The sequence below is a fragment of the Aquibacillus halophilus genome (assembly GCF_009649745.1).
Taxonomy (GTDB): Bacteria; Bacillota; Bacilli; order Bacillales; family Amphibacillaceae; genus Aquibacillus; species Aquibacillus halophilus.
Map to the genome: position 1 here is coordinate 57,672 of NZ_WJNG01000017.1, position 57,671 is coordinate 115,342.

A 57,671-nucleotide genomic window follows, 5' to 3' on the forward strand; every position below is an offset into this window, starting at 1 on the left:
TTGATACACCAACTATTTTGCTAACCTTTTTTAAAATTTCCTTTAGCATTTGAGCAGTAATATCATAATCGGCGATTACGCCGTCTTTTAAAGGTCGAATCGGCACGATATTTCTTGGTGTTTTCCCAATCATTTCCTTAGCTTCTTTTCCAACTGCAACCACTTGATTCGTTCTAATATCTATTGCTACTACAGATGGTTCATTTAGTACAATTCCTTTTGATTTTGTATAGACAAGTATATTTGCTGTACCTAGGTCAATACCTATTTCTGCATTTGAAAACATGTGATAGTTTCCTCCATCGATGTGAATTTTTCTATTTATAGCATTTCTCATTTTACCAGACTTTTATGGGGGTAGAGGTATTAGTAAAAAATGGGAAATAATTTGTAGTGTGGAATTCCTTATATTAAAGCGGGCTAAATTCCCGAGGGAATGTTCCTCTAGTATAATGATTTTGTCTTAGTTGACAAATCCTAAAAAAGATCACTAAAGTTTCTAATTCATAAAAAAGCAGGACACTTAAGTTCCTGCTTTAGTAAATTAAATAATAAAATTAGTCTTTTTTTTCATCCAATAGGTTTGCAAGTATGTGCGTTTTATACTTTTCAATTTTGCGTCCTTCTAAATGACGCACACCTATATTTTTTAGTTCCTCTACATACCAACCTTTGCTTCCTACATGCATTCCTATCATCCTTTCCATCTATTGAATATTTCATGCAGAAGCCATTGTAACATTGTGAAAATTTATATGGAAGTCAAAAGTTCAACTTTCCCTCCATATTATATATAATGTGATGTAGGATGTTACATAAAATTTTTCGCAGTGAAAATTAAGGAGGATGATCGGATGAAATGTCAACTGCTCTCTTTAAACATAGGTGTTCCAAAAATTTACTCTTTTAATGGTAAACAATTGCATACTGGCTTTATAAAGGAGTCACAGGATGAATCCATATGGTTGTCAAAAATTGGATTCGAAGGTGATGGACAAGCAGATCAGAAAAATCATGGCGGTGAGGACAAGGCGCTGCTTATGTACAGTTATCATCATTATAATTATTGGGAAAAACGATATAACCGGGAGTTTAATGTCCCTTCCTTTGGTGAGAATGTTACAATAAACCATCTGTCGGAAGACCAAATTCACCTAGGAGATATATTTGCATTGGGTAACGCTATCGTTCAAGTTAGTCAACCGAGAAACCCTTGTTACAAAATCGCAGAGGTTCACCAGTTGAAGGATATTCCCGCTGTAGTAACCGAAACTGGATATAGCGGTTATTATTTTAGAGTTTTACGGGAAGGGTTTGTAACTAACAACGATTACTTGGAACTGATTGAAAAGGATCCAAACGAAATAAGTATTTCATTCGTTCATCAAACTCTTTTTCATCTAAAAGATGATATCGAAAGAATTAATACTATTCTAAAGGTCGAAGCGATTGCAACGTCACTTCGAAAAACGTTAGAAAACCGTTTGGATAAACTTACTGTTTAGCAGTGAAAATCCAAATCATATACTCGTAACGAAAACTTAAAGATTTAAAGGAGTGTCTATAATGTGTGGTCGTTTCACACTAAATGCAAGTGAGTTAGAAATTCTAGATGAATATAACTTAGAAGACACAATCCAATCCCATACACCTAGGTTTAACATAGCTCCAGGTCAAAACATTTTGGCGATTATCCATGATGGAAACAAAAGAAGAGCGGGATTTCTAAAATGGGGGCTTGTTCCATTTTGGGCTAAAGATCCGAAAATCGGCTATAAAATGATTAATGCAAGAAGTGAGACTGCACATGAGAAGCCAAGCTTTAAGAATTTATTAGCAAGTAAACGATGTTTAATTATTGCGGATAGCTTCTATGAATGGCAAAAAAGCGAAAGCGGTAAACAACCAAAACGTATTTCCCTAAACGACAGAAAGCTTTTTACTTTCGCTGGACTATGGGACAAGTGGGAAGGTGACGAACAATCATTGTACACATGCACAATTCTTACCAAGCAAGCCAATGAATTCATGAGCCCGATCCATGATCGGATGCCGGTTATCTTGCCAAAGGAAAAGGAAGATCAATGGATAGAACCAATCAAACGGAATCCAGCAGATGTTCACGAATTTTTGATAAATACATCAATGGAACAGTTAACCTCTTATAACGTAAGTGATATCGTGAACTCCGTTAAAAATGAAGATGAAGCCTGTATCAAACCACTAACATCATAGAAGAACAATAAAACAGAGACCTAATGGCCTCTGTTTTAAATGGCTTATTTCTATAAGATTGTTGTTTGTGACACAAAATCAATAGAATCCGACGTAACTTACATCTATTTATTCATCATTTATATAAGCTTTCTACAATCGCTTCGGCAAAAAACTTCGCTTTCCGTGGGCACGGCCTTAGCCTCCTCGTAGAAAACCGCTACTGCGGGGTCTTCGGACTCGCGCTGTTCCCACAGGAGTCTACGTTTTTTGCCTACGCTGTTAACAGCGATCTGATTATCGAGGGAAAAATCTTGGTTGTATCTTGAGAGAATTTCCCACTCTTGAAATCATAGCTATTTAAAATTTGTTGAACTAAACTACGCTAGTTTTGGACTATCCATCTCTCTTTCATTATTGTTGTAAATAAGATAGTGATTGGAGCGGAGGGCAGTCAACTCCTGCGGGAAAGCGACGGCTGAAAATCCCGCAGGAAGTGGGTTGCTTCCGAGGAAGTTGAAGCGTTGCCCGCGGAAAGCGACTGCCTGGAGCGCAAATCAACTAGTAGCTACGTAACGTCGCTTTTTATATCAACTGCGAATATTAAGAACTGACTTGTTTTCTGGAAAGTTCTTTTTCCTCTTTCGCAACCTTTAAAAATTTTCTGGTTTCAGCAACAACAACACCAGATAGTCCTAGAAGACCAATTAAGTTCGGTACGGCCATTAAACCATTCATAATATCAGCTATACCCCAGATAACGTCTAGAGTCTCTACAGCGCCATAGAAAACGAGTAGGATGAAAAGAGCGCGATAGTATGGAATTAATTTCTCATCGAATAGGTAGCTAAAGCATTTTTCACCATAGTAAGACCAGCCAACGATAGTTGAAAATGCGAAGAAAATAGTACCAATCGTTACAATATAAGTACCAGTATCACCTAAAAATACGGCAAAGGAAGCAGAAGTTAATTCAGCTCCGTTTAGTCCACCTGCATATAGGTTGCCCATTACTAAAGTAATACCTGTGATGGAACAAACAATAATAGTATCTATAAATACTTGAGTCATAGATACTAATGCTTGGCGACCTGGGTAATCTGTTCTTGCTGCAGCAGCAGCGATTGGCGCCGAACCTAAACCAGCTTCATTGGAGAATACCCCACGTGCCACACCATAGCGGATCGCTGTACCTAAGAGACCGCCGCCAACGGCACTTCCGGTAAATGCATCTGAAAATATAAGTCCAATTGCGCTAGGAACAAGCTCGAAATTCATAATAATAATAATAAGTCCACCAAGTACATAGAAAGCGGCCATAATAGGAACAAAGAACGAAGTAACACGTCCTATACTTTTAATACCGCCTAAAATAACTAGCCCTGCTAGGACAGCTAAAACAATTCCTGTACCCCATTTAGGTACGCTAAAAGAAGCATTTAGTACGTCGGAAACTGTATTAGACTGCACCATATTTCCAATTCCAAATGCAGCGAAAGCACCAAACACTGCAAAAGTAATACCAAGCCACTTGGCATTTAATCCTTTTTCTAAGTAATACATCGGTCCGCCAGAAATTTCACCTTTAGCATTGGTGACACGGTACTTAACTGCAAGAATTGCTTCGGCATATTTAGTTGCCATTCCTAAGAATGCTGTTACCCACATCCAAAGAACTGCACCAGGTCCACCTAAAACTACTGCGGTAGCAACACCGGCTATATTCCCTGTCCCGATAGTGGCGGCCATCGCGGTGGTCAAAGCTTGATAATGGGTGATGTCTCCTTTGGACTTCTTATCTTGCCTTGAAGGGCTAAAAGCAAGTTTTAGTGCATATGGTAAAGCTCTAACCTGGAGAAAACCTAGTCTAAGAGTGAGATAAAGTCCAGTTCCCACAAGTAGAATTAGAAGTGGCGGTCCCCATACATAGCCACTAATCTGACTAACTACCTCTAATAATGTTCTTTCTTCTCCCAAATAAATGCCTCCTTCAAAAGATTTAATATTGTTTCTAATTTAAATTTTCTAAAAATTGGAAGTAAAAGTCAATAAGAATTTTAAAAAAGTACAGGTTAGTTAATATCCTTTGACTTAGTTACGGTAAATCTATTGTTGACCTCTTCTAGATGAGGTTCAAGTCTTTGTTTCGCTTATCAATCACTAAGTTTTCTTTCTAACTTTCGTATATGTATAATATATATAAGTAGAACAATGTGGGAAGGTGTTTGATCATATGATTAAGGTACTTTTTTTATGCTTAGGAAACATTTGTAGGTCTCCTATGGCTGAAGCTATATTTCGTGATCTAATCCATAAGCAGGATTTGGACAAACAACTCTATGTAGATTCAGCAGGAATTGGCCATTGGCACAGTGGAAATCCTCCACATCAAGGTACTAGAGATATACTAGATAAACAGGCCATTTCATATAAAGGAATAAAAGCAAGACAGATAGAGAAAAATGATTGGGATGATTTTGATTACATTATTGCAATGGACGATAGTAATATCGAAGCTTTGGAAACCAGTCGTAATCAATATAAAAATGTCAAGGTTTTAAAACTAATGGATTTCGTAGAAAATCCGTTAGAAAATAATGTTCCTGATCCTTACTTTACTAATAATTTTGACTATACTTATGAGCTAATTAACCAAGGATGTAAGGAACTATTAGAACAATTAAAACAAGAACATACTTTAAAAGGGGTGAAATCCAATGGCTAAACATAAGCTTATAAAAGGGGTTGTCATAGGAGGAGTGATTGGTGGATTGGCAACGATGCTTGATCGAAACACCAGAGATGAGACCTTAAACAAATTAAAAACTGCTGGTCAAACGGCAAATAGCTACGTTAAACACCCTTCAGCAGCATTTTATAGCATCCGTAGTTGTTATGAAAGTATGTCAACTGATTTAACAACTGGAATAAATAGTGCATTAACTATCTTGACTCAGGTTCAAGAAACTTTAGATTCCGTGAGTAAAACAAAATTACCAGTTGATCAACCGACTCAAATAGTAGAGACTGAAAAATAAATAAATATAAGGGGAGAGGAGAGGAGAGATGTGCAAGAAGCACTTAACTTCGTAAAACAATTATTTAAAAGAATGATGGATGACGATGTATTTGGCTTATCGGCACAACTATCCTATTTCTTTTTGTTATCTTTGTTTCCATTCATGCTATTCTTAGTAACGCTATTAGGTTTTTTGCCTTTACCAGAGGTAGATATTATGAATTTTATCGAAGACTACGCTCCGGCTGAGACTGCTACACTCATTAATGAAAATGTAAACATGATAGTTACCGAAAGAAATGGTGGCCTGCTTTCTATTGGGCTAATCGGTACTCTTTGGTCTGCATCGAATGGAATCAATGCAATTATGCGGGCATTCAATGCTGCTTATAATGTTGAGGAAAATCGATCGTTTGTAATTTCTAGACTTATAGCGATCGTGCTAACTATAGCAATGCTAATAGTTATTATCATTGCCTTCTTATTACCGATTTTCGGTAAGGCAATTGGTGTTTATTTGTTTTCATTCTTTGGCCTTTCCGAAGGGTTCTTGCAAACATGGAACACACTGAGATGGGTTATTTCTTCAGTAGTATTCTTTCTTGTCCTACTTGCATTATATATACTCGCGCCAAATAAAAAGGTGAACATAAAGAACGTGGCAATTGGAGCAATATTCGCTACGATATGCTGGCAACTTGTTTCATTACTATTTTCTTATTACGTTAATACAATCGGGAATTATTCTGCTATGTACGGAAGTCTTGGTGGGGTAATTGTCTTGATGATTTGGTTTTACATTTCAGGAATTATTATTATTACTGGTGGAGAAATAAATGCTTTGTTAAAGCATCGTGGCATAACAACCTCTGCAAACCATAAAGTGACTTAATGTTTAGGTTCAGTATTCGTGTGGAAATTAAAGGCTGTTTTCTGAAAGATTGTTGTTTTTGACACAAAGTCTATATACTGCGACGTAACTTACACCACTGCGGGAAGCGACTACCTGGAGCGGAAATCAACATAGCAGTTACGTCGCATTTTTAATCAAGTTCGAATGCGGTATAAAATAGTATTCTTTTTACATTTGAAAACAGTAGATTCCGATGCAAGAGTTTAATTTAATTGTGTCATCCATACATAAATGTTATAAGTTAATAAAAGAATTCTTGTGCCTAAAGGATAGAAAGGAACTATTTTATGAATTATAAGTCAATCTTACTTATACTGATTACTGCAGTCATACTTGCGGGTTGTAGTTCCGCTAATACAAGTGAACCGATGACTTTATTAAATCAAGATAAAGAAAAAGTTACATTTCCTCAAGAGAAACCGACCCTTTTCTTTTTCATTACCACTTACACCTGAAGTCACTGTCAACAGCAACTGGTTCAGTTGCATGAAAATTTAAATGTCTTAGATGACTTTGATGCTAATGCTTATATTGTTAGTGGTGATAGCCCAGAAGAACAATTAGTGGTGTACGATGCTTTAAAGGAAAGGTATGGGGTAAGTCTTCCTTTCATATCGGACCCAGAATTGGAATTAATTGATAAATTCAATATGAAAAATGAAGATGCAGCATACAGAGGGTATGGAATGTTAGATGCCGATGGTGAGGTTGTTTTTAATAAAGTTGACGATAATTGGGGAGATCAACTTTCAGCAACAATCGAAGAAATTAATAAAGAGTACAAGCAGCTTACTAATAATTAAACCTTTAAAAACCGTAGAACTTATCTACGGTTTTTCTTTTGTATTAAATCAACAAGATTAGGTTGGAAATTATGATAGTATTGGTGTGCATATGAAATAACGTGCAAGTTAACTTTTAAAAAAGCAGTCAGATTTTACTTTATATTATGGGAGATATAGAAATGGGAATTAACGATATAATAGTGTACATTGTAATCGGCTTTTTTTGCTTAGGGGCAATCGATAAATGTATGGGTAATAAATGGGGAATGGGTGCCCGTTTTGCAGATGGTTTTAAGACAATGGGGTCACTTACACTTGCAATGGTTGGAATTATATCATTAGCCCCCGTTCTTGCAAGGTTTCTAACACCTATTATAGCGCCTGTATATGGATTGGTTGGTGCAGATCCGGCTTCATTTGCTAATACTCTATTGGCGCTAGATATGGGAGGTTACTCACTAGCTACTGAGATGTCTATAGGTGAGGAGTCTGAACTTTTTGCATGGGTTTTCTTAGGAACAATGATGGGACCAACCTTAGCATTTACGATCCCTGTTGGACTAAACATTATAAAAAAAGAAGATCATAAATACTTTGCTAAAGGAATTCTTTTAGGATTAATAACTGTTCCTATTGGTTGTTTAATTGGAGGTTTAGTTGCGGACTTATCTATATTGATCATTGTGAAAAACCTGATACCAACTATTCTTCTTTCTGTTTTAATTTCAATCGGATTGTTTAAATTTACAGACGCTATGATAGCAGGTTTCTCCATTTTTGCAAAAGGTATCGAAATTATGGCAATAATTGGTTTAGCGGCAATTTGTGTTGAAACCTACACGGGTTTTGTAATCATTCCTAATATGACACCGCTAGATGAAGGAATTATGATCGTCGCAATGATAGCTGTTTTTCTTGCAGGTGCATTTCCAATGGTATCTTTTATATCAATCATTCTAAAAAAACCACTCAATAAAATCGGCAAATTATTAGGTATTAGTGATATATCAACCGCTGGAATGGTGGCAACTTTGGCTCATAATATTCCAATGTTATCCTTACTTAAGGACATGGATCCTAGAGGGAAAATAATTAATGTTGCCTTTGCTGTAAGTGGAGCTTTTGTTTTAGGAAGTCATTTAGGTTTCGTTGCTGGCGTTAATAGAGAAATTGTATTTGCAATGATTGTTGGGAAAATGGCCGGGGGCATTAGTGCAGTAATAATAGCTGTTCTTGTAACTAGAAAAAATTCTAGATTCATATAACGTTCACCAGTTACTAATTACAATAATATGTTTAAAAAGGGTGTAAAGGCTAGCATGTTTGCTGTTATCGGTATGGTGAAAGGTGTATTTGTGCAAAGTTTTTGGCAAGATGAAAAGATAGATTAAGAACAATTTTTGATTATAAGTAGTTTCCCCACGGTTGCTTTATTGTTGTGGTATTAAAGATTATGGATGAATATTAATATATTAGACATATTTTCACAAGCTAATAGTAACACTCAAAACCCCCACAATGTGTGGGGGGATTGTCAATATCTATAGGCACCTTCGCATGTGTTGGCTATTGGCTCATAATAACAATGTTGTTTATATTGTCCTGTAAATGGTTGACCGTACCATGTTGGAGGACACTCAGCGTATGGATTAAAGTACCAAAGAGCATACTTGGAAGGATGTTGTCTCCAATGCTTTAAGGTTTCTCTAGCTAACTTTTTTTCAACCTCTCTTGCTCTGTTATAAAACACATTACCTTTTTGCACGGCTTCAAAAGAATAATTTCCACCTTGCACTTGAAAGATCACGTCCCGAATTGACCTTAGTTCTTTAAAATCCAAACAATCAGCTTTTTCTCGATTTACAATAACATTACCGACCATAAGCATCCCCAGTCGTCCTTCACCTTCTGCTTCTGCCCTCATCATTCTTGCCATTAAATCAACATCACTGTCTGTATATTTAACTCTCACCACTTTTATCACCTCTAAGAGAATTGTATGAAAAAAGACAATAAAAATGTGGGCTTTTAAAACTTTTATCTGATAGAACTTGTACTAATTTCGCAAAATTTATTTAGATAATCAGGCCGGAAGAATCGTGGTATTTTAAAAAAGATGAATGAAATGATAGCTGGATTGAAAGAAAAAGAGGTGGTGGAGTTAAAAACACACCACCACATTTGACAGAGAACCAAATAAGCATAATGCTTAACGCCTGTAATTGGACTATTTTTCGTGAAAAAAACTAAACTAGAAATAATTATCCCTTTAATAATCTAATTCCATTGAGAATAACTAGAATGGTACTGCCTTCATGACCAATTACTCCTAAAGGCAAGTCGAGTACTTGTAGAAAGTTAGACAAAATCAAAAGAAATATTACGCTAATTGAAAATATAACATTTTGTTTTACTATTTTGTTCATCCGCTTGGAAATATGGATGGCACGCGCAATTTTGGACAAATCATTCTTCATTAGTACGATATCAGCTGTTTCTAAGGCGACGTCAGTCCCTGCCCCCATTGCTATTCCGACATTGGCGGTTGCAAGTGCAGGAGCATCATTTATGCCATCACCAATCATAGTAACGTGACCGAATTTTGTTCGCAATTCTTTTATGTGAGTAACTTTATCTTCAGGCAGGCAATTGGCAATAAACTGATCCACACCTGCTTCAGCGGCTATTGATTTTGCAGTTGCTTCATTATCTCCGGTAATCATAACAGTATGAATTCCGCTTTTCTTTAGTAAATTAATGGCTTTTTTACTATCTTCACGAATGGAATCTTTTAAGGCTATAACAGCGACAATTTCATCCTCGTTGGCTATAAATACAAGTGTTTTTGATTGGTCGGCAAGTTTCTTAGCCACTCCATTGTTGAATTGATGGGCCGCGACTTCACCAACAAAAGTTGCCTTACCAATCTTCCATATTTTATTGTCAATTTTTGCTTGGACACCACTGCCACTATAATTTTGCATGTCTGTCACTTCGTGTGCAGAGAGGGCAGAACTTCTTTCTCTGCAAAAGTTTACAATTGCTTGTGCAAGTGGATGGTTGGATTCATTTTCTATTGCTGAAATGATAGATAAAAGGTAGTCTTCCTCATCAATTGAACTAGGAATGAAGTCAGTAACTATTGGTTTTCCGTTAGTTAATGTACCAGTTTTATCAAAGGCAATAGCATGAGTATTGGATAAGTTTTCAACATGCACACCACCTTTAAATAAAATTCCTTGTCGTGCCCCGTTAGAAATAGCAGAAAGGGTTGCGGGCATAATCGATGCTACTAAGGCACAAGGGGATGCAACAACAAGCAATATCATTGCTCTATAGATAGACTCCGTCCAGCTCCAGCCAAATAGATAGTGAGGAACAAACATCATCAGACCGACTAAAACTAAAACAACATTAACATAGCTATTTTCGAATTTTTCAATAAACAATTGGGATGGCGATTTTTCACTTTGAGCATTTTGCACAAGACTTATGATCTTTTGGAATAGCGATTCGCTTGCGGGTTTAATGATTTCCACGGTTAAACTACCGTTCAAATTAATCGTACCAGCGAAAACCTCGTTGTCCTTTTCTTTGTTAACTGGCATTGCTTCTCCTGTAATTGCACTTTCGTCAATTGAGGTGCTTCCTTTCAAAATGACCCCGTCAACGGGTACACGTTCCCCGGCTTTGATGAGAACAATATCGCCTACGGTTAATTCCGAAACGTGAACTAACTCCTCGGCATGATTAATAATCCTTGTTGCCTGCTCTGGCTGTAGATTCATTAAGGAAGAAATTTCGCGTTCACTTTTGTCCATTGTGTAGGTTTCAAGGGCTCCAGATAAAGCGAATATAAATATTAAGATAGCACCCTCAGCCCAGAATCCGATTGCAGCAGATCCGATTGCAGCGAATATCATAAGCATTTCAACGTTTAGCTTTTTTGTTGAGATTGTTTCTAGGATGCCTTCCTTAGCTTTAGCGTAACCACCAATAATGAAAGCTAACACATTAAGAAATACCCAAGTACGAGGGTCAAGACTGGATTCTAACACCCACGCAGTAAGGATAATCAAACCACTAAATATCGCTGCAATCAATTCTCCGTGCTGTTTAATTGATAATAGCTGTTTATGAAAATTAGAATTACTATTAATAAACGTTTCATTATTTGTAATTAATTTAATTAAAGTGGACAATGTTATCAACTCCTTCGTTCTAATTGATAATGATAATCATTAGTGGTCTGAGGTTGAACCTGGGTTAGTTCTGGTTTTTGTGATTTTTATAGAGAATAATTAAATTATAATAATTATAATCTGTGATTAATTTAATCATAACACATTAGAATTAGTCGTCAAGATGGTATGATTGTAAAGAAATGAAAAAATTCGTTAAACTCTGATTCAATAGTAAAAAGGTTATAGTTGATTGGAAAAGCCATAATATTAGTAGAAAATCAAAAAAAATTATCGTATAATTTTGTATAAAAGAACCATGTGTAACAGTTTAATGATACTTAGGTAACAGAGTGCGTTTACATTGATTTATTAGTATTAAACTGTTATCTTTTATAGTATGTTTTTAATATAACAATAGAAAATAAGGGTGGGATTTTGTTGAAGAATAAGGGGTTTTTATTAGCAGTTTTAATCGGGTTAATTTTTGTGCTAGTTGCTTGTGGGGAAGACGCATCCTCTGAGCAGTGGGATGAAATTCAAGAAGCAGGAGAAATCGTAGTAGGTACTTCAGGTACATTGTATCCGGCATCATTTTATCCGGAGGGATCAGAAGAATTAACTGGCTATGACGTTGAAATTATTAGAGAAATTGCAAACAGACTTGACCTAGATATTTCATTTGAAGCAATGGGTGTAGATACAATGCTTTCATCATTGAAGAATGGTAGAGTTGATTTAATCATTAACGACATGGAAGTAACGGACGAAAGAAAAGAGCAGTTTTCTTTTAGTGATCCATATAAATACTCGTACACAACAATGATTGTTAGAGAAGAAGACCATTCGGGAATTGAAACTCTTGAAGATTTAGAAGGGAAAAAGGCTGGTGGTGGTGCTACGACAGTGTTTAGTCAAATCGCAGAACACTACGGAGCCGAAGTAGTTACTTATGGAAATGCAACGAACGATACTTATTTAAGAGATGTTGATAATGGACGGACGGATACTGTTATTAACGATTATTACCTACAAAGTTTAGCACTAAAAGCATTCACGGAATTTGATATCGTGCTTCATCCTGATATAAAATTCCATCCGACAGAACAGGCTATTGTTATGCCAAAAGGTTCCGAAACCTTAACAACTAAAATTAACGAAACGTTGGCTGAAATGAGAGAAGATGGAACTCTTACCGAACTATCCGAACAATTCTTTGGTGCGGATGCCTCACAGAAGCCAGAGGAAGATATTGAAGAAATTGAAGGTCTGGACCTTTAAGGTGAAACGATATGTTTGATATAGATGTGAATGGTTTCGACTTTGGTGGTTTTTTTGATGTTGAACTTGCAGTAAGAAACCTTCCTTTCGTATTAGGAGGACTTCCAATGACTATCGCTGTCTCTTTTGTAGGGATGGCGATTGGTCTAATTCTAGGTTTATTTTTAGCACTTGGTCGTAGCTCAGAGAATCGGTTATTACGCTATCCTTCTCGCTTATATATTTCATTTATGAGAGGCACACCAATTCTAGTTTTCTTATTTATCCTTTACTCTGGTTTACCTGTTGTCGGTATCGAATTTAATGCTTATACTGCATCTATCATCGGATTTGGGTTAAATAGCGCTGCATATATTGCAGAAATAAACCGGGCTTCATTGAATAGCGTTCCGGGTGGACAGTGGGAATCTGCAAAAGCATTAGGATTTTCTTATTGGAGTACATTATGGAAGATAGTTTTGCCACAGGCAACCAGGATCGCACTTCCTCCTATAACAAATGTATTCTTGGACATCGTAAAGGCTACATCTCTCGCAGCTGTTATTACAGTACCGGAATTGTTTCAAAAGGCTCAAATTGTAGGTGGACGAACTTATGATCCATTGACAATGTATATTCTTATTGCTCTAATTTACTGGCCGTTGTGCATTGTAATTTCGGCATTCCAAGAAAGACTTGAGAAACATTTTAGTAGATACGTACTTAAATAATCCTTCATGTGACCAATGTGTAGTGGTAGACTATTCGTAGGATAGACTAGGGAAGTGGTGAAGGCAATGAGTAAGAAGATTGTTGTCATTGGTAGTTTGAATATGGACATTATCGTTGCAGCGAATAAAGCTCCAAGGCTAGGTGAAACAATCCATGGTGAAAAGGTAGAATATCTACCTGGTGGCAAGGGAGCAAACCAAGCCGTTGCCATAAAAAAACTGGGTGGAGAAATTGATATGATTGGTGTCATTGGGGACGACTTATTCGGTAAAAAAATATTAAAACAGTTTTCTGAATTCGGATTAGCTACGAATAATATCATTGAAAAAGAAAATGAGTCAACAGGAATTGCCAACATTGTTCATCTTCCAACGGATAATAGTATTATTGTCATCCCCGGTGCGAATGGTCATTGTACCCCAGAAGTTATTAAGGACAGAGAATCAATTATTTCTGAAGCGGATATACTACTAGTCCAGTTAGAAATACCTATCGAGACAGTTGAGTTTGCCCTGTCCATCGCTAAACGGCATGGTGCACAGACCATTTTAAATCCAGCGCCTGCAAAAAAGCTTAGTCGTGACCTGCTTAGGTTGGTAGATTATATTACACCAAATCAAACAGAGCTACAATCCTTATTAGGTAGTGATCTAAATATAGAAAACAATTTAAGCTCAGCTTTCCAGCAATGGGAATCTATGCATGATAGTAAATTAATTGTTACCTTAGGAGATAAGGGCTGCGCATATTCACAAGACGGTAGTGTGAAAGTAATACCGGCAGGAAATCAGGATAAGATAGTCGATACTACTGGTGCTGGTGATTGTTTTAATGGTGCTCTAGCATTTGGGTTAGCAGAAGAGTGGTCGCTGCAAAAAGCATTATTGTTTGCTGTGAAAGCAGCGGGTATATCTATTTCCAAAATGGGTGCACAAGAAGGCATGCCTTATTATCACGAAATTCATCAAGATTAAAAAAAAGAAGCTCGATTACCCCTTTCGCAAAGAGGTACTGAGCTTCTTTTTTTTATTTCGTAAGTGTTGTTGTTTTTAATCTTCACAGTTGATGAAAAAAGCGTCGTAGCGTAGCTATTAGTTGATTTGCGCTCCTGGCAGTCGCTTTCCGCGGGCAACGCTTCAACTTCCTCGGAAGAAAACCGCTTCCTGCGGGATTTTCAGCCGTCGCTTTTCCCGCAGGAGTCGACTGCCCTGCGCTCCAATCACCATCTTATTTGCAACAATAAGTAAAGGGAGACAGATAGGATTAAAACTAGCGTAGTTTAGTTCAACAAATTTTAAATAGCTGTGATTTCAAGAGTGGGGAAATTCTCTCAACATACAACCACGGACTTTTCCCTCGATAGTCAGAACACCACTACCAGTGTAGGTAGAATACGTAGACTCCTCGAAAATAAAGTTCAATTTTCTTCGTGCGATGTATTGCTATGTAGCATTCCTTGTCCTATGGGAACAGCGCGTGTCCGAAGACCCCGGAAGAATCGCTTTTTGATTCTGAGGAGGCTGAGGCCGTGCCCATGGAAAGCGAAGTATTCTGCCGGAACGGCATATAAGCATTCAACTTTAATTAGTGTCAGAGATAGAAGATACTACTTCGTAGTTTATAGATTTTGTGTCTAAAACAACAGAAAACTACCGCTGTTATATTAACCAAGACTCTGACTATGCTTACGCTTGCCTATTGTTACGTTCCCTTTACCAATGATAGCCACTAGTACAATTGTTAACATGAATATAATTATGTAGAAGAATGAAGTTTCCGGGAATAGATCAATGAATAAACCACCGAGAAACGGGCCAGAAATACTACCTAAACTAAAGGCGATTCCACACATAATATTACCAGCAGGGAGTAGAGCTTTGGGAAGCAAATCAGCCATATAAGAAATTCCTAGCGAAAATAAAGAACCAAGACACATGCCTGCTAGTGCAAATGTTATAAAAAGCCAAATAACAGAGTCTTCTAGCTGTGCTGCTATGTAAAAGACAAGTATTCCAGTACTAATTGCAAAGGTTAGTACCTTTCTTCTGCCTATCTTATCACTCAATATTCCAAGTGGTATTTGCGTGATTAAACTTGCAGCAGCAAAGCAAGGTATAACGAGAGAAAGAACATTCACATCGTGGCCAAGTCGAATTCCGTAAATAGGGAAAATACCATGTAGTGTAGATTCCAAAATTCCATATGCAAAGGGAGCTAACAATGCTACCCATGCTAACTTCCAACTCTTTATAAAACGACCAATAGAAGTCGTTGCCCCGACCGTGTTAATTTCACCATCCGCATCTGTCCACTCATTACGCACAAAAAACATTCCACTCCATACTAGGAGACAAAGTCCAGCGGCAATGAAAAAAGGTAGATTCTGATTGACAGCTAATAATCGGGTCATGATTGGACCTAGTGAGAAACCAATACTGAAGAATAATCCATAATATGCGATATTTCTTCCTCTACGTTCAGGTCCTGAAGTGGAGGTAATCCAAGTTTGAGTCCCAAAGTGTAGCATGTGGTCTCCGATTCCCACTAATAATCTCAAAACAAACCAAAACCATAAAGCGTGCCAAAGTGGAAACAAAGCAAGTGAAGCAATTACAAGTAAACCGCCAATCATAATTATTGGCTTAAACCCGAGCTTTTGCAGTGGTTTCTCCATAAAAGGAGAAGCAATCAGTACACCAATATATAGACCAGTAGCATGTAACCCATTAACAGAGGAGGAAACGCCACTTTGTTCAAGAATAATAGCCAATAAGGGTAATAACATGCCTTGCGAAAAACCTGAAATAGCAACTAAACTAATCAAAATCCAAAATCTAGTATTGGTTGAGATCATTTCTCCTACCCCCTATCGACGATAAACTATGTACCACAATACTCTAATTTAATATGAAGAATAAAAAAGGTCAATGTATTGATACTAATATGGTTATTTTAAATGATTGATTGTAAAGATTAAGAAGCTAACAAAAATAGTGTTACAACTCATTAATAAAGGGTAGTACTATACTATAAGAAGGAGTGATAACCGTGGAGTTTTATTCAAAGGAATTTGGTGTTCGAACAAATTTACCATATGGTGAGTTAGACATTTCTGGTGATGAGGAATATGGTTTTAGGCCATTTCAGCTAATGGTAGCTTCCGTTGCAGGGTGCAGTGCTTCTGTATTTCAAAAGATTCTCAAAAAACAACAAATAGAAGTAGAAGATTTTTTGGTTACTGCCGAAGTAGAAAGAAACCCAGAAGAGGCAAACAGGATTGAGACAATTCGACTGCATTATATCATTAAGGGGTACAATCTTGATGATGAAAAACTATATAAAAACCTGGATGTTTCTAGAAGAAACTGTTCCATGGTTCGTTCAATCGAGGGTAGTATAAAGATAGAAGAAAGTCTCGAATCGATTGAACTGAGTCGTTAAAAAAGGGCCATAGGGCTCTTTTTTTTTGTTGAAAGAGTTATTGGTAAGTAAAAGACTGTATAACATTGACTTCTCATGAAAATACTACAAAAAAAATAAGAAAGGATTGGTTACATGAAAAATAGTATTTTAATGGGAATTGTTGCTCTTATGATTACTGTGATTTCCCCTTTCTCCATCAATGCAGAGGAAGTTGAAACGAAAGAAAAAAGTGAAAAAAATAATAAGATACCAAGTCATGTGTTAAATATATCTAAAGAAAACACCTATCCAAATTCAACTAAAGATGAGGTTATTTTAGAACCAAGTGATTTAGTTAAAGAGCTTATTGAAGATGCCGATCATGAGATTGAAAATCCCGATTTAATTAAGATGCTTAATGAAACATCCTTAAAACCTTCACCCATAGCAATTGGATACCGTGGAATGGTTTATATGGGGCACTGGCCATTAAGTTATACATCATCAGAAACAAATGTAAATTGGGAATATCAACAAATTAATACAAACCAATTGAATAATATTGGTGGTGATGCTCAAAAGACTATGAGCTTTAATCAACAAGAGGAAAAGCACGTTAAGGGTGGGTTAACAGCCAAAATAGATAGCCCTGAGCAAATTAAGAAAATGATGCTACTCAATGCCAAAGAGAACATGGATCTACCGCTTTCCTTCCAGGCAGTTATAGGTAAAGGAACTAAGAAAGATAATTCTTATGCAATACCGGTCAAGAAGATGGGGTATCTAGATGCTTTCGCACCAGCCGTTAGTGAAAAAGGTCAGGTGACATTTGGAGAAGTCTATATTCAATTAAAAGGTTCTAAAAAGAAGATTGTTGTGAAGAATGTGACTAAACAAGGAATTGGTGCCTGGATTCCTATTCAGGATCATGTATCATTTTCATTTAAATTAAAATAGTAAAAAGCTGCCTTAGGAGATTCTCAGTAGAAACTCCAAGGCAGCGCTTTGATAATTAGTTTGTGTATGGTTTTGATCACTTATTTTGCTCTCCAAGATTGATATGCTGTTCAGCCATTTGAATCTTGTTATCAAATAAAGTTTCCGCAATAATCCGACGGGTTTCCTTAGCAGCAGTAAAATAGAAAAGATCATCACTTAGTCCAGTTATCGTATATTGATAACCTCGATATTGGTCATTTAGAGAAGACATCCCAAAAACAGCAAATGGTTCAATCGGTGCACCAAGAGCATCCGTTTTTAAGTAGTCGCTGAGCTCTTGATTAAGGCGAACACAAATCTGTTCGAGTAGAGTAAAAATTTTTTTTGGATCTTCTTGAAAACTTGTTGTGATATTCTCTATCACTCGCATCTTTTCTATATTATAGTTTTCAATTGTTTGGACCTGTCCGTTACTAATGGTTAACAGAACGCCACTCCATTGACGTATCTTAAGGAACCTAAGACCTATATCTTCAACGACTCCCGAATGGAGATTATTAACCTTTACCCAATCTCCTTTGTTCAGTTGCTTTTCATAGATTAAGAAAAGCCCTGCTAACAAGTCTTTAATTAAACTCTGAGCACCGAGACCTACTATGATACCAATAATGCCAGCACCAGCTAAGATGTTTCCTATTTCTACATCAAAAAGGGAGAAAACATACACAATAAACCCGAAAGTAACTACATATTTTACTATGGAAATAAACATTGATTCAAGGGTACTTTCTTCTTTTTCATTTAAGAAATCGGTGCGTTTGAAGAAGGAACCAACTAGTCTTTTTAATACTTGATACAAAATAATCGCAAAAAGGGCACCTATAACAATATGAGTAGCTATATTGTTAAAAATTAATTGAATTACATCCATGATATTAGAAAAGCTCAAAATATTACCTCCAACCATATTGAGTAGTTATAGTATAGCATTATCTTAGTACTAGGTTCTTAGCCTGGACATAGTATCATTTTTTTATTAGGATGAAATCATTAAGGCTATAGAGGAGCAGATAAAATGAACCAACAAGATAAAGTAGCACAGTTGAAAATGCATTTAGATGGATTTATGGCTAGGTTAGAAAAAATGGACCCTAGTGAAACTTCACTTCAAGATATTGATCAGCTCATTAATTTAGTAGAAAAAATGGAAGAGAATTTGAAATAAACTAATGGGAGGAATATCTGCATAAAGACATCCGGTTTTCGACAGAATAAGAATAAAAAATGGGTGATAAATATGCAGAAAAGGCTAGGACTAGCGTTGATTGTCATAACTTTAATTTTTGTGTCTTTGCCAAATACTATCCAAGCAGCAAGCTATGGTTGGGGGTATAAAAAAAGTTCTGATCATCAGCCGCCGCAAGTCGGTATATATGGAAGTATCTTGGAACGATATGGTGGCTATTATCTTGATAGATCAGGTGATAAAGAAATTTACTTAACCTTTGACAATGGTTATGAACAAGGCCACACAGGTAAAGTTTTGGATGTTCTAAAAGACAAACAAGTTCCAGCAACCTTTTTTGTCACAGGTCATTATGTAAAGGATAAGCCTGGTCTCGTTAAGCGGATGGTAAATGAAGGACATATTGTCGGAAACCATACCTATCACCATCCTGATTTAACATCTATTTCCAAAGCTAAAATGAAAGAAGAGCTCGATAGTCTGGAAAAGGCTGTAGGAGATATCACTGTTCAAAAGGAAATGAAGTATGTAAGACCACCAAAAGGAACTTTTACTCAGCAGTCCATCCAGTGGGCAAACGAGCTCGGTTATATTCATATGTTTTGGTCGCTTGCCTTTGTTGATTGGAACACAAATAGCCAAAAGGGATGGCAACAAGCATATCAACAAGTTGTCAATCAGATTCATCCTGGTGCTGTCATTCTCCTTCATACGGTATCACAGGATAATGCAGATGCATTAGAACATCTAATAGATGATTTAAGGAAACAAGGATATACCTTTCGAAGTTTAGACCATCTAGTGATGAAAAAGATGATACCGAAGCCAATTTTCGGTATCTAAAAAAGCCTCTAAAAAATCATGTTTAACTGATTTTTTAGAGGCTTTATTGTGTCGATTATTCTTCATCATCTAACACTTGGTATGCAAGGTTATATATCACCTTTTGACTGTCTATTATTGGATCGTCTTTGTCTTTTTTTACGTAAACATAAGTGCCATCATTACATTGTTGACGAGCTTTTACATTATCCTGAAGAGAAATTTCTAAAATTTCTTTAATGCGTTTTTTTATCTCTCCATCAAAAACTGGGAATAAAAGTTCCACCCGTTTCACCATATTTCTAGTCATCATGTCAGCCGATGAAAGGAACATCTTCCCTTCACCATTATGATGAAAGTAATAAATTCGACTATGTTCTAGAAATCTGCCTACAATACTACGCACATGAATATTCTCGCTAACCCCTTTAATTCCTGGACGTAGACAACAAATTCCTCGTACTATTAAATCAATTTTCACTCCAGCCTGTGATGCCTTGTAGAATTTATAAATAAGATCTTTGTCAGTTAAAGAATTCATTTTTGCTATGATTCGACCAGTGCCAGATTGTTTATGAAAACTAATCTCTTTCTCGATATAAGCAATAAAATCCTTTCTCATATCATAAGGTGCCATAGAAAGGTGGTAGAAAGTTGGCTTTTCGGTATAGCCGCTCAAAAAATTAAAAAAGTTAGTTGCATCAATTCCGAATTTGCGTTTTGTAGTAACAATGCCCATGTCAGTGTATATGTGAGCTGTTTGGTCATTATAATTTCCAGTTCCAAGGTGTACACAGTGCTCTATCTTTCCAAGCTTTTTTTTAATTATTAAGGTTATTTTGCTATGAGTTTTTAATGAATTCATCCCATAGATTACATGACAACCAGCCTTTTCTAGTTCTTTTGCCCATTGTACATTTTTTTCTTCATCAAACCTTGCTTTTAGCTCAACTAATACGGTCACTTGTTTTCCTTTTTCCGCGGCTCGTTTTAGGCCATCTATGATTGGGGAGTCTCCACTTACACGGTACAAGGTCTGTTTGATTGCGAGTACATCAGGATCGTCGACTGCTCCAGTTATGAGGTCAATTACAGGTTCAAATGATTCATATGGATGGTGTAGGAAAATATCTCTTTTTTTAGCCGCTTCAAACACATTGTCGGTACCTCCTATATCAAGTGAAGGTTGAGGCATCAATGTATTGTAAAATAAGTGTTCTTTATCGTTCTCTAATTCACTATGGAAACGAAACATGTACGTTAAGTCAAGCGGGCCGTTAATCTCATATAAATCACCTTTATGAATCTCTAGTACCTCGAGTAAGAAATTAATAATGGATTGACTATCCTGCCGGGATCTTACTTCTAATCGAACGGCAGCGCCCCATTTTCTTTTTTTTAATTCCTTTTCAATTTCTTTTAGTAAGTCACGTGCACCCTCTTCATGAATGGTCATATCTGCATTGCGTGTAATTCTAAATTCTAAGATTGATTTTACGTTGAAGCCCTTGAATAATTTGTAAGTGAAATAGCTAATGAGATCCTCTAATAAGACATAATGATGATCAGTAGAGTCTAGTCGAATATAGCGATTTAAAAGTGCGGGGACTTGAACAATTGCCTTATGCGGTGCTGAAAATTCGTCTTCTAGGACTACGGCTAAGTTGACCGATTTATTTAACAACATTGGAAATGGCCGATAAGCATCTACTGCTAAAGGTGTCAGAACAGGATAGACCTGTTCATCAAAGTATTTTTCTAATTGTTTTATTTCCTCAGTTGATAAGTTCTTCATTGAGTTAATAACAATATTTTCCTTTTTTAAAAGAATAGTCAATTTTTGATATGTTTCATATTGACGCTTCACTAAAAGGTGATTGACTTCAGAAATCCGTTGGAGCTGTTGCTTAGGTGTTAGTCCAGATTTATTATCTGGTTTATTAAATCCCGCTTTAACTTGATCTTTGAGTCCAGCAACACGAACCATGAAAAATTCATCCAGGTTTGAACTGAAAATAGCAAGGAACTTAAATCGTTCTATTAGTGGATTGCTATCATCACGAGCTTCTTCTAGAACTCGTTCATTAAAGGCTAACCAGCTTAGCTCACGATTGTTGTAATAAAGTGGATTGTCCAAGTCATCCTTTGTGTCCAAAATTGACATTCCAATCATCCTTTGTTCAAAGTTTCTCCACTTATATACTACGCCTTTTTTTGTGCTTTTAGGTTAAATTAGTGTAAAGATTTGGTAAATTATTTTATTACATTTAAAAATATTGCTGGCGTAGCATTGGATGGTTAATTTGTAGTATCTACAAATTCCAGTGTGATATTTTTTTTGATTGCCTTCTCAAGGTGTTTCTTTTGTTTTTCGGATTGATACTCCTCAGGCATCCATGTTTGATTGCAATACAATGTGATGTTAACTGTCTTCTCCGAAGAAGTCACCTTAATATCCTCGACAATTTGTCTCTTGGTTGCATCTAAACAATACGTGAACTTTAGTATTGATCCTAATAAACGTAGCTTTTTTTGTTCATTTTTTGAAAACCAATCTTTAAATGGGTCAATGAACTGATTGAAAACCGTTTTATTTTTAAAGGACGCAATTAATGCAAGTTTTAATCGGTCCAGGTGTAGTAAACCATCAATTGTTCGATTAGCTAATAGATAAAATGTGTGCTGAGAGCTTGATTCAGAATCAATGTATTCACCCAAATTAAATACATAGCTTGCTCTTTTCACATCCATCCAATCTTCATCAGTTAAAAATCCAATGTCTTGGTTCGAGAATTCAAAAAATAATCTTCTAGTTAAAAATTGAACATGTAATATCTGTTTAGGGTTTAAGTCGAAATCATTAATTAATTCCTGGATACTATCTTCAAGGACATTAGGGAACAAGAACGTTCCTAATCCTTTCGAGAGTTGTTCATAAAAGACTCCTTCACGTAACCCCTTACGACTAAGTATAAATGATTCGGCCTCGATATATTGGTATAAGGAATGGAAAACCTCGATCACTGGAAAAATAATATCAGCTCGATCTGATGATAAACCTTCTACCTTTTCGAGCTTACTCAAAGATAGAGAGCCAAGATAGTCACTAATTTCTTTAATATCAGTTTCTGTTATCTTATACTGATGTAGTCCAGCTAATGGATATGCTTTTTTATTTTGATCAATTTGGACCAAGTTTCGTGCACTTCCACCTATTCCGATTAAAGGAACGGCTCTTGACTTTAGCCATGGAAGGGAATCAAATTGTTTGGATAAAAAGTCTCGTAACTCAGCTATCTCATCATCTAATGGTTGTTCATGTTTAAAAAATTGATTTAGTGTTAAGGCGCCAAAAGGGAAGCTATGTGATTCGAGAAGATTTCTGCTCTTAAAATAAGTAACCTCCGTACTACCCCCACCGATATCAATAGTTATTCCTTCAGTAACGGCCGTTGAATTGACAACAGCTAAATAACCATAAAAGGCCTCTTCGTGACCTGATAAAATTTTCATTTCATATCCTGTCTCTTCTTGAATCTTTTGTTGAATTTCTGTTTGATTTTTCGCCTGTCTAATCGTTGCGGTTGCCACACAGACAGTGTTAGTTAAATGATACGTTTCGGCGACTTCTTTGAAACTTTTAAGTGTCGATATTAAAATGTCTATTCCAGTTTTAGTCAATAACCCTTCATCGTCTAAATGATTCCGAAGCCTTGCAACTGCTTTTACGTTTTCAACCTCACGTAATTTGCCAGCCTTTTCTTGTAAATAGATAACAAGCCGCATGGTATTTGATCCGATATCGACAATGGCGTAGTATTTTTTTTGCATATAATCACCTGTCCGTTTCGATTTTGCTTACAATTATAGCATAGTGAGGATGGGTCACATAACAGTCATAATAGAATGGAGATTATAAAAGGGAAATAGTCAAAACAATAGAATTATAAAGGTACCACCATTAAAAGTAATTATGGAAAAGAGGAATTCTTTTGATACATCATGTGGAGTTATATGTGTCCAACCTAAAACAATCTACACAGTTTTGGGGTTGGTTATTAAACGAATTAGGCTATCAGCTCTATCAAGAGTGGGATCAAGGAATAAGTTGGAAATATCAAGACACTTACTTGGTTTTTGTCCAAGCAAAAGAAAAACATCTGAAGGCTGGTTTTCACCGAGCACGTGTTGGCTTGAACCATCTAGCATTCCATGCTAAGTCAAAAGAACAAGTAGACGCGTTAACCAATGAATTAAAATACAAGGGTATCAACATTCTTTATCATGATCGACACCCATACGCGGGTGGGAAGAACCATTATGCTGTGTATTTTGAGGATCCCGATAGGATAAAAGTAGAATTAGTTGCACCAAATAATGGAACAAGTTAGGAAAAGGCTCTTTTCGTAAGTTTTGTTGCTTCTTTATCTTCGCACTTGATGATAATTGCGACGTAACTTTGTAGTGACCGTACCCCATCCTTTATAGGATGAGTGATCATCCATCGCTCCGGAAAAACACTCCCTTTCCAAGGGGAACGCTTCAGCCTCCTCACGAGAAAATGTTTTCGGTGGGGCGAGTAATCGCAGTCCCAAAAACGCTCGTTGCGGGGTCTTCAGACTGTTCCTTTCCCATAGGACCAGAAATGACATCCGTGAATTTGCAACACACGAAGAAAATTGCCTTATATTTTCGAGGAGTGTCGCATTTTTCCAAAGCTTAGAATAGCTTTTTGTTCAAGTGAGATGAACTCCAACAACGTTTATTCCAAGAATATCACTACTCGTTAATCAGAATATGTATCCTCTATGGAAACAGGGCTCTCCCTCCCGGAAGACAAGTAATTTCTTCGACAAAGAATTATAAGCACAAAGGAAAAGAAAATCGGCTTATATTTTGAAGAGTCTACGTGTTTTTTATGCAATTATAGTGTTGTGTTTGAACTAATATAAACCAAACAACTGCTATTTACTTATAATGATGCTGATTGGAGCGGAGGGCAGTCGACTCCAGCGGGAAAAGCGACGGCTGAAAATCCCGCAGGAAGCGGTTTCCTTCCGAGGAAGTTGAAGCGTTGCCCGCGGAAAGCGACTGCCCGGAGCGAAAATCAACATAGCAGGCTTATTCAAAAAAGAGTGGAAGAAATCAACAGCAGTTATGCCGCAGTCTATGGACTATCCGTAAATAACAACAATCTTTTGGAAAATAGCCTAGGGAAAAAAACAAGGATAGCAGACTATCGCTATCCTTGTTTGTATTTTATGAGTTAATTCTTTATTCATACTAAATTTGTTCATTTGTTTTTAGTTATTGTTTTTGCATTTGAATCAACAATTGTTGATAGGCATTCGCCTCGTCCTTATTACCCAATTCTTTATAAATTCGACTAAGAAATTGAACTGGCCTTGGATCGTTGGGCCTTAACTCCATTTCCCATTTAAAGCAGTCAGCCGATTTTTCAAATTGTTGAAACTCTAAATATATTTCTCCTAGGGCGAATTGCTGGTCAGGATCTTCCTCTAATGATTGCATTTTTGTCAATTTGTTTTCAATTGGAAGATGGATATCGGCATCATGGAATGGTTTAAACCATTTATGAATTTGGTTCAAATCGTATTCACCAAAAAATGAAGATATGCAGCGTATAGTAGTGAGTTCTAGTGCCCTATGATCGTGTTTAAATAATTCAATTAAACGAGTATTAAGTCGGTCAAATAAAGGAGTGAAAATTTCTGTGTCTGCCTGTTGAAAATTTAGCAGTATAGCTGAAATCTGATTAGGTTGAGGTTGTACATCGGTGGTAAGAATGTATTTGACTATATCATTGTGTTGTTCTAGTTGAATAAGATTGTCTAGAAGTAATTGCTTAAATTTAGGATTTGTTTCGTTTTTATTAACGATTTCATTTAAAATCACAGTTTGGTTGTACGAATCAAACTGCTGTTGAATAATTTCATTGATTCGGTCAAAGTTTTTTTCGGCGAATTCTTTTACAAGTAAATGTATTCTAATTGCTAGTTCATCCATCCAGCGGCTTTGTTTTTGGTACAGGTTAACTAGTATTTGTAAGTACTCGACTTGGTCAAGATAGTTATAGCTTAATAACTCTACGTAAATAGGATCCTTTGTGATTAGTTGATCTAGATCCTGATACATTATTTCATACTTTTGGAATTGCATGTTGTTTAACATATCTGTTACAAACGGATAGTTCCCATCGAACTGTTGAAATATTTTTAATGATTGATAGGCGCCGAGCATTTGACCGTTTCTACGATATTGATAATAGACTTTATTAAGCATTCTTTTTATTTCGGATTCTTGGATAAAGGAATTAAAAAAGGTGAATATCATAACTGTTTCGATAAGGGAGTAATGTTGTTCCACTTTTTTATAAAGTTGATTAAAGCGAGTGAAAGAGAAGGGTTGGTTGAAGCGAATTAATTCATTAGTAATTGGGTGGTCCCCGTCAAAAACAATGCCTTGGGAAAAGGATCTATGGATATGTGAATCTATTTTGATACTATCATCTTGCACACCATTGAGGAATTTATCTTTATAAAACAGTAAATAGTAATGTTTTTGATCAGAATCTATCGCCTCGATAATCTTGCTTTGCTTGTAGATAGCCAGTTTATTGGGTTTTAAATCAATGTTTTTTTTGTTGATCGCAATTGGGAACGTGTTCATTATAGTCCCTCCTTCTTTGTTCTTCTATCATAACATAATAGTAGATGAACTGTGCAATTTATGAGGATACGCTACAATCACACTACCGTTAGGTATTCCAAAAATATTAGGCAATTAAGGCTCATTTCTTTAATTCTATTTTAAAGGTTGATATAATGACAAGTAGTTAAGACCTACTACTAATGTGAAGGTGATACTATGGAAAAAGAAGATTTAATTGCTCCAGTCGATTACAATATTGCTATGGAGTTCGAGCGCTTCGCAACGAAAGATCCAAATCGTAAAGCGTTAATTTGGCAGGATGATTTAGGAGAAAAGAAAGAGATTACATATAAAGAATTAATAGACAATGCCAATAAGATTGGTAATGCTTTTTTAGAAAATGGTCTAAAAAAAGGCGATAAAATACTAATTATGGTACCTCGTTTAATAGAGGCATATGCAGTCTACATTGCTGCTTTGAAAACGGGGATTGTGTTAATACCAAGCTCAGAGATGTTAAGAACAAAGGATTTACAGTATCGGGTTACCCATGGAGAAGTAAGTGGGGTGGTAAGTTATTTTCCATTCGTAGAGCAGTTTAGCGAAATAACCCAGCTTCAGGATTTAAAAAAGTTTTCGATAGGAAAAGAAGTTCCGGGATGGCACGATCTGGATAAGCTAATGACTGGAGCATCAAGTAGCTTAGCGATTACTCACACCACTCGAGATGATATAGCATTCCTTCCATACACATCAGGTACGACAGGGAATCCCAAAGGAGTCGTGCACACGCATGGATGGGGTTATGCTCACCTACGGACAGCACCAGAGAATTGGTTGAGTATAAATGAAGGGGATCTTGTGTGGGCTACTGCAGCACCAGGCTGGCAAAAATGGGTGTGGAGTCCGTTGCTTTCGGTATTGGGTTCAGGTGCAACAGGATTTGTCTATAACGGTAAATTTGATCCGAAAATGTACCTTGGCTTGCTTGAAAGTGAATCGATTAATGTTTTATGCTGCACGCCAACAGAATATCGCCTAATGGTCAAGGTAGATAATCTTACTGATTATTCTCTTCCGCATTTACACAGTGCCGTTTCTGCTGGTGAACCTTTAAATCGAGAAGTGATTGATACGTTTAGGAAATATTTTGATGTAACGGTAAGAGATGGTTATGGTCAAACAGAGAACACATTGTTATTAGGATTTTTAAAAGGCATGAAGGTGAAGCCAGGTTCGATGGGTAAACCTACACCTGGGAACAATGTCGAGCTAATTGATGAGAACTGTAATCCGGTAGCTGTTGGTGTAGTTGGGGATATTGCCATTCCACTAGACACCCCAGCATTATTCAAGGAATATTATAAGGATCCAGAACGGACAAAACAGTCTCAGCGTGGTAACTACTATATTACTGGCGATCAAGCTTCAAAGGATGAAGAAGGTTATTTCTGGTTTGAAGGAAGAAGCGATGACATTATTGTAAGCTCTGGTTATACAATTGGACCGTTTGAAGTAGAGGATGCGTTGGTCAAGCATCCATATGTAAAAGAATGTGCAGTAGTCGCTAGTCCAGATCAAGTTCGTGGTAATGTGGTAAAAGCCTTTATCGTTCTTCAGGAAACAGTGGACGCTGAAGATCCGAGTCTAATCAAACAATTACAGGACCATGTGAAGAGCATGACCGCACCATATAAATATCCGCGAAAAATAGAGTTTATCAAAGAGTTGCCGAAAACGTCTTCAGGAAAAACTCGACGAATAGAACTTAGACAACAAGAAAAACAAGGTAAATAATATAATTAGGGTGCAAAACATGGTTGAACATGTTTTGCACCCTAATATTTTTGTGAAAGTTTATTTCTATTTATATTCAGGTATTTCAATTACTAGTTCCTTATTTATCTCTTCAATTAGAGGGAGATTAGCTATGTGGATCTGAATAACATCCTCTTCAAGCCAATCTGTTGGATTAAATTCCAACGCAAATCCATGCTCTGAATTTCTAAAGAGGTTACCTATTCCCAACTCAGTCCCCTCTTCAGTATAAGCAGTAAACACGGATTCACTACGTGTAATCCATCTCTTTTCCTCACTTGAAGCATGTGCGAGCCATTCATCCAGCTGTCTCTGAGTAGTAACTGATAGTGGTATCACGTACTCCCAATCACTAATTAGTTCCGGAACTTCATATGATAGTTTTAAATCGCCACCCTCGTTACCTGGAGGCTCTAGGAATAAGACGAAACCATTTTTTTCTGCTAACTCAACCCTATCTATCTCGCTATCTAAGAGTTTAGTGAGTTGGTCTTTGGTGATAGTAGCTTCCATTTTTTCTTCTGTTGAATATTGAATGGCTCTAAATTTAATTTCAGTTTCATTCGGTAATTTATTGAATGGACTAGTCGACACGAATGGTTCATTTTCTTTGGTATATCTAACGGGCTCGAAATATTGTATTTCCCTATCTGGAAGGGAGGTATTTAAATAAAATCCACTGACCTGGTTAGAAGTGTCAGGAGTAAGTATTAATCGGTTCATAAATAACCCAATTTGTAACTGATCGAAGCCAATCTTTTGATTTGTTCCCAAATTTAGTTCCTCATTTACAGGTGCGCTCAAGAAAAAATCATCTCTGCTTCTAGGATTAACTGAAAAAGCAAAGTCATCTATCTGTGCAGTTTCCTCATTTTCAGTAACACTTATCTCCTCTAAACTGATTTCTATTATATCTTCAAAAAAAGTAGCCATATCTTCATTATTAATGGTTCGATGTAAATCATGAGGATACATCATTGTCATTCGATAAAGTTTATTGTTATGTACAGTGTTTTCTTCCATTTCAAAATAACCAGGATTATCCTCGTCAATAGGGACTGTGAATATCTCGCCATCTTTGTTCTTATATGTGATTTCACCAATCTCTAACTCCGGTACTGCATTTTCATTATCTGTTTCATGGAGCTGTATGCTGTAGACAAATATAAGTCTCCCAGTTCCTTCAAGCCAAGCCTCTTCCAATGTAACAGTTCTGTTCAATTCTAAAACTGGAATTTTTTTATCAATTTTTTGTGTAAAACCAATCTCACGCGCAAGACTGAAGGGAGCGTGTAAGTTTTCTTTTTCAGCCATAAGATTTTCTTCTGAATCATAGATTGTAAACTTTGTCTCATCTAAATTAACCCTTTTTGCATCTTGATTATATAGAGTGAAAACTATTAAAAGTATTGCCGTTATTCCAAGTATTATTAATCCTTTTATCTTATTACTATTCATAGTTCCCCCTTTTCGCACCCTTCTCTCTAGTATAACGTGAATCGTAAATAAACTAAAAAGAAAATAGATAATATCGTATTTTGACGGGCAAATAAAATTACTAATCTTGTTTTTTTGTATGTGTTAAGATAGGGAATAATAGATAAAGAGAATACAATACAGGAGGTATAGGATGAAGGTGCTAAAAGAGATATTTTGGATTCTGATAATTGTTTTGGGGCTAGTAATTATTCCTTTCCAGATTGTTAACGCAGAATATAGTTTATATCAACTACCAGTTCATGAAGATAACATCTTATGAATTGGTAGTTTTTTTATAGGTAGTTGTTCTAAGTAATAGCAGAACAAAATTTTTAAAAAATAAAACAAAATACTTGAAAGTCAAAGAAAGTCAAACTATAATGAATTCAAAGGTCAAATATAGTCAAAGTCAAGAAATGACCTTCCAATTGTTTATATAATGAAGGAGGAAGCGAATATGCAATGCCAAAATTGTGGAACTCGCAAAGCAAGTATTAATGTTACCCTTCGACTTAATGATCAAACACAACACATGCATTTATGTGAAACTTGTTTTCAAGAAATAAATAATAATATAAAGAATCCAACAGGGTTCTCTAACCAAGGTTCAATGGATCCTAATAACTTTTTCGGTGGGCAAAATAATTCACCATTTGGATCAGGATTTCAAGCAAATGATCAAAAAGAGTCCAACAAAAAAGCAGGCGGACTATTGGACGAGTTAGGAAGGAACTTAACTAATGGTGCGAGAGCGGGTTTAATCGACCCTGTAATAGGACGCCACAAAGAAGTTAAACGTGTAATTGAAACATTAAATCGAAGAAATAAAAATAACCCAGTATTAATCGGGGAGCCGGGTGTTGGTAAAACGGCAATAGCAGAAGGGTTAGCATTGAAAATCGTTGAAGGCGATGTTCCGGCAAAATTGATTAATAAAGAGATCTATATTTTGGATGTAGCCTCACTTGTTGCTAATACAAGTATGAGAGGTCAATTCGAAGAACGAATGAAAAAGTTGATTTCAGAGCTTCAAGAACGTAAAAACGTCATCCTTTTTGTTGATGAAATTCACTTGTTAGTTGGAGCGGGTACAGCAGAAAGCTCGCAAATGGATGCAGGAAATATCCTTAAACCAGCTTTAGCTAGAGGCGAATTACAATTAGTTGGAGCTACAACCCTTAAAGAATATCGTCAAATCGAGAAGGATGCAGCTTTGGAGCGACGTTTCCAACCAATCATCGTAAAAGAACCTTCCATTGAGGAAGCAATCCAAATCCTGCAAGGCTTGCAAGCAAGATATGCAGCCTATCATAAAGTAAGTTATACAGAAGAAGCAATTGAGGGTGCAGTAACCCTGTCTAAACGCTATCTTCAAGATCGTTTCTTGCCTGATAAAGCAATCGACCTTATCGATGAATCTGGTTCAAGGTTGAATTTAAGTAATTCTGAGACAGACGTGGAGTCCTTACAAAAGCGTTTAGATGAGATAGCTAAAGAGAAGCAAGAAGCGGCTGAAAAAGAGGATTATGAATCGGCAGCTAACTTAAGGCATCAGGAACTGAAACTAGAGAAGAAATTAAGTGATATAAATGAAGAGCCTACGGCTGAAGTAACAATCGAGGATATTCAATTAATTATTGAAGAGAAGACAGGAATCCCTGTTAGAAAGATTCAGTCGGATGAACAAGCAAAAATGAAGCATTTAGCCGAAAATCTGTCTTCAAGAGTTATTGGACAGGAAAATGCTGTCGGAAAAGTAGCAAAAGCGGTTCGTCGTAGCCGTGCAGGACTTAAATCCAAACACCGTCCGATTGGCTCCTTCCTTTTTGTTGGTCCAACAGGTGTCGGTAAAACGGAATTGACTAAGTCGTTAGCTGAAGAGTTGTTCGGCACAAAAGAATCTCTTATCCGTATGGATATGAGTGAATATATGGAGAAGCACTCTGTATCAAAAATTATTGGCTCACCGCCTGGCTATGTAGGACATGAAGAGGCTGGGCAGTTAACAGAACGTGTTCGACGTAATCCGTATAGTTTAATACTGTTAGATGAAATCGAAAAGGCTCACCCAGACGTGCAAAACTTGTTCCTACAAATTATGGAGGATGGCCATTTAACAGATAGCCATGGTAGAACTGTAAGCTTCAAGGAAACTGTTATTATTATGACAAGTAATGCTGGTACTGGAGATAAACATATTACAGTAGGATTTGAGAAAAATAGCAATGAAGCAGTTTCTACTTTAGAAACTCTAAGTGGATATTTTAAACCAGAATTCCTTAATCGCTTTGACGCAATTATCCAGTTCAATGAGTTAGTTCAACAAGACTTAATTAAAATTGTTGATCTTATGATTATTGAGCTAGAAGAAAATTTAGCTGAAAAGGGTTTATCTATCACAGTATCTGATGAAGCCAAAAGATATTTGGCTGAAAACGGTTATGATCCTAGATTTGGTGCTCGTCCACTCCGTCGTGTTATTCAAGATAAGGTGGAAGATGCCATTACAGACTTAATTTTAGATGAAGAAGATGTAACTAGTATGATTGTAGAGTTGATTGATGGGGATATTAAAGTTAATAAGAAGTAGCAAAAGGTCGCTGATTATTCAGCGACCTTTAGTCTTTATTGTACATAGAAAGTATAATCCTTAGGCTAATTTCTAAAAGAATGTTTTTTTGACAGAATATCTATAAACTGCGTCGTAACTAATATGTTTGATTTGCGCTCCGGGCAGTCGCTTTCCGCGGGCAACGCTTCAACTTCCTCGGAAGAAAACCGCTTCCTGCGGGATTTTCAGCCGTCGCTTTTCCCGCTGGAGTCGACTGCCCTCCGCTCCAATCAACAATCATATAAGTGAATAGCTGTTGGTTTATTTATCAAACACAATATTATCCATCGTAAGAGATACACAAAGAATCATCAAAAATACAACCGATTTTCTTCGTGAGTTTTGTTATATTACATGATGTACACGTTCTTTGGAGTCACATCTCATTTGAACAGAAAACTTCTCTAAGCTGTGGAAAAATGCGAGACTCCTATGGGAAAGGAACAGTCTGAAGACCCCGCAACGAGTGCTCTTTGCTCGTGAGGAGGCTGAGGCGTTCCCCATGGAAAGCGAGTGTTTTTCCACAGCGCTGATACTCATCTTAAAAAGGATTAAAGAAAGAAGTTACGTCGCATTTTTCATCAAATGCAAAGGTTAGAAAATAAGAAGATCATTCGAAAAGAGCCATAAATAATTAGGAACAAGAATGACAAAGATAAACACAGAATTATATTGAATTGTTATTAGGACTATGTGAATTAGCTCTTTAGGTCCTATGTATCGGAGGAAAGATAATGAACCACAATGGATTATTAATAATAATGACATTATTTTTCTGTTTTACAGTCACTATTGCTGATATTAACGCTATTCATTTGGCTAGAGGAACAGGGGAAGCTGAAGGAATAAACCAAAAAGAAATGGAAGTACATTTTATAAATGTTGGCCAGGGAGATAGTACACTTGTGAAAACTCCGAATGGAAAAACAATGTTAATTGATGGTGGTCCACCTTCAGCAGGTGAAAAGGTAGTAACATATTTAAAACAACAAGGGGTTACTTCTATTGATGTATTAGTAGCAACCCATCCCGATATTGATCATATCGGTGGTCTAATTACAGTTATCAAGGAATTGAATGTAAAAAAAATTATAGATAGTGGGAAAATATATTATACAGATACGTATTTTGAATACCTGAAGCAGATTAAAGACAAAGATATTCCAGTTTCAATTGCTAAATCTAGATCAGTAATTGAGGTGGATTCCGCTGTATCATTTCAAGTATTAAATACATTCCATTGGGTTGAAAGCAATAACCAATCCTCGCTAGTATTTTCACTTGATTATAAGCAGATGGACTTTTTATTAATGGCCGATGTTGAAATTAAGCAGGAGAAAAAGCTAATAAAGACATTTAATTTACAGTCGGAATTCCTAAAAGTCGCCCATCACGGATCAGTAACATCCACATCTAGGGAATTTCTCGAGAAGGTCAAACCGGAAAAGGCAATATTATCTTATAGTAAGGATAATCATTATGGACATCCTGATCCAACAATTATTGAAAACCTGCAACAAGCAGGTGCAACGATTTATTCAACAGCAAAAGCAGGAGATATAGTGGTGACGACAAATGGTTATAGTTATACAATTGACGTTTCCGGTACAAAGAGGCTTGTGTATAGAAGTAGCAGTTAAGTTTATGCTAATGACTACTAAGTCTCACTTAACCCATGATTTGTTATAATTTTAACTAATAAAAACTTAAATTTAAAATGGGGGAGAGTAAGTAACCATGGAATCCATAAATGACGAACGTCTAAATTGTCAGACAGAATATAACACTTTAAAGCGGTTAATTGTATGTCCACCTAAGAATATGAGGATTGGTACAGTTATTAATGAAACTCAAAAACGCTATGTTACCGAAAATATTGATGTAGCTATTGCAATGAAACAGTATCAACGTTTTGTTGATGTGTTAAAAGAAAACGGTGTAGAAGTCATAGAACTAGATACACAAGAGCATTTGAATGAGCAAGTATTTACTCGAGACATAGGTTTTTGTATAGGTAATCACTTATTTGTGTCAGCCATGGGTAGCGGAATTAGAGAAGAAGAGGTAGATGTATTAATAAGAAGACTTAGGCAGGAAGGTATCCCATATACGGATTTAGTTCAAACCCCAATTGAAGGTGGGGATGTTATTATTGATAACAACAAGGTGTGGGTTGGTCTTAGTAACCGGACATCATTGAAAGCAACTAAAGCACTTCAAGCTTTAATTCCATCATATAATGTTACACCACTACCAATTGAGAAAAGAATTTTACATTTGGACTGTGCTTTTAACATTATTGGCGAAGGGCTAGCACTTGTGTACCCTGATGCCTTTTCCACAACAGATTTAAATATAATTAATGACCACTTTGATACAATTGAAGTAAATGGGGACGAGCAGTTTACCTTAGGGACTAACGTACTGTCTATTGGAGAAAAAAAGATAATTAGTATGCCTCAAAATGAACATGTTAACAAGGAGATGTCTAATCGAGGATATGAGATTATAGAAGTTGCTTATTCCGAGATAATTAAATCAGGTGGATCGTTCCGTTGTTGTTCGTTACCACTACTCAGGGTGTAATCGCACCTAATTAAAAAACCGCCCTGTTTGGGCGGTTTTTTAGTTAGCCATTTCTTTTCCACGAAACGCTAATAATGAAGCAAAAAGTAATGCTACAATGATTATGATGGTTACAAGGGCGGTTCCCCATAACTCACCTGAAGTACTGCCTGAGTCCAACATATCCCCAATATGACTGCTTAAATTGTTTGGGAACCAAGTGATTTTATGTGAAAAAATTTGATTGAAAATACTCATGACAATAATTGTAGCAATCGATAAAAATCCAACAATGCCAGGAGTCTTAAATAACGTATTGAAAAATGTTGTAATGCTGATTACTAATGTTAACCAAAGCCCATAGAAGAAGATGACTTGTATTAAGGCGCCAAAAGAGATATCACCATACAATAAATTAACATAATACCAGCTTGTCAATAAACCGATTATAAGTGACGTCCAAACTAGTAGTAGTGTAGCTCCCCATTTACTGCTGATGTAAGTGAAGTACCCAACCGGTTTAACTAGCACTAGCTCAGCCACACCACTTTTCCTCTCCCCAGCGATTAATCCCATCGACATTAACACAATGACTAGTACACCAAACATACTAAGTTCCGATAAACTCATCATTAGTGCAGCAACGGGTGTTATCTCTGGCATTTCAAATACTGCTCCATCAGGTAATCCTCCAACAGCATCTAAAATTTTTGGTAAGTAATAAGTAGAAATTGGATCCATGATTGCAATGAGAATAAAGACTAAAGGAACCCAAACCCATTTGAAATTCCGCCAATATTCTAGCATCTCTTTTTTGAAGATTGTTTTCCATTGCATCATTGATTCACCACCTTCATAAATAATTCCTCTAGACTTACTCTACTAACCTCAAATTTAATCAAGGGCCATTGTTCACTAGAAGCCTTGGCTAGAATATCAATGCGTGCTTGATCAATGTCTGCAACTAAGAGTTGAACTTCATTTCGCTCAATGTAACCTTCTGAAATGGAAGGTATTTCTCGTAATTTATTTAAGTATGTATCGACATTCTCGCGAAAAGTGAGATGGATTTTTGTCGTTTGATGCTTTTCTCGTAAGCTTTCAATTGAGCCTGATTCGACCATTTCTCCCTGATGCATGAGTAATAGATCATCACTAACTTCTTCTGCGTCACTGAGGATATGCGTTGAAAATAGAATGGTTGTTTGTGCTTTTAATTCTTCCATTAAATTTAAAACGTCTCTTCGTCCAATTGGATCAAGCGAAGATACTGGCTCATCCAACATAAGAAGTTGAGGGGAGTGAATCATTGCTTGGGCAATCCCTAAACGTTGTTTCATTCCGCCAGAGTATTTACCAATCCGACGATTTTTGGCGTCAGCTATCCCAACCCGATCCAAATATTTCTCAGCCTGCTCAATTGCCTGTGGCTTAGTTAAATTAGCTAGTTGTCCTACATAGACAAGGAATTCTTTTCCACTCATCCAGTTGTGAAAAACTGGATACTGTGGCAAATATCCGATGTGCTCCCTAATGTCACCGTCTTCTTTCATCCCTTCAAAGCTAACCGTTCCACTAGACGGCTTTAACAACCCTGATAACATACGAAGAGTCGTTGTTTTACCGGCTCCATTTGGTCCGAGCAATGCCACACACTTACCAGGACTAAGTTCAAAAGATAAATTGTTGACAGCATTTTTGCCCTCAAAAGTTTTGGTTAAATGATCTACCTTAATCATTGCCACTATTGTTGCCTCCTTCCAATAATGAAAAATAAAATGGGCCCTATTACACTAAAGAAAAGAATAATTAATAGCCACATCCATTTAGGGCCGTTTGTTTCGTCAGTTTTGGTCCACGCAATTAGTCCTACAATCATTAAAATGATCTGAATAACAAGTATTGGAGCAACAATTGGTAAAACTTCAACGATTTCCATCTTCTAACACCTCCTGGTTCAAAAAAATACACTACTATTAGTACGAACAAAATGCAAAAAAGGTTCAAAAGAATAAAATTTTTCTGGATCTATATAAAATATAAAATAATATTGTTGATTGAACAATAATCGTATATAATGATTCTTGCAGCAGAAATATATCGGGGCATTAGCTCAGCTGGGAGAGCGCCACACTGGCAGTGTGGAGGTCAGCGGTTCGAGCCCGCTATGCTCCATCTTGAAAAAGGGTTGATCTTAGGATCAACCCTTTTTGCTTTATTTAGCCCAAAAAAAATAACCCCGGCTTCCATCCCGGAATTAACTGTTTGTGGTTAAAGGTATTGGCTTTGAGACTAAACGAATTTCTCCGATATATTTCTTGGAAACATAAGGAGAGGTCATTAATGAAAGAAGTGCCCCATAGCTTACGTTAAACTTAACCTCATCTCCAACCTTCAAGTCAACGTTTTTTGCATCTATTAAGGTGTGATCACTACTAGATCCTAGGATTTCAATCTCCAATTTAGGCGTTAAACCACTAACATGCACGTCTTGTGATCCAATGCTTACTATTGCTCTTTTCATTTGTCCGCGATCCTCAAACTTTGGATGGTTACCAAATGCATCCTGACCGATTTCCCCGTATGGCTTGGATGGTTTAATCTTGGATTCAATTACTTCTGCAACTAATGTAAACGCATCTGTAAATAATTCTGGAATCGCCTCGCGGTCAAGAGTTTCACAACCTAAGTAGATGGATTCACCAATTCTTAAGTTATTTATTTTTCCTGTATCCGTAACAGATTCAAACCAGTTATAATTGGCTGAGTTTCCACCTGTAACACATGTGAGAGATATAGAAAATTTCTCCTCAATCCCACTGGCAAGAACTGATAGATCATCCATACTAGCTTTACTTGGTTTGACACCTCCAAAACAAGCAAAGTTTGCTCCGATACCAACAAGTTGAATTCCTTTTAGTGTTAATATCTCTTGAATAACTTCTTCTAAATCTTTTGGCATAATTCCTTCCCTTAAATCTCCCATTTCTACCATTAGGATGATTTTATGGATCGATTTGTTCTTAGTAGCAGCGATGGAAAGCTCGTTGATCACGGATAGCTCCGTATTCATACTAATATCAGCATATTTTACAACCAAATTAGCCTCGCTTAAAGCTGGCGTTCTTAATAAAACAAATTGAGCTTTGATTTTTGCATTTTGCATCCTCTGTATATTTGTTATTCTGGAGTCCGCAAGCATCAGAATTCCTTTATTCATTAGTACTTCAGCGACCACTGGATCCCCGCAGACTGCTTTTGTAACTCCCATTATTTCGATGCCCTTTTTTCCATATAACTCGACTAACTGTTTAACATTGTGGCCGATTTTTGCAAGATTAATTTCAATCCTTGGTGTATGGTTAGGTTCAATTAACAAATGCTTCTATTTTCTTATTCTTCAATTCCGGGTATTTCTCAATTAAGGTTGTAATGAGCTTATCGCATCCAAACTTCAGAACATCAGTAGTTGGCAGACTAAGCTTTTGTTCATACTCAGTGATCGTATCTTGAATTTCATTATCCGACATGTTCTCGTGATTGATGGTAATAGCGATTACCTTTGCTTCCGAGAATCCTTCAATCAGCTCTATTTCGCTTTCTATTGTAGGCATTTTCATATACTCAAAATCGCCTAGATTCTTTCTTTTAGGTGGGTGTTGAACGATGACAGATCCTGGTCTTGAACCACGAATAATACCACATGAACTAATATAAGCAGGGTGACTTAATGCCCCTTGACCTTCAACAATAATGATATCTGGCTTCTCATTTTCATAGGCTCTCATAATCTGATGTTCTATTTCTCCAGTCATAAATTGGGAAGGAATTGCATCGATAGCTACACCATATTTCGCACCCTGAATAAGTCCTGTCTGGCCAGTAGCAACAAAAGCGACATTTAAACCCATATCGATTAAAGCTTCTTCCAATAGAACGGATGTGGTCCGCTTACCAACTGCGCTGTCAGTACCTAGTACCGCAACTATCGGTGTGTCGATATTCAGAATTCGACCTGAAAAGAGGTGCATGTCTTTTTTCTCAGCGGGCTTTCTAACATCTGTAATTTTCACGCCATATTTTAAGGAATTCTTCATGAATTCTTTATCATCAGTAAAAAATTCGTGTAATGGATTAATAATGTTTAGCCCATTTTCAATTGCTTGTAACACGATGTTTCTTTCGTCATTTTTAAGAAGCCCTTCAGATGGAGCGATTCCGTAAATAAACTGACTTGGCATCTTTGGTAAATATTCAAAAGCACTATCAAGATCTGAGAAAAAAGGAATCCCGTTGTTTTTTTCTTCTAGATAATAACCTGTATCCATACCTACTTTTGTACTATCGATAACACCAACAATTTCATAATTCCTTGAACTTCGAATCAATCCATTAGCTGTCTTTCCATCCATAGTTCCAAATTTACCTTCACAATAAACAATTGCTGTTTCTTTCATTAGACTTTCTCTCCCATCAATTTTACCCGCGTATCTTTGGTGTGATTAATTTGTATAATATTTCACAAAGAAACAAAAAAACACCTCTTACACTTTAGTAGTAATTAGCGAGTGAATAGTGCTGGACTAAAAGTGTATAGGTGTTTTACCAATGTATGAAATTAATTAACAACATCTCTATTGTAACACAGTTTAATTAGATAACTCCTTTTATAGTACAGATATATTTAAAATTCGGACTGGATCACCATTTAATTCTAGTTATATTCGGGAGCTGACTTAACTATTACTTGTTAGATGACTACTTATTTTTCCGACCCCAAGGTGTGCCTAGGAGTGGTAATGCCCATCGGTCTAAACCGTACCAACCTGCTACCTTCCACGCTAGTACTAACCAGGTTGCTAGGATAAACAAGATTGGATTTGAACTAAGTGTACCCGCAAGTAGAAAGCTAACATTCATAATACTACCGAAAAATGCAGCAATGCCTGTTAGTAACCCTAAAATTAATCCTAGACCAACTAGAACTTCACCATAGGCAACCATATAGGAGAATAGAGAGGCATTAGGAAGTACGAATCCCTCTAAAAAAGAAGCATACCATCCTGAAACATCACCACCAGCTTCTGCTCTACCTAAAGCACCTCCAACATAGCCCGATAATGCTGTGCCAGATTCATCACCAGTCCATGCATCGTTTGTCACTTTTCCCCATCCAGAAGTTAACCAGGTGTAGCCGACATAAAGCCGAATGATTAACCAAATCCAAGCTGAACGGGTACTATTGAATAAATAAAATGAGACTGGATTCTCTGCTACAACAATACTATCTGCTTTTACCAACTTTTCTTTTGCCATAAATATAAACCTCCTAAGATTTGAATCCCAAAGATTAAGGGTATTGTAGATTAGATTCTAAGTTTATTAAGCATATTCCTTTTTTCATAATAAATTGAGAGTTATATGGATATAGATTTATTTAGATGAATGGGTGGTCCTATTTATTAATTACCTGATGCCAGTTTAAGGCCAGAAAAAAAACAGTCTCCTAGTTTTATAACCTAGGAGACTGTTCATTCATTAAATTAAATCTCAGTTCGTTCAACATCTTCAACAATCCAGGAATCATCTTTTTTGGTAAGACTGTATTCCATGTTTACGTGACCAATTAATTGGTTTTGACGTTCTTGTACAACAGTTGCACTACCATCACCAGTTTTATTGAAAGTAAATTGTTGATCTTCTTGTAAAAATACTGGTGCATCCATTGGTGTTAGATATAGTCCATCATCCTCTTCTCGGAAATACCTATCAACCATAGTTCGTGATAGTTCCTGAGACATGAATTGGTTAAAATGTTCGGTAAGTTCTTGTTTTGTGCTAAATTCATTTAGTTTCAGGTCATCATTTCTGTTGTTAATTACTTTGTTAAATGCCTCTTTATATTCCGTTAGAACAACCTCAGCTCTTCCTTTATCAAATGAATCTGATGTTTGCTCATCCGATTGGTCATCGCTATTTTCATTGTTCTGATTCTCATCAGAATTATTGTTAGTTGAATCTTCATTTGACTGGTTATCATTTTCTTCTTCATTTGTACCTTGCTCACTAGAATTGTCTTGATTGTTTTCGTTATCTTGCTCTTCGTCGTTTTGTTGTTCTTCTTCATTTTGTTGCTCTTCATTTTGCTCGTTCTGTGCTTCCTCGTTTTCAAGACCACAACCAGAAAGCATTAGAAATCCTGTAAAAGTAACTAAAAATAGTTTTTTCATTCTAACACCCCTTCGTTATTATCTCTATAGTTTACTTTTCCCGTTGCATGAAATTTTAAACTATTAGAAACAGGCTATAGCTATCAGGTGTTATTTTACTACCAGCACAGGAGCGTTCACATATTTCACGGCTTTATGGCTAACGCTTCCGAGAACCATTGTTTGCAGTTGATTCTTGCCACGACTACCCACAACTACGCAATCATAATTATTATCATTGGCATGTTCAATGATTGTGGGAGCGGGATCACCGTGTAAGACAATACTCTCAACGGTAATCCCCTCCGACTTAAGGTACTCTTCATTATCATTCATTAATTTTTTGCGTTTTAAACTGGCCGTATCAGAGTCTCCATATCTTAATATGTCCGATTTAGACATCTCGCCAGCGACGACATACAATAAATCAATTGAAACTTCTTCTTTATATACTGAAACCATTTCGATTGTTTTATCTAGAGACCGTTTGGAATGCTCCGAACCATCCGTTGCAATAAGTATTCGTTTAAACAAAGTATCCTCTCCTTTTAAAAAATTGTTCTGTCTAATGCCCCGACCCGATTCCGCCAATCTTATCAAAGAGATCTGCGCTCTCTCTATTCAATCCTTTGTAATTAACCTTTGTGCCGTTCTGTTCAAATTTTAATTTTACTTTATCTAATGCACCTACTGCGGAGTCATCCCATAAATGAGAGTGGGTTAAATCAATAACTACTTCCTCTAAATCTTCTTTGAATTCAAAGTGTGTAACAAAATCAGTTACAGAAGCAAAAAACAACTGGCCGTAAACAAAATACACTCTGGTTTTTTCGTCACTTGAAGTAGCTGAATAAATATCAACTTTAGAAATTTTAGCTGCAAAGAAAATGGCGCTTAGTACTACACCAGTAAGTACGCCGTAAGCTAAGTTATGTGTTATAAGTACTGTCCCAACGGTAATTACCATAACGATGGTGTCTGTTACCGGTATTTTTGGCATGTGTCTAATCGATCCCCAATCAAATGTGCTAATAGCAACCATAATCATTACACCTGCAAGTGCAGCCATCGGAATCTGTACGACAATATCACCGAGAACAATAATGAGAAACATTAGGAATACACCAGCTACAAAAGTTGATAATCGGCCGTATCCACCTGATTTCACATTTATTACCGACTGTCCAATCATGGCACAACCAGCCATACCGCCAAAGAATCCTGTTACGATATTAGCAATACCTTGTCCACGACTTTCTTTATTTTTATCGCTTTCTGTATCAGTAGCATCATCAACAATGGAAGCTGTTAATAATGATTCAAGTAGACCGACAATCGTTAGTGCTAATGCATATGGAAAAATTATCATCAGTGTTTCAAAATTTAACGGAATGTTAGGTAACAAGAAGGAAGGGAGTGTTTGGGAAAGCTCACCCATGTCACCAACGGTTCTAACTCCGGTGTTCATATAGATTGCCATAGCAGTGACAACAATTATTGCAATTAATGTTGAAGGTATAACCTTTGTTATTAATGGAAGAAGGTAAATTATTGCTAAAGTTATACCGACTAGCACATACATAATCCAAGCTTCGTCAACAAAATGTTCTAGTTGGGATGTGAAAATGAGAATTGCTAATGCATTAACAAATCCAACCATGACGGAACGAGGGATGAATTTCATAAACCTTGCAAGGTTACATAGTCCAAATATAACTTGTAGGATACCAGTAAGGATTGTAGTGGCCAGCAAATATTCTAGTCCATAATCTGCAACCAATGTAATCATGAGTAAGGCCATTGCACCTGTTGCTGCGGAAATCATGCCTGGGCGTCCGCCAACAAAGGAAATTACTACAGCGATTGAGAACGATGCGTACAATCCTACCATTGGATCAACGCCTGCAATGATAGAAAAAGCAATTGCCTCTGGTATTAACGCCAAGGCTACTACTAGTCCTGCAAGTATGTCACCTCTAATATTCCCAAACCATTCCTGTTTGTAAGTGTGCAAGAGAGAATCAACCTTTCTTTTTTTTAGTTTTTCCTAAATCTAATTAGGAATGTATGAGTAAATATTCCAAAAATAAAAGGAGATACACGCTTGTTTGTGTATTCCCTTAAATTTGAAAATATATTAACCAAGCTAAAGATGCTTACACCTAATTATTGATAAACTGCAAGTTCCTCTTCAATAGCTTTTTCTATTTTATCTAAACATTGCTCGATATTCTTAGCAAAGATTCTTTTACCATTAACTAATGCGTAAGGCTTTAATGCACACAATCCACAGAAGCTTAAACAGTCATTAGTTATTACCGCTACTTCTGGATACTTAGATTCAATTATGCCTTCTAAATCTATGGTGTGAATTAAATTTCCATCACATATTTCTACTACAACAATGCCAATATCAATCACCTTCTTATTAGTAACTATTAACTATTATCTTAAAATTACTCAATTAAAATTGGAATCCTACAAAAGCTATCGTTTTTACAAGTATTTGTCAACTTATTGACACAATTTTAGTGATTTGGATTGATTATGTTATTTACTTCACAAACTTTTTTGATTAAAATATAAATAAGGGTGGTGTTGTAAATGGTACAGCAAATAACAACTCGTCAAGCAATACTTGAATTACTAAAAAAACAAAGAAAACTTTCTGTTAGTGAATTAAAAAGCTATCTTGATATTACAGAAATGGCTGTTAGAAAGCATTTGATAAAGCTCGAAGGTGAGCACCTGATTAATTCACAGACTGTGAGACAGCCAATGGGAAGACCTGTCATCTTTTATTCTCTTTCTGAATCAGGAGATCGTCTATTTCCTTCTAATTATGACACCATGGCAATGGAACTTTTAACCGACTTAGAAGATATTAGTGGTATGGATATGATTGATAAGTTATTTGAGAATAGAGAAAAACGATTGCAGAAAAAGTATGCTAGAAAAATCTTTCAGGAAGATTCTATTAAAGAAAAAGTAAGAGCGTTAACTGATATTCAAAATGACAGTGGATATATGGCTGAGTTTAAAGAGATTAATGATAATGAACTAGAACTTATGCAATATAACTGTCCGATTTCTGCAGTTGCTAATAAGTATGACAAACCATGTGAATGTGAATTGTCTCTTTTTAAAAATGTTCTAGGAACAGATAATATCGAAAGGGTAGCTTGCCTAGCAAAAGGAGAAACAAGCTGCAAATATATTGTCAGACAAAGTCATATGGAGAAAGTTTAAGCCACTTACATGAGTGGCTCTTATTTTTTAGAAAATTGTAGAAGTAGTCACAATGCCTAATCCTAGTTCATATAGTAATGATAGTTAAACATAGGAGGCGGTAAGGGATGAGACTACCTGCAATAGATGTAAGCTTAATGAACGAACACCTTTCTGCACATAAAGGGATTATTAATCAATTAACCAATTACCACACAAAAATAAAAGTTCCGGTCCTCAATCAAGTAATAAAGGATCAAATCATTGTAATGAGTGACCATGTAAGAGTCATGCTTCTTTTGTTGGATCCAGATAGGAAGAAGTGGGTGACCTTGGCTACTACAAATCCTAAATTTGAAGCGACACAGTTTTCTAACCTTGATCCACATAATAGTCAACTTAAAACACTCACTTCACATCTAAGAACAACATCTATGCATATGGCTGGAGATAATTATAATTCAGCATTAAGAATGAAAGACGAGAATGTTAGTCATGTACACTTCCAAATGGCAATGCAACAAGCATCATTTCAAAATATATATAGTTATATCATGAAACAAATGGGTTGGGTCTATACGCCAGAAGCTACTAGGGAAGTTCAATTAAAAATGATTAAACAATATGAGGATTTGATTTAGGGTGATGATGGTTGGTTCCCTAAAAAAACAAAAAGGGCTGCAATTAAATGCAGCCCTTGAATTGATTGCCAACTCTATCCGAAAAGGGGAGGAATCGGGTTATTAAAGCTATCAGAGATAACAATCACTTACCCACAGTTTTATCCACATTCGAAACCTTTTATACACAGAAGTTGATGAAAATATCCACAGTATCCACAAACATTAATATATTTTTCCACAAGGAATTGTTAACAATGAGAATGTAGATAGATCAAAGAATAATCAAAGTTATCCACTGCGGTGCATAACTTTGTGGATAACTTTATCCACAAAGTTATTATTACATTTTATTTTTAGTGGATTGGTACATACGATCAGCTGCTCGGAATTCTTTTTGGTATAATACCTCTTGTGTTTTAGATAAGGAACTTCTTGCTTCTTTTATACCTTTTGCTTTCTTCTTCATTTCTAGTCCCTCGCTTTTATAGTATTTCCGTCCATCCCTGATTACTCAGGTTTCCGGTTGATACTATAATTGCCCAAATTCAGAAAATTATACCACAGCTTCTCCATCATTTACAGTGTCCATAAGCTCTCTATGAATCATATATTGTTCATTAGTAATAACGAATAACTCATATATAGGTGAGTCTAGGGAATCTTTATTAATTCGTTCGAACTGTTCAGGGAATAGGATATTACCCAAAGAAACAAAAGGTAGTTTTAAAATGGCTTTCATTGAACGAGTGTTTGTTTTTCTGATTTTAATAAACACTGCTTCAATTTCATGAGTGAAAAACAGTTCATCAAAGAAATGATCTTTAGCTATTTTATTGTATCCTTTGCCAAAGTATGGCTGGCCAATCCAAGTTGCTAGAAAGCCTTTCCCGTCTTCAATGTCAAACAGATTTATCGTCCCGATTGGTTGATGGTATTCATCAATAATTGTACGAGAAATAAGTTCACCATTTTCTTCAGCTTCCATTGTACTTTTTGTTAAGAAGTAAAATTCATCGGATGAGTATGCTTTGTGACGAACAAATGGGAAGACTTCTGGATGAATCATCAATTGAAATAGAGCTGGTGCGTCATGCAAATCACGTTTTTTTAGCATAAAAAAACCCTCCTAGTGGGAGGGTGAAGACACTATGAGAACATAGTGGTATACTCACCCTCGAATTTTTATCAAAATACCAACAAAAATTCAGGGTGGGAATCGAACCCACTAGGACCAGTAAAACTGGTGGCGCACCATTTGCCTTCCCTGAAACGTAAAAACAATCTATCGTATAAGCTATAGAATTATATCTATAATCGAACCTTGATTAAACATCGAATTCAAATTAATATTTCACATCATATAATACACAATAGTAAGCTAAATGGGAACAAAAATTTTCACTAAAACTTCGACAATTTTTGTTAACTAATATGCACGAATTTTCTGAAGTTTATTCACTGTTTAAAAGCCTTTTTATCTTACTCAACTACTCGGTATTTTATGATGAATTTACAGAATATTTTCCAGTGCATCCTCCAACGTTGGATAGTTAAATGAATAGTGTTGTAGGGTAGCTTTTTCTGGTATAACATGTTGCCCTTTTAGTACTAGCATACTCATATCACCAAGCACAGTTTTCATTGCAAATGATGGAGCAGGTAACCAATATGGGCGATGCATTACCTTTGCAATCATCTGACTGAATTCCTTGTTTCTAACAGGATTAGGTGCTACGGCATTCAAGGCACCTTCGATTTGGTTATTATTGATAGCAAAAAGGATCAGACCGACTACATCACTTATATGGATCCATGACATCCACTGTTGTCCTGTCCCGACCTTGCCACCAACCATTAACTTAAAGGGCATTGTCATCATTGGTAAGGCTCCTTCAGAACCCAAAATAATTCCGAATCTGGCATATACCGTTCTTACACCATAAGACTCTGCAGCCTTAGCGGTTTGTTCCCACTTTTTTGTAACATGTGCTAAGAAGTCATCTCCTGAAGCAGTAGTGTTTTCTGTGAAGGAATCTGTTGTAGAAGTACCATAGTAACCAATAGCAGATGCGTTAACTAATACCTGTGGCTTTTTTTCCATCTGTTTAATAAGATCAACCACATTCTCAGTGGCTTTGATTCGGCTAGAAAGAATACGGTCCTTTTTAGTTTTTGTCCAGTAGCCAAATAAAGAATCACCTGCCAGGTTAACTATTGCATCTAATTGTGGTAGTTCTTGCTCTGGATGATATTCTTCCTTTAACCAACCAACATATCTAACTTGGCTTGTGTCTTGATGGCGCTCTGGTGAACGAGTTAAGATATAGACATCGTGTTTTTGTTTTACTAGCTCATCGGTCAATTGTTTACCAACAAAGCCAGTGCCTCCTGTAATTGCAATTTTCATTTTATAACCTCCCGTAAATTCATTAAAAATCAATACTATTTTATAAGCAAATTTTTTCATCTAGAGATGAATCGTTTTCTATCAATATTGCTAGTCTTTCGTGTTAAAATAAAGGCTGTATTCTAAAAAGATTGCTTTTGACAATTCATAACCTCGACGTAACTGTCGTGTTTTTTCCTAACTATCTTTTATAAGATGAGTGGTAATTCATCGCTGCGGAAAAATACTCCCTTTCCATGGGGAACGCTTCAGCCTCCTCGCGAGCCAAAAGCGCTCACTGTGGGGTCTTCAGACTGTTCCTTTCCCATAGGACCAGAAATGACATCCGTGAATTTGCAACACACGAAGAAAATTGCCTTATATTTTCGAGGAGTGTCGTATTTTTCCGCAGCTTAGAATAGCTTTCTATTCGATGGTGGAAATGTCCGTGAACCTTAGTGACTACGGGTCCTAGTATCGATAATTAGAACACCACTTCTAGTGAAGGCAGAATACGTAGACTCCTCGAAAATACAGTTCGATTTTCTTCGTGCGATGTATTGCTACGAAGCATTCCTTGTCCTGTGGGAACAGCGCGTTCCGAAGACCCCGGAAGAAGCGTTCTTTTGGGCCTGCGGTTACTCGGCCCATCGAAAACATTTGCTTCTGAGGAGGCTGAGGTCGTGCCCACGGAAAGCGAAGTATTCTGCCGAAGCGGTTGTATAGCTGTAGCAGCAGATGGTAAGGAAATCCTAAGCAAAAATTACGTCGCATTTTTTAGCAATAGAAACAATCTATACAAAAAAAGCCTAAAATGAAAAGTAAAGGGGTGAGTAATGTGGCAGTAATATCCCGAATCACTACACAAAAGAAAAACAAACATAGATATAACATTTTCCTGAAAAATGGCCAGAGTGAAGACTACGGCTTTAGCGTTGACGAAGATATTTTAATTCAGTTTCATCTTCGTAAAGGGCTGGAATTGGACAAGGAAACGACCGAACAACTCCTCAAAAAAGATTCCATACATAAGACTTATTCCCTAACAATAAACTTTTTAAGCTACCGAATGCGCTCAACGAAGGAAATAAGAGAATATCTAATTAAAAAAGAAGTTGAACAAGAACAAATAGAGGTAGTAATCAAACGGCTACTTTCAGAAGGGTTACTAAACGATAAGGAATTTGCTGAGGCGTTAGTTCGTACTCGAGTTCAAACAACTAGTAAAGGCCCTATGTTAGTAAAGAAAGAGTTAATAGACAAAGGTATATTAATGACTGTTGCAGATGAAGCACTATCCTTTTACACTTACGAAGATCAATTTGAAAAAGCAACGAAGTGGTTAGAGAAAAAGATCAGAAGTAGTGGTAAAAAGTCTTTTAGACAACAGGTTCAAAGCATACAACAGACATTAATGCAAAAAGGATTTACCCAAGATATTATTAAGGATGTTCTAGCTAATATTGAAGATGAGAAAGATGACAGTGAAGAATGGGATGCAATTGTCTATCAAGGCGAAAAATTAGTAAGAAAATATGAGAAAAAGTTTGAAGGAAGTGAACTGAAACAAAAAGTTAAAGCGACTTTGTATCGTAAGGGCTTTAATTTCGAATTGATGGATCGGTTTATTGATGAGTATTTACAATAGTAAGCGCGCGACAAGATATCGCGCGCACTTAAAAAAATTAAAAAAGACCCTTTTGCTTTAAGTCATTGATTGCATCATAAACATTTTCAACGACATTAGATGCTTTTGCCTTAACTTCAGGTAGGGCACTGGACATCGCGTAGCTGTGTGGTGTCATTTCCAGCATAGGGATGTCATTGTGTGAGTCACCAATGACAGCTATTTCACTTGCTTCTAAATTAAGCTTGTCAATTAAATGGGTGAGCCCTAGTGCTTTACTAATTCCCTTTGGAACAAAATCAACACAATATTTATCAGACAAATAACTTTCCATTTCCTGTCCAAGTTCCTGATTAACTATATCTTTAATCTTTACTATTTGATCTGTCTCGCCAATAATATTAAATTTAACTGGAAATACAGTACTTCCGTAGTGATCAGCTACATCTTTAAATTCTATAATAGGAAAATATGCTAATTTTTCAAATTGTTCGAGTAGGGGTGTTCTCTCGGTTACATAAACTTCATCTGCAGTCGTAATAGAGTAGAAGTCGGAATGAGTTGAAAGTGTCTGGTGAATTCTTTTACTAAGATCATCTGTGAAGGTCTCGGAGAAGATTAGCTTTCCTGTTTTATCAAAAACAAATCCACCATTTTGGCTGACTCTATGACCGGTTTGTTCCATCATTTTAAGGATTTCAACAATATCGCGATCCATTCTGCCAGTTGCTACTGCAAATTCCACTCCACTTTCAATGAGAGTTTGGATTGAACGTTTATTCTCTTCTTTAACAGTATGATGGTTTTCTAATAAAGTACCATCAAGATCAGTTACAAATAATTTAAGCATTTAATTACCCCTTTAAGTTAGCCTTTGGACAAGATACATAGCTGTATTATACACTTACTGCATTAATGAAAAAAGATTAAAGGCTGTAAGCGATACTAAAAAAGAATGTATGAAGGAGTTTTTTAAAATGGAGATAAGATATAGTGAATTATCAGTAGAACAATTGAGAGAAGAGGTCGCCAAACTCAAAGAGAAAGCCCAAAAAGCTGAGCAAATGGGGAATGTGAGTGAGTACGCTATTTACGAAAGAAAAGTTCAGATGGCACTCGCCTATATGTTGAACCCCGGAGAATTTAAAACTGGTGAAATATATGAAATTGACGGAGATCCGGGTCAAACATTTGAAATCACTTATATAAATGGTGTGTTTGCATGGGGGCATCGGATTAATTTGCTAGGACAAAAATATGAAACAGAAGAAGCTATGCCAATTTCTATTTTTGGAAAAAAGGTACAGTCCTAAACAAAGGACTGTACCTTACTACTTGTTTATGCACGTTTATTGGTTTGGACTTCTGTAATAATTTCTGCTTGGCTTTTCTTCGTTTCACCGTTTACTTGATGACCAGTATGCTTTCGACTAGCCCTTGGTGATTGAAATGGATCTTGATAAAGGTTCGCAAAGAATGGTTTTTGTTGGTTTCCTTTTGCCATGGCTGATTCCTCCTAATTAATTAGCGATCGGAAGATTTTTTCATACGCTCTTGGGGATCAGTATTCGTAGTTCCGTCAGCTCGCTGAGGGCTGAATCTCGCCTTAGCGCGTGGCTCACCGTCCATATTCTTTTCAGGGAAACCTTTCTTTTTGTTACGCATTCGTCCAACCTCCCTGCAGTTTAACATGCACTACTTTAGGTGGTGCATTTCTTATGATTTACGAAAAACGGATGGATATGTGGTACAATGACATTTAAGTTTTTGGTAAATAGGAAAAACTTATTACTGGTTAAAGATAAGTAAAAAAGAGGTGAATTAGCCATGCAGGACATTTTTGTACGTCTAGCGGAGCGGCTATATAATTCAAATGAAAAGTTAACTATAGATGAAGCTAGAACATGGGTTGAGTTATTGTGGGAGGATTTTGATACTACCAGGGCAAAGGCTGGTCATGAATATGCGGGGAAAGAAGTTACCGAGCAAATTGTACTTCGTTGGATTGACCATTATGGGCCAGATTTACACCAATTTGCAGAGCACAATCCAAAGTATAAAAAGTTATTTGAGAAAGCTAAACGATTACATTAAAAACTAATAAGTCAAATTAAAAAAGGCTGGCGCATATAGCGCTCAGCCTTATGTTATTACTTATACTGGTGGAGGACTTTCGTCGACAAGTAGTTTACTTTGAAGCTTCTGTTCAGAAAAAATCCAACCAGTATAGGAACTCATAATCCTCATGTTGTCATCAATTTGAACGACAGCTACGAAAGGATAATGGTCTCTAGATCTATATCTCAGATCAATAAACCTGACTTCGGTAAAGTCGTCATAGTTATTAATTTCCCAGCGATATACTGGAGAAAAAGATAGGAAAGCAGATATATTTTTATCTTCTTTTGCCATATCAATGATCTCATTGTTTGGTAAAGGCACCCTTTCAAACTCATCGACAATTTCAATATGGCCATTATCAGCACTACCAACATAGAAATTATTCGTTGTTGTTATCGCTAAGCGCCATATATTGTGTCTCAATGTTGGTGATGTTGCAATTTGTTCGATATCAGGAAAATGCTGATTAATTTTCTTTACTATTTCACGTTTATCTAAATATCGCTTGATATAATATAGTAGGATAATAAAATAAATTGTCAGCCAGGTGAAACCTGGATTAGCTCCCAGTAACCAAGCGATAATACCGACTATATGCATCGAAAAGATATAGGGGTCAAACGTATTAATGAAACCATATGCAACCCACCTACGGGTAAAGGGTCGATATGCCTGTGTTCCATATGCATTAAAAACATCAACTAACACATGTAAAATAACTGCTAAGAACGTCCATAGCCATAAGTGAAGAAAACTTACTTCTGGTGTCAGAGCATAGATGATTCCTGCTAGTCCAACACCCCATAGTGCTACAGCTGGCATGGAATGAGTAATTCCTCGGTGATGTCGTAAATAAACAGCGTTATTCTTAAGTTTTAAAACGGTATCGAAATCAGGTGCATGTGAACCCAACACTGTACCGATCATTATTGCGTTAAATAAAGTAGGATCATTTTGAACTGCGGGATCAAGAGTGGCTATTCCACCTAAAGCAACCCCCATAACGATATGGGTTCCTGTATCCATTCAAGTGGGTCCTCCTTTTTTAGAAATTTTTTTTTGATATTGGCCAGTTTTCTTTATTTACATTCTGGCATAAAATTATTGTATTACGAAGGATGAAGCATTATGAAAAATAATCCGCTAAATGATTATTTGAAAAACTTTAAAATAGAAGCGTTCCAACATGACCTAATCGATTGGTTTCAAAAGGAACAACGTGATCTACCTTGGCGCCAAGATAAAGATCCTTATAAAATATGGGTTTCTGAAATAATGCTTCAACAAACGAAGGTAGATACGGTCATTCCTTATTTTAACCAGTTTATTGAAAAATTCCCTACCTTAGTTGACCTTGCAGATGCAAACGAACAAGAAGTTTTAAAAGCATGGGAGGGTTTAGGTTACTATTCCCGTGCTAGGAACTTACAAAACGCAGTTCGTGAAGTTGTTACTTCTTATGATAGCAAAATACCGCAAGAATCCAAGCAACTCGCCTTATTAAAAGGTGTAGGACCTTACACTAAGGGTGCAATTTTAAGTATTGCGTATGATATACCTGAACCAGCAGTTGATGGTAATGTCATGCGAGTTTTTTCTCGCCTACTTATGATTGACCATGATATTTCTAAGCAAAGTGTAAGGCGCTTGTTTGAGCAATGTGTTAGTGAGACGATTTCTCAAGATAATCCATCTGCTTTTAACCAAGGATTAATGGAATTGGGTGCGCTCATTTGTACGCCGAAAAAACCTTCTTGCATGTTATGTCCCGTTCAAGAGCATTGCAAAGCATATCATAATGGGGTTCAAGAACAGCTGCCAGTCAAGACAAAGAAAAAGAAGCAAAAAGAGATTCCATATCTTGTCTTTGTTATTCAAGATGATCAGGGTAATATCCTTATCGAGCAGCGACCCGAAGAAGGACTACTCGCTAATATGTGGCAATTTCCTATGATTCCTTTGTTTGAAGTAGATTTGGAGCATAGCGTTAATTGGATTGAGCAAAAGTATGGAATTAAAGTTTCTGTTGAAAATAATTTAGAGCAAATTAAACATGTCTTTTCACATTTAATTTGGCAATTAGGTGTGTACAAGGCGGGTTTGGTAAGCGGCAATCTATCAGAAAAAAACGCAGTGTTAGTACCAAAGAATGAATTGGCCAATTACCCGTTTCCTGTTTCTCATCAAAAAATTTTAAAACACCTTATATAATTTTGTGTATCTATTAGTTATTTTGGGATATTATTAATAAGTTTATTCCCTGTAAGATAAGTAAGATGAAAAGGAAATATTTTCCGCATTTCATTTTGGATAACTTCATTTGAGTTGGACAAATTAATGTATGCGGAGGTGATATGCGATGGCTAAAAACAACCAGCCAAACAAAACTGTTGCAGGAACTAACGTTCAGAAAGTAAGACAACAAAATCAACAGGCTGCTCAAGGTCAACAAGCTAATCAAGGCCAACAGCAGTTTGGAACAGAATTTGCTTCTGAGACTAACGCTCAGGAAGTAAGAAAACAAAACCAAAAGTCTCAACAAAAGAAAAGCTAAGTAACACCCCCGAATAATTTTCAAAGAAAGGAGCTCTCCTCAAACGATGGAGTGCTCCTTTCTTATACTTTTAAATCCTTCTAATATGGTGGCCTATCATTTCCATTTAATAATTATAAAAGTTATAATACATGTTAGAATAATGTATTAATAATTAGTATTTATAGAAAGGAAGATAGGATGGCTGGCCCAGAACCTGGTTCCACAATACAAATTCAAAGCTATAAGCACAATGGTCAGCTCCATCGCGTTTGGGAGAATAGCATGGTTTTAAAAGGTACTAGCAACGTGATTATTGGAGCTAATGATAAAACGGTTGTTACGGAAAGTGATGGCAGAACGTGGATAACTAGAGAACCCGCTATTTGTTACTTCCACTCAAAATATTGGTTTAATGTGATCGGTATGCTACGTAATGAGGGTATTCATTATTATTGTAATATAAGCTCCCCGTTCGTATTTGAAGATAAAGTAATTAAATATATCGATTATGATTTGGATATTAAGGTTTTTCCGGATATGACCTACACGCTGTTGGATGAGGATGAATACGAATTGCATAGAAAGCAAATGAATTATCCGAGTGTGTTGGATGGTATTTTGAAAAATAACATACAATACTTAGTATATTGGGTTAGGCAAAGAAAGGGACCTTTTGCACCAGAGTTTATTGATCAATGGTATGAAAGATTTCTTACTTACCGTTAATTTATACAGTTATATGTTAGTATATAATTCCTTGTCCGATTGAGTGACAAGGTTTTTGTATTTAAGGTAATGAGTTTCATTAAGTATTAGAATTTTATAAAGTTGGTGACCAATTACTTGTGTAGTTGACAACAAGGGGAGTGACGTCTTGGATAGTATCAAGCGGTATTTAGAGTTTGTTAAACCATACAAATGGAAAATCCTACTGACCGTTCTGATTGGAATTTTAAAATTTGGGATTCCACTATTAATGCCATTGATTGTTAAATATGTCATTGATGATATAATCGGCGCGCAGCAGTTGAGTGATACGGAAAAATTAAGTGAGTTGCTGTGGCTTATGGGAGGAGCATTTGTAGTATTTTTAGTACTTCGACCACCAATTGAATATTACAGACAATATTTAGGACAATGGACCGGTAACAAAATTTTGTATGATATAAGAGAAAAATTATTTGAACATATTCAGCGACTAAGTCTTCGTTATTATTCACAGACGAAAACTGGAGAGATCATCTCAAGAGTAATTCATGATGTTGAGCAAACAAAGAACTTTGTCATGACAGGTTTAATGAATATTTGGCTTGATTTAATAACCATCCTGATTGCTATCGCTATTATGCTTACGATGAACATCCCACTAACAATTGTAGCAATTGCACTATTCCCGTTATATGGTATAGCGGTAAGGATTTTTTATGGAAAATTACGTAGCCTAACAGGCAAGCGATCACAGGCTTTAGCAGAAGTTCAAGGACATTTGCATGAGCGGATTCAAGGAATACCGGTCACAAGAAGCTTTGCTTTAGAGGATTATGAACAGGAACAGTTTGACCGCCAAAATAATAATTTTTTAACAAAAGCTATTGATCATACATCTTGGAACGCAAAGACTTTTGCTGTAATGAACACGATAACAGATATTGCACCATTAATAGTTATTGCATTTGCGGGGTATTTAGCAATTACTTCAGGCCTAACGATAGGTACGATGGCAGCTTTTGTTGGATATAGTGATCGTGTTTATGGTCCACTGAGACGCCTAATTAGTTCTTCGACCGTACTAGTCCAATCAATCGCATCAATGGACCGGGTATTTGAATTTATTGATGAAGACTATGATATTACTGATAAAAAAGATGCTAAGCATTTAAAAGACTTAGATGGAGACATCGAGTTCGATCAGGTTTCTTTTAGGTATGAGGATGAAGAGGAATTAGTTCTAGACAACATTTCATTGAAAGTGAAACAAGGAGAAACAATTGCATTGGTAGGCATGAGTGGTGGAGGAAAATCTACGATTATCAGCCTAATACCAAGGTTTTATGATGTCACAAGTGGAAGCATCAAGATAGATGGTATGGATATTAGGGATGTAGAGGCTCGGTCATTACGCGATAAGATTGGAATGGTCCTCCAGGATAATATCCTATTTAGTGAATCAATCGCAATGAATATCCGGATGGGAAATCCTGATGCAACGGATGAACAGGTAATAGAGGCAGCAAAAGCTGCCAATGCTGATGAATTTATTACGAAATTATCAAAGGGTTATGACACATTAGTTGGCGAACGTGGTGTTAAGTTATCTGGGGGACAAAAGCAGCGGATAGCGATTGCTCGAGTTTTCTTAAAGAATCCACCGATACTCATTTTAGACGAAGCTACATCTGCACTTGACTTAGAAAGTGAACATTTAATCCAAGAAGCTTTGGAAAAATTAGCTTCAGATCGAACAACATTTATAGTAGCCCATCGATTAGCTACTATTACACATGCAGATCGAATTATTTTGATCGAAGATGGTTTGGTAAAAGAGGAAGGTTCACACCAACAATTAATGAATAAGAAAGGTAACTATTATAATCTCTACCAAGTACAACAGTTAGATGATGATCCGGCACCAGAATATTTAGGAACATAATAAATTGCAAAAAGTCTGTGAACCTATTTTGGGTTCACAGACTTTTTATTTGTATATTAAATTGTAATTTTGGTGCCCGTGGACACTTGATTGTTACCAACTGTTACGGCAAATTTCAGCAATGCTACCTTCGAATCCGCAGAGTACAAGCCGGTTGAAACGGGACCAATCACATTCAGCCGCTTTAGAATTATCCTTCTTTTTGAAGAACTTCAAGATGTTCATCCTGATGATACTGCTGATAGCTTTTTAATAAAGTTTGAAGATGGAGTAACTCACGGTGATATTCCATCAACTGAGATGCTAAGGGTAATAATATTAGACGATTCTCTTCATCTTCTTGATAAACTTGGATAAGTGTATCTATCAGTTTAGGGATATCCGGTTCGGATAATTTTTGTAACATTTCTGTATTTTGTTTTTTTATTCTTCCCATTGAGCTTAACAACAATTTTTCATGTGAATGAATGACCTTATCCAGTTCCTGTACTAACACGGATTGAAAGCTAACGGGGACCGAGTTTGATTTTTCATTCAGTTGCTGAAATGCTGTCAGTACTTCAAAAGACTCTTTTGTTGTGTCGATTAGTTGCCGAAATATAACAAGTTTTCTAGCTTTAACGAAATGATTTTTTCTTAGATATGTTCGTTCCTCGGAAAATAGCTTATACGTATTATCGATTTTTCGTATATCTTCCTGTATACGTGAAATCTCACCTTTAAGTACCGGTTCATCTGACAGATGTCGAGTAGTTACACGAAGCCACTGTAATATGTCTGCTGTAGAACGATCGATTTTCTGAAATAATTTAGTCTCATACTTTGGTGGCAAAAAGACTAGATTAACAACAAAAGCTGAAAATATACCCAAGGTTAAAGCAGAAAAGCGCATTAATGCAAAGTTCATAAAGCTCATTTCTGTTGAATCCACAACGGCCAAAACGGCAATGATAGCAACTATAGCTAAAGAGATGGTGCTTTCAGACATTTTCATTTTCATACATATTCCGATTACTAATATTGTCGCAAATCCAATTACAAATGGATCATTTCCTAATGTATAAAAGATTATGATGGCAATCGATACACCGATAATATTGGCTTGTATTTGCTCTAGTATCGTTTGAAACGAACGGTAAATCGATGGTTGCATTGCAAAAACTGCTGCTATACCAGCAAAGAAAGAAGAAGAGAAACCAAGTAATGTTGCGGTATATAGTGCGATTGCTACAGCGAGTCCAGTTTTAAGCATTCTTGCCCCTAATTTCATTTAATTCATCCTTCATAATTTAAAGTTCTTATATCTATTTCTATTCCTCAAATCTATTATAACAAACTTTAAATGTAAGAAATATTAAGAAAACATAATGTTAGGGTACTAATCTTAACAAACAGTTGATTTCTAAAAGATGTGTTTTGACAGAGTAACAATAGATTGCGACGTAACTAATATGGTGATTTCCTACCGTCCTTTATAAGATGAGTGATCATCCATCGCTTCGGAAAAACACTCCCTTTCCATGGGGAACGCTTCAGCCTCCTCACGAGAAAAAACGCTCGTTGCGGGGTCTTCAGACTGTTCCTTTCCCATAGGAGTGTCGTATTTTTCCGCAGCTTAGAATAGCTTTCTTTT

General features: G+C 36.4%; 60 protein-coding genes, 1 tRNA gene and 1 pseudogene (1 of these 62 only partly in view). 32 read left to right on the top strand and 30 right to left on the bottom strand.

What is annotated here, in order from left to right; all coding sequences use genetic code 11:
* A protein-coding gene (gene mreBH / locus GH741_RS18325; protein WP_153738215.1) for a rod-share determining protein MreBH crosses the window boundary here: on the bottom strand, positions 1 to 286 show its start. The gene continues 722 nt to the left of window position 1, outside the view; the window shows 286 of its 1,008 coding nt (coding positions 1–286); the start codon lies at positions 284 to 286; its stop codon lies off the left edge, out of view.
* A gap of 271 nt (positions 287 to 557) precedes the next feature.
* Positions 558 to 689, bottom strand: a complete 132-nt coding sequence (locus GH741_RS18330) for a YflJ family protein (protein ID WP_153738216.1) — start codon at positions 687 to 689, stop codon at positions 558 to 560.
* A 165-nt stretch (positions 690 to 854) separates the two neighbouring features.
* Here GH741_RS18330 and GH741_RS18335 point away from each other — a divergent pair, with 165 nt between their 5' ends.
* The 3 genes from GH741_RS18335 to GH741_RS18345 all read left to right on the top strand — a co-directional run bounded on the left by GH741_RS18335 (position 855) and on the right by GH741_RS18345 (position 2,790).
* Positions 855 to 1,505: an MOSC domain-containing protein gene (locus GH741_RS18335; protein WP_153738217.1), complete on the top strand. Its 651-nt coding sequence runs from the start codon at positions 855 to 857 to the stop codon at positions 1,503 to 1,505.
* Between the two features lie 61 nt (positions 1,506 to 1,566).
* Positions 1,567 to 2,235 carry an SOS response-associated peptidase gene (locus tag GH741_RS18340; RefSeq protein ID WP_153738218.1) on the top strand — a complete coding sequence of 223 codons (669 nt, stop codon included), beginning with the start codon at positions 1,567 to 1,569 and terminating at the stop codon, positions 2,233 to 2,235.
* A gap of 417 nt (positions 2,236 to 2,652) precedes the next feature.
* Positions 2,653 to 2,790, top strand: coding sequence for a hypothetical protein (locus GH741_RS18345; RefSeq protein ID WP_153738219.1), 138 nt, complete (start codon positions 2,653 to 2,655; stop codon positions 2,788 to 2,790).
* Between the two features lie 27 nt (positions 2,791 to 2,817).
* Here the strand turns inward: GH741_RS18345 and GH741_RS18350 are convergent, their stop codons facing one another.
* Positions 2,818 to 4,191, bottom strand: coding sequence for an alanine/glycine:cation symporter family protein (locus GH741_RS18350; protein ID WP_153738220.1), 1,374 nt, complete (start codon positions 4,189 to 4,191; stop codon positions 2,818 to 2,820).
* Between the two features lie 256 nt (positions 4,192 to 4,447).
* Between GH741_RS18350 and GH741_RS18355 the strand changes: the two genes are divergently transcribed.
* From GH741_RS18355 to eutH, 5 genes and pseudogenes are all read left to right on the top strand, one after another.
* The gene (locus tag GH741_RS18355; protein WP_153738221.1) at positions 4,448 to 4,939 is read left to right on the top strand and encodes a low molecular weight protein-tyrosine-phosphatase; all 492 of its coding nucleotides are present in this window, start codon (positions 4,448 to 4,450) and stop codon (positions 4,937 to 4,939) included.
* On the top strand, positions 4,932 to 5,252 hold the full coding sequence (locus GH741_RS18360; RefSeq protein WP_153738222.1) for a hypothetical protein: 321 nt from the start codon (positions 4,932 to 4,934) through the stop codon (positions 5,250 to 5,252). The genes GH741_RS18355 and GH741_RS18360 overlap by 8 nt, the downstream gene beginning before the upstream one ends.
* Positions 5,253 to 5,282: 30 nt before the next feature.
* Positions 5,283 to 6,125 (top strand): YihY/virulence factor BrkB family protein, encoded by an 843-nt coding sequence (locus GH741_RS18365; protein WP_338079557.1) that lies wholly within the window; start codon positions 5,283 to 5,285, stop codon positions 6,123 to 6,125.
* A gap of 491 nt (positions 6,126 to 6,616) precedes the next feature.
* Positions 6,617 to 6,949: pseudogene (locus GH741_RS18370) on the top strand (redoxin domain-containing protein); the annotation flags it as partial.
* Positions 6,950 to 7,110: 161 nt separating this feature from the next.
* Complete coding sequence (gene eutH, locus GH741_RS18375; protein ID WP_153738224.1) at positions 7,111 to 8,196, top strand: ethanolamine utilization protein EutH; 1,086 nt, start codon at positions 7,111 to 7,113, stop codon at positions 8,194 to 8,196.
* A gap of 269 nt (positions 8,197 to 8,465) precedes the next feature.
* Here eutH and GH741_RS18380 read toward each other — a convergent pair whose 3' ends face one another.
* The gene (locus GH741_RS18380; RefSeq protein WP_338079558.1) at positions 8,466 to 8,906 is read right to left on the bottom strand and encodes a cell wall hydrolase; all 441 of its coding nucleotides are present in this window, start codon (positions 8,904 to 8,906) and stop codon (positions 8,466 to 8,468) included.
* 286 nt (positions 8,907 to 9,192) lie between these two features.
* Complete coding sequence (locus tag GH741_RS18385) at positions 9,193 to 11,133, bottom strand: heavy metal translocating P-type ATPase (protein ID WP_153738225.1); 1,941 nt, start codon at positions 11,131 to 11,133, stop codon at positions 9,193 to 9,195.
* Between the two features lie 417 nt (positions 11,134 to 11,550).
* On the opposite strand from GH741_RS18385, the gene GH741_RS18390 reads away from it, so the two are divergent.
* From GH741_RS18390 to rbsK, 3 genes are all read left to right on the top strand, one after another.
* On the top strand, positions 11,551 to 12,393 hold the full coding sequence (locus GH741_RS18390; RefSeq protein ID WP_420809411.1) for a transporter substrate-binding domain-containing protein: 843 nt from the start codon (positions 11,551 to 11,553) through the stop codon (positions 12,391 to 12,393).
* Positions 12,394 to 12,404: 11 nt separating this feature from the next.
* Positions 12,405 to 13,103: an amino acid ABC transporter permease gene (locus GH741_RS18395; RefSeq protein WP_153738227.1), complete on the top strand. Its 699-nt coding sequence runs from the start codon at positions 12,405 to 12,407 to the stop codon at positions 13,101 to 13,103.
* Between the two features lie 66 nt (positions 13,104 to 13,169).
* Positions 13,170 to 14,078 carry a ribokinase gene (rbsK, locus tag GH741_RS18400; protein WP_153738228.1) on the top strand — a complete coding sequence of 303 codons (909 nt, stop codon included), beginning with the start codon at positions 13,170 to 13,172 and terminating at the stop codon, positions 14,076 to 14,078.
* Between the two features lie 689 nt (positions 14,079 to 14,767).
* Here rbsK and GH741_RS18405 read toward each other — a convergent pair.
* The gene (locus tag GH741_RS18405; protein WP_153738229.1) at positions 14,768 to 15,958 is read right to left on the bottom strand and encodes an MFS transporter; all 1,191 of its coding nucleotides are present in this window, start codon (positions 15,956 to 15,958) and stop codon (positions 14,768 to 14,770) included.
* 194 nt (positions 15,959 to 16,152) lie between these two features.
* Between GH741_RS18405 and GH741_RS18410 the strand changes: the two genes are divergently transcribed.
* Both GH741_RS18410 and GH741_RS18415 read left to right on the top strand, forming a co-directional pair.
* A complete protein-coding gene (locus GH741_RS18410) occupies positions 16,153 to 16,545 on the top strand; it encodes an OsmC family protein (RefSeq protein WP_338079559.1) in 393 nt (130 codons plus the stop codon).
* A 114-nt stretch (positions 16,546 to 16,659) separates the two neighbouring features.
* On the top strand, positions 16,660 to 17,463 hold the full coding sequence (locus GH741_RS18415; RefSeq protein ID WP_153738230.1) for a YfkD famly protein: 804 nt from the start codon (positions 16,660 to 16,662) through the stop codon (positions 17,461 to 17,463).
* 76 nt (positions 17,464 to 17,539) lie between these two features.
* Here the strand turns inward: GH741_RS18415 and GH741_RS18420 are convergent, their stop codons facing one another.
* A complete protein-coding gene (locus GH741_RS18420; protein ID WP_153738282.1) occupies positions 17,540 to 18,376 on the bottom strand; it encodes a mechanosensitive ion channel family protein in 837 nt (278 codons plus the stop codon).
* Between the two features lie 144 nt (positions 18,377 to 18,520).
* On the opposite strand from GH741_RS18420, the gene GH741_RS18425 reads away from it, so the two are divergent.
* Complete coding sequence (locus GH741_RS18425; protein ID WP_153738231.1) at positions 18,521 to 18,670, top strand: SE1561 family protein; 150 nt, start codon at positions 18,521 to 18,523, stop codon at positions 18,668 to 18,670.
* 72 nt (positions 18,671 to 18,742) lie between these two features.
* The gene (gene pdaA, locus GH741_RS18430) at positions 18,743 to 19,534 is read left to right on the top strand and encodes a delta-lactam-biosynthetic de-N-acetylase (protein WP_153738232.1); all 792 of its coding nucleotides are present in this window, start codon (positions 18,743 to 18,745) and stop codon (positions 19,532 to 19,534) included.
* Between the two features lie 55 nt (positions 19,535 to 19,589).
* On the opposite strand, the gene GH741_RS18435 is transcribed toward pdaA, so the two are convergent.
* Both GH741_RS18435 and GH741_RS18440 read right to left on the bottom strand, forming a co-directional pair.
* Positions 19,590 to 21,677 (bottom strand): RNA degradosome polyphosphate kinase, encoded by a 2,088-nt coding sequence (locus tag GH741_RS18435; RefSeq protein WP_153738233.1) that lies wholly within the window; start codon positions 21,675 to 21,677, stop codon positions 19,590 to 19,592.
* A gap of 134 nt (positions 21,678 to 21,811) precedes the next feature.
* Positions 21,812 to 23,344, bottom strand: a complete 1,533-nt coding sequence (locus GH741_RS18440; protein ID WP_153738234.1) for a Ppx/GppA family phosphatase — start codon at positions 23,342 to 23,344, stop codon at positions 21,812 to 21,814.
* Between the two features lie 161 nt (positions 23,345 to 23,505).
* Here GH741_RS18440 and GH741_RS18445 point away from each other — a divergent pair, with 161 nt between their 5' ends.
* Positions 23,506 to 23,904: a VOC family protein gene (locus GH741_RS18445; protein ID WP_153738235.1), complete on the top strand. Its 399-nt coding sequence runs from the start codon at positions 23,506 to 23,508 to the stop codon at positions 23,902 to 23,904.
* Positions 23,905 to 24,820: 916 nt separating this feature from the next.
* On the opposite strand, the gene GH741_RS18455 is transcribed toward GH741_RS18445, so the two are convergent.
* Positions 24,821 to 26,203: a tetratricopeptide repeat protein gene (locus GH741_RS18455; RefSeq protein WP_153738237.1), complete on the bottom strand. Its 1,383-nt coding sequence runs from the start codon at positions 26,201 to 26,203 to the stop codon at positions 24,821 to 24,823.
* A gap of 198 nt (positions 26,204 to 26,401) precedes the next feature.
* Between GH741_RS18455 and mbcS the strand changes: the two genes are divergently transcribed.
* Positions 26,402 to 27,982 carry an acyl-CoA synthetase MbcS gene (mbcS, locus tag GH741_RS18460; RefSeq protein WP_153738238.1) on the top strand — a complete coding sequence of 527 codons (1,581 nt, stop codon included), beginning with the start codon at positions 26,402 to 26,404 and terminating at the stop codon, positions 27,980 to 27,982.
* A 66-nt stretch (positions 27,983 to 28,048) separates the two neighbouring features.
* Here the strand turns inward: mbcS and GH741_RS18465 are convergent, their stop codons facing one another.
* Positions 28,049 to 29,461, bottom strand: coding sequence for a hypothetical protein (locus GH741_RS18465; protein WP_153738239.1), 1,413 nt, complete (start codon positions 29,459 to 29,461; stop codon positions 28,049 to 28,051).
* 172 nt (positions 29,462 to 29,633) lie between these two features.
* Here GH741_RS18465 and GH741_RS22185 point away from each other — a divergent pair, with 172 nt between their 5' ends.
* The gene (locus GH741_RS22185; RefSeq protein WP_276608249.1) at positions 29,634 to 29,762 is read left to right on the top strand and encodes a hypothetical protein; all 129 of its coding nucleotides are present in this window, start codon (positions 29,634 to 29,636) and stop codon (positions 29,760 to 29,762) included.
* 177 nt (positions 29,763 to 29,939) lie between these two features.
* Positions 29,940 to 32,072 (top strand): ATP-dependent Clp protease ATP-binding subunit, encoded by a 2,133-nt coding sequence (locus GH741_RS18470; protein ID WP_153738240.1) that lies wholly within the window; start codon positions 29,940 to 29,942, stop codon positions 32,070 to 32,072.
* Between the two features lie 118 nt (positions 32,073 to 32,190).
* Here the strand turns inward: GH741_RS18470 and GH741_RS18475 are convergent, their stop codons facing one another.
* Positions 32,191 to 32,334, bottom strand: coding sequence for a hypothetical protein (locus GH741_RS18475; protein WP_153738241.1), 144 nt, complete (start codon positions 32,332 to 32,334; stop codon positions 32,191 to 32,193).
* Between the two features lie 493 nt (positions 32,335 to 32,827).
* On the opposite strand from GH741_RS18475, the gene GH741_RS18480 reads away from it, so the two are divergent.
* Together GH741_RS18480 and GH741_RS18485 are read left to right on the top strand one after the other, a co-directional pair.
* Positions 32,828 to 33,733 (top strand): ComEC/Rec2 family competence protein, encoded by a 906-nt coding sequence (locus GH741_RS18480; RefSeq protein WP_153738242.1) that lies wholly within the window; start codon positions 32,828 to 32,830, stop codon positions 33,731 to 33,733.
* Positions 33,734 to 33,830: 97 nt separating this feature from the next.
* The gene (locus GH741_RS18485; protein ID WP_153738243.1) at positions 33,831 to 34,679 is read left to right on the top strand and encodes a dimethylarginine dimethylaminohydrolase family protein; all 849 of its coding nucleotides are present in this window, start codon (positions 33,831 to 33,833) and stop codon (positions 34,677 to 34,679) included.
* 39 nt (positions 34,680 to 34,718) lie between these two features.
* On the opposite strand, the gene GH741_RS18490 is transcribed toward GH741_RS18485, so the two are convergent.
* The 3 genes from GH741_RS18490 to GH741_RS18500 are packed head-to-tail and all read right to left on the bottom strand — an operon-like array spanning position 34,719 to position 36,597.
* Positions 34,719 to 35,498: an ABC transporter permease gene (locus tag GH741_RS18490; protein WP_338079560.1), complete on the bottom strand. Its 780-nt coding sequence runs from the start codon at positions 35,496 to 35,498 to the stop codon at positions 34,719 to 34,721.
* On the bottom strand, positions 35,495 to 36,397 hold the full coding sequence (locus GH741_RS18495) for an ABC transporter ATP-binding protein (protein ID WP_153738284.1): 903 nt from the start codon (positions 36,395 to 36,397) through the stop codon (positions 35,495 to 35,497). The genes GH741_RS18490 and GH741_RS18495 overlap by 4 nt, the downstream gene beginning before the upstream one ends.
* Positions 36,398 to 36,402: 5 nt before the next feature.
* A complete protein-coding gene (locus GH741_RS18500) occupies positions 36,403 to 36,597 on the bottom strand; it encodes a PLDc N-terminal domain-containing protein (RefSeq protein ID WP_153738244.1) in 195 nt (64 codons plus the stop codon).
* Positions 36,598 to 36,760: 163 nt separating this feature from the next.
* Here GH741_RS18500 and GH741_RS18505 point away from each other — a divergent pair.
* Positions 36,761 to 36,833 (top strand) — tRNA-Ala (locus GH741_RS18505).
* Between the two features lie 82 nt (positions 36,834 to 36,915).
* On the opposite strand, the gene GH741_RS18510 is transcribed toward GH741_RS18505, so the two are convergent.
* The 7 genes from GH741_RS18510 to GH741_RS18540 form a co-directional block, all read right to left on the bottom strand.
* Positions 36,916 to 38,037, bottom strand: a complete 1,122-nt coding sequence (locus GH741_RS18510) for an alanine/ornithine racemase family PLP-dependent enzyme (protein WP_153738245.1) — start codon at positions 38,035 to 38,037, stop codon at positions 36,916 to 36,918.
* Positions 38,027 to 39,115, bottom strand: coding sequence for an N-acetyltransferase DgcN family protein (locus GH741_RS18515; RefSeq protein ID WP_153738246.1), 1,089 nt, complete (start codon positions 39,113 to 39,115; stop codon positions 38,027 to 38,029). The genes GH741_RS18510 and GH741_RS18515 overlap by 11 nt, the downstream gene beginning before the upstream one ends.
* 301 nt (positions 39,116 to 39,416) lie before the next feature.
* A complete protein-coding gene (locus GH741_RS18520; protein WP_153738247.1) occupies positions 39,417 to 39,974 on the bottom strand; it encodes a DoxX family membrane protein in 558 nt (185 codons plus the stop codon).
* A 227-nt stretch (positions 39,975 to 40,201) separates the two neighbouring features.
* The gene (locus tag GH741_RS18525) at positions 40,202 to 40,888 is read right to left on the bottom strand and encodes a hypothetical protein (protein ID WP_153738248.1); all 687 of its coding nucleotides are present in this window, start codon (positions 40,886 to 40,888) and stop codon (positions 40,202 to 40,204) included.
* 90 nt (positions 40,889 to 40,978) lie between these two features.
* Complete coding sequence (locus GH741_RS18530) at positions 40,979 to 41,401, bottom strand: universal stress protein (protein ID WP_153738249.1); 423 nt, start codon at positions 41,399 to 41,401, stop codon at positions 40,979 to 40,981.
* 31 nt (positions 41,402 to 41,432) lie between these two features.
* On the bottom strand, positions 41,433 to 42,881 hold the full coding sequence (locus GH741_RS18535; protein ID WP_153738250.1) for a SulP family inorganic anion transporter: 1,449 nt from the start codon (positions 42,879 to 42,881) through the stop codon (positions 41,433 to 41,435).
* 152 nt (positions 42,882 to 43,033) lie between these two features.
* On the bottom strand, positions 43,034 to 43,279 hold the full coding sequence (locus GH741_RS18540) for a YuzB family protein (protein WP_338079566.1): 246 nt from the start codon (positions 43,277 to 43,279) through the stop codon (positions 43,034 to 43,036).
* A gap of 192 nt (positions 43,280 to 43,471) precedes the next feature.
* On the opposite strand from GH741_RS18540, the gene GH741_RS18545 reads away from it, so the two are divergent.
* Both GH741_RS18545 and GH741_RS18550 read left to right on the top strand, forming a co-directional pair.
* Positions 43,472 to 44,116, top strand: a complete 645-nt coding sequence (locus tag GH741_RS18545; RefSeq protein ID WP_153738251.1) for a helix-turn-helix transcriptional regulator — start codon at positions 43,472 to 43,474, stop codon at positions 44,114 to 44,116.
* 107 nt (positions 44,117 to 44,223) lie between these two features.
* A complete protein-coding gene (locus tag GH741_RS18550) occupies positions 44,224 to 44,736 on the top strand; it encodes a hypothetical protein (RefSeq protein WP_153738252.1) in 513 nt (170 codons plus the stop codon).
* Between the two features lie 322 nt (positions 44,737 to 45,058).
* Here the strand turns inward: GH741_RS18550 and GH741_RS18555 are convergent, their stop codons facing one another.
* From GH741_RS18555 to GH741_RS18565, 3 genes are all read right to left on the bottom strand, one after another.
* Entirely contained in the window at positions 45,059 to 45,184 is a 126-nt protein-coding gene (locus GH741_RS18555) for a YfhE family protein (protein ID WP_153738253.1), read from the bottom strand.
* 87 nt (positions 45,185 to 45,271) lie between these two features.
* Positions 45,272 to 45,832 (bottom strand): GNAT family N-acetyltransferase, encoded by a 561-nt coding sequence (locus GH741_RS18560; RefSeq protein ID WP_153738254.1) that lies wholly within the window; start codon positions 45,830 to 45,832, stop codon positions 45,272 to 45,274.
* 396 nt (positions 45,833 to 46,228) lie between these two features.
* Complete coding sequence (locus tag GH741_RS18565) at positions 46,229 to 47,125, bottom strand: TIGR01777 family oxidoreductase (protein WP_153738255.1); 897 nt, start codon at positions 47,123 to 47,125, stop codon at positions 46,229 to 46,231.
* Positions 47,126 to 47,787: 662 nt separating this feature from the next.
* On the opposite strand from GH741_RS18565, the gene GH741_RS22190 reads away from it, so the two are divergent.
* Together GH741_RS22190 and recX are read left to right on the top strand one after the other, a co-directional pair.
* A complete protein-coding gene (locus GH741_RS22190) occupies positions 47,788 to 47,922 on the top strand; it encodes a hypothetical protein (RefSeq protein ID WP_276608250.1) in 135 nt (44 codons plus the stop codon).
* A 20-nt stretch (positions 47,923 to 47,942) separates the two neighbouring features.
* Positions 47,943 to 48,752: a recombination regulator RecX gene (gene recX / locus GH741_RS18570; RefSeq protein WP_338079561.1), complete on the top strand. Its 810-nt coding sequence runs from the start codon at positions 47,943 to 47,945 to the stop codon at positions 48,750 to 48,752.
* 37 nt (positions 48,753 to 48,789) lie between these two features.
* Here the strand turns inward: recX and GH741_RS18575 are convergent, their stop codons facing one another.
* Complete coding sequence (locus GH741_RS18575; protein WP_153738257.1) at positions 48,790 to 49,581, bottom strand: HAD family hydrolase; 792 nt, start codon at positions 49,579 to 49,581, stop codon at positions 48,790 to 48,792.
* A gap of 127 nt (positions 49,582 to 49,708) precedes the next feature.
* On the opposite strand from GH741_RS18575, the gene GH741_RS18580 reads away from it, so the two are divergent.
* Positions 49,709 to 50,044: a YfhH family protein gene (locus tag GH741_RS18580; RefSeq protein ID WP_153738258.1), complete on the top strand. Its 336-nt coding sequence runs from the start codon at positions 49,709 to 49,711 to the stop codon at positions 50,042 to 50,044.
* 26 nt (positions 50,045 to 50,070) lie between these two features.
* Here the strand turns inward: GH741_RS18580 and GH741_RS18585 are convergent, their stop codons facing one another.
* Positions 50,071 to 50,235 (bottom strand): YpzG family protein, encoded by a 165-nt coding sequence (locus GH741_RS18585; RefSeq protein ID WP_153738259.1) that lies wholly within the window; start codon positions 50,233 to 50,235, stop codon positions 50,071 to 50,073.
* A 20-nt stretch (positions 50,236 to 50,255) separates the two neighbouring features.
* Positions 50,256 to 50,396 carry a small acid-soluble spore protein K gene (gene sspK / locus GH741_RS18590; protein ID WP_153738260.1) on the bottom strand — a complete coding sequence of 47 codons (141 nt, stop codon included), beginning with the start codon at positions 50,394 to 50,396 and terminating at the stop codon, positions 50,256 to 50,258.
* A gap of 162 nt (positions 50,397 to 50,558) precedes the next feature.
* On the opposite strand from sspK, the gene GH741_RS18595 reads away from it, so the two are divergent.
* On the top strand, positions 50,559 to 50,825 hold the full coding sequence (locus GH741_RS18595) for a YfhJ family protein (protein WP_153738261.1): 267 nt from the start codon (positions 50,559 to 50,561) through the stop codon (positions 50,823 to 50,825).
* Positions 50,826 to 50,885: 60 nt separating this feature from the next.
* On the opposite strand, the gene GH741_RS18600 is transcribed toward GH741_RS18595, so the two are convergent.
* Positions 50,886 to 51,878, bottom strand: a complete 993-nt coding sequence (locus GH741_RS18600; protein ID WP_153738262.1) for a metal-dependent hydrolase — start codon at positions 51,876 to 51,878, stop codon at positions 50,886 to 50,888.
* A 102-nt stretch (positions 51,879 to 51,980) separates the two neighbouring features.
* On the opposite strand from GH741_RS18600, the gene mutY reads away from it, so the two are divergent.
* From mutY to GH741_RS18620, 4 genes are all read left to right on the top strand, one after another.
* Positions 51,981 to 53,063 carry an A/G-specific adenine glycosylase gene (gene mutY, locus GH741_RS18605; RefSeq protein WP_153738263.1) on the top strand — a complete coding sequence of 361 codons (1,083 nt, stop codon included), beginning with the start codon at positions 51,981 to 51,983 and terminating at the stop codon, positions 53,061 to 53,063.
* Positions 53,064 to 53,211: 148 nt separating this feature from the next.
* On the top strand, positions 53,212 to 53,406 hold the full coding sequence (locus tag GH741_RS18610; RefSeq protein ID WP_153738264.1) for a gamma-type small acid-soluble spore protein: 195 nt from the start codon (positions 53,212 to 53,214) through the stop codon (positions 53,404 to 53,406).
* Between the two features lie 180 nt (positions 53,407 to 53,586).
* A complete protein-coding gene (ntdP, locus tag GH741_RS18615) occupies positions 53,587 to 54,114 on the top strand; it encodes a nucleoside tri-diphosphate phosphatase (RefSeq protein ID WP_153738265.1) in 528 nt (175 codons plus the stop codon).
* A gap of 148 nt (positions 54,115 to 54,262) precedes the next feature.
* Positions 54,263 to 56,038, top strand: a complete 1,776-nt coding sequence (locus tag GH741_RS18620; RefSeq protein WP_153738266.1) for an ABC transporter ATP-binding protein — start codon at positions 54,263 to 54,265, stop codon at positions 56,036 to 56,038.
* A gap of 190 nt (positions 56,039 to 56,228) precedes the next feature.
* On the opposite strand, the gene GH741_RS18625 is transcribed toward GH741_RS18620, so the two are convergent.
* Entirely contained in the window at positions 56,229 to 57,308 is a 1,080-nt protein-coding gene (locus GH741_RS18625; protein WP_153738267.1) for an FUSC family protein, read from the bottom strand.
* Positions 57,309 to 57,671: the final 363 nt, after the last annotated feature.

Excerpts from the sequence above, each read along its gene's own strand:
- GH741_RS18330 (WP_153738216.1), bottom strand. The coding sequence starts at position 689 with ATGCATGTAGGAAGCAAAGGTTGGTATGTAGAGGAACTAAAAAATATA.
- GH741_RS18335 (WP_153738217.1), top strand. The coding sequence starts at position 855 with ATGAAATGTCAACTGCTCTCTTTAAACATAGGTGTTCCAAAAATTTAC.
- GH741_RS18340 (WP_153738218.1), top strand. The coding sequence starts at position 1,567 with ATGTGTGGTCGTTTCACACTAAATGCAAGTGAGTTAGAAATTCTAGAT.
- GH741_RS18355 (WP_153738221.1), top strand. The coding sequence starts at position 4,448 with ATGATTAAGGTACTTTTTTTATGCTTAGGAAACATTTGTAGGTCTCCT.
- GH741_RS18360 (WP_153738222.1), top strand. The coding sequence starts at position 4,932 with ATGGCTAAACATAAGCTTATAAAAGGGGTTGTCATAGGAGGAGTGATT.
- eutH (WP_153738224.1), top strand. The coding sequence starts at position 7,111 with ATGGGAATTAACGATATAATAGTGTACATTGTAATCGGCTTTTTTTGC.
- GH741_RS18395 (WP_153738227.1), top strand. The coding sequence starts at position 12,405 with ATGTTTGATATAGATGTGAATGGTTTCGACTTTGGTGGTTTTTTTGAT.
- rbsK (WP_153738228.1), top strand. The coding sequence starts at position 13,170 with ATGAGTAAGAAGATTGTTGTCATTGGTAGTTTGAATATGGACATTATC.
- GH741_RS18405 (WP_153738229.1), bottom strand. The coding sequence starts at position 15,958 with ATGATCTCAACCAATACTAGATTTTGGATTTTGATTAGTTTAGTTGCT.
- GH741_RS18415 (WP_153738230.1), top strand. The coding sequence starts at position 16,660 with ATGAAAAATAGTATTTTAATGGGAATTGTTGCTCTTATGATTACTGTG.
- GH741_RS18420 (WP_153738282.1), bottom strand. The coding sequence starts at position 18,376 with ATGGATGTAATTCAATTAATTTTTAACAATATAGCTACTCATATTGTT.
- GH741_RS18425 (WP_153738231.1), top strand. The coding sequence starts at position 18,521 with ATGAACCAACAAGATAAAGTAGCACAGTTGAAAATGCATTTAGATGGA.
- pdaA (WP_153738232.1), top strand. The coding sequence starts at position 18,743 with ATGCAGAAAAGGCTAGGACTAGCGTTGATTGTCATAACTTTAATTTTT.
- GH741_RS18435 (WP_153738233.1), bottom strand. The coding sequence starts at position 21,677 with ATGTCAATTTTGGACACAAAGGATGACTTGGACAATCCACTTTATTAC.
- GH741_RS18440 (WP_153738234.1), bottom strand. The coding sequence starts at position 23,344 with ATGCAAAAAAAATACTACGCCATTGTCGATATCGGATCAAATACCATG.
- GH741_RS18455 (WP_153738237.1), bottom strand. The coding sequence starts at position 26,203 with ATGAACACGTTCCCAATTGCGATCAACAAAAAAAACATTGATTTAAAA.
- mbcS (WP_153738238.1), top strand. The coding sequence starts at position 26,402 with ATGGAAAAAGAAGATTTAATTGCTCCAGTCGATTACAATATTGCTATG.
- GH741_RS18465 (WP_153738239.1), bottom strand. The coding sequence starts at position 29,461 with ATGAATAGTAATAAGATAAAAGGATTAATAATACTTGGAATAACGGCA.
- GH741_RS22185 (WP_276608249.1), top strand. The coding sequence starts at position 29,634 with ATGAAGGTGCTAAAAGAGATATTTTGGATTCTGATAATTGTTTTGGGG.
- GH741_RS18470 (WP_153738240.1), top strand. The coding sequence starts at position 29,940 with ATGCAATGCCAAAATTGTGGAACTCGCAAAGCAAGTATTAATGTTACC.
- GH741_RS18475 (WP_153738241.1), bottom strand. The coding sequence starts at position 32,334 with ATGATTGTTGATTGGAGCGGAGGGCAGTCGACTCCAGCGGGAAAAGCG.
- GH741_RS18480 (WP_153738242.1), top strand. The coding sequence starts at position 32,828 with ATGAACCACAATGGATTATTAATAATAATGACATTATTTTTCTGTTTT.
- GH741_RS18485 (WP_153738243.1), top strand. The coding sequence starts at position 33,831 with ATGGAATCCATAAATGACGAACGTCTAAATTGTCAGACAGAATATAAC.
- GH741_RS18490 (WP_338079560.1), bottom strand. The coding sequence starts at position 35,498 with ATGATGCAATGGAAAACAATCTTCAAAAAAGAGATGCTAGAATATTGG.
- GH741_RS18495 (WP_153738284.1), bottom strand. The coding sequence starts at position 36,397 with ATGATTAAGGTAGATCATTTAACCAAAACTTTTGAGGGCAAAAATGCT.
- GH741_RS18500 (WP_153738244.1), bottom strand. The coding sequence starts at position 36,597 with ATGGAAATCGTTGAAGTTTTACCAATTGTTGCTCCAATACTTGTTATT.
- GH741_RS18515 (WP_153738246.1), bottom strand. The coding sequence starts at position 39,115 with ATGAAAGAAACAGCAATTGTTTATTGTGAAGGTAAATTTGGAACTATG.
- GH741_RS18520 (WP_153738247.1), bottom strand. The coding sequence starts at position 39,974 with ATGGCAAAAGAAAAGTTGGTAAAAGCAGATAGTATTGTTGTAGCAGAG.
- GH741_RS18525 (WP_153738248.1), bottom strand. The coding sequence starts at position 40,888 with ATGAAAAAACTATTTTTAGTTACTTTTACAGGATTTCTAATGCTTTCT.
- GH741_RS18545 (WP_153738251.1), top strand. The coding sequence starts at position 43,472 with ATGGTACAGCAAATAACAACTCGTCAAGCAATACTTGAATTACTAAAA.
- GH741_RS18550 (WP_153738252.1), top strand. The coding sequence starts at position 44,224 with ATGAGACTACCTGCAATAGATGTAAGCTTAATGAACGAACACCTTTCT.
- GH741_RS18555 (WP_153738253.1), bottom strand. The coding sequence starts at position 45,184 with ATGAAGAAGAAAGCAAAAGGTATAAAAGAAGCAAGAAGTTCCTTATCT.
- GH741_RS18560 (WP_153738254.1), bottom strand. The coding sequence starts at position 45,832 with ATGCTAAAAAAACGTGATTTGCATGACGCACCAGCTCTATTTCAATTG.
- GH741_RS18565 (WP_153738255.1), bottom strand. The coding sequence starts at position 47,125 with ATGAAAATTGCAATTACAGGAGGCACTGGCTTTGTTGGTAAACAATTG.
- GH741_RS18575 (WP_153738257.1), bottom strand. The coding sequence starts at position 49,581 with ATGCTTAAATTATTTGTAACTGATCTTGATGGTACTTTATTAGAAAAC.
- GH741_RS18580 (WP_153738258.1), top strand. The coding sequence starts at position 49,709 with ATGGAGATAAGATATAGTGAATTATCAGTAGAACAATTGAGAGAAGAG.
- GH741_RS18585 (WP_153738259.1), bottom strand. The coding sequence starts at position 50,235 with ATGGCAAAAGGAAACCAACAAAAACCATTCTTTGCGAACCTTTATCAA.
- sspK (WP_153738260.1), bottom strand. The coding sequence starts at position 50,396 with ATGCGTAACAAAAAGAAAGGTTTCCCTGAAAAGAATATGGACGGTGAG.
- GH741_RS18595 (WP_153738261.1), top strand. The coding sequence starts at position 50,559 with ATGCAGGACATTTTTGTACGTCTAGCGGAGCGGCTATATAATTCAAAT.
- GH741_RS18600 (WP_153738262.1), bottom strand. The coding sequence starts at position 51,878 with ATGGATACAGGAACCCATATCGTTATGGGGGTTGCTTTAGGTGGAATA.
- mutY (WP_153738263.1), top strand. The coding sequence starts at position 51,981 with ATGAAAAATAATCCGCTAAATGATTATTTGAAAAACTTTAAAATAGAA.
- GH741_RS18610 (WP_153738264.1), top strand. The coding sequence starts at position 53,212 with ATGGCTAAAAACAACCAGCCAAACAAAACTGTTGCAGGAACTAACGTT.
- ntdP (WP_153738265.1), top strand. The coding sequence starts at position 53,587 with ATGGCTGGCCCAGAACCTGGTTCCACAATACAAATTCAAAGCTATAAG.
- GH741_RS18625 (WP_153738267.1), bottom strand. The coding sequence starts at position 57,308 with ATGAAATTAGGGGCAAGAATGCTTAAAACTGGACTCGCTGTAGCAATC.